The following is a 42770-nucleotide window of genomic DNA, read 5'->3' on the forward strand; positions in this document are numbered from 1 at the left end:
GGTGAAGCGGGTGATGTCGGCCTGGAAGGCCAGCTGCACGGTGCCCGTGGGACCGTGACGCTGCTTGCCGATGATGACCTCGGCCTTGCCGTGGACCTGATCCATTTCCGACTGCCACTTGAAGTATTCCTCGGTGCCGGGCTTCGGCTCCTTGTTCTTCAGATAGTACTCTTCGCGGTAAACGAACATCACCACGTCGGCGTCCTGCTCGATCGAGCCCGATTCACGAAGGTCGGCGAGCTGCGGCCTCTTGTCGTCGCGGGCTTCCACCTGACGGGAGAGCTGGGACAGGGCGATGAGCGGGACGGCGAGCTCCTTGGCGAGCGCCTTGAGCCCCGTCGTGATCTCGGTGAGCTCCTGCACGCGGTTCTCGCCCTTTTTGGCGGACCCGGACAGGAGCTGGAGGTAGTCGACGATCAGGATGTCGAGGCCGCGCTGACGCTTCAGGCGCCGGGCGCGGGCGGTGAGCTGCGCGATGGAGATGCCGCCGGTCTGGTCGATGTAGAACGGGATCGACTGCATCTCGCGGGCGGCTTCCGTGATCTTGTAGAAATCGTCCTCGCGCATGTCGCCGCGGCGGATCTTGTAGGACGGCACGCCCGACTGCTCGGCGATGATGCGGGTCGCCAGCTGCTCGGCGGACATTTCGAGGGAGAAGAAGCCCACGATGCCGCCGTTCACGGTCTTCAGATGGCCGTCCTGCTGCTTCTCCGCCCGGTATGCCTTGGCGATATTGAACGCGATGTTCGTCACGAGCGAGGTCTTGCCCATGGCCGGGCGCCCGGCCAGGATGATCAGGTCGGAGGGCTGAAGGCCACCGAGAGACTTGTCGAGGTCGATCAGGCCCGTGGAAACGCCGGAAAGCGCCCCTTCTCGTTTGTAGGCGGCCGCCGCCATGTCGATCGCTGAGGTCAGCGCGTCGGAGAAGCGCTGGAAGCCGCCGTCGGCGCGGCCCGTCTCGGCAATCGCGTAGAGGCGCCGCTCGGCCTCCTCGATCTGCTCGCGCGGCGAGTTCTCGACCGGCGCGTCGAACGCGTTGTTGACGATGTCCTCGCCGATATTGATGAGGTTGCGGCGGACCGCCAGGTCATAGATCGTGCGACCGTAATCCTCGGCGTTGATGACCGTGGTCGCCTCGGCGGCGAGACGGGCGAGGTACTGGGACACGGTGATCCCGCCGAGATCCTGGTCGCCCAGGAAGGTCTTCATGGTGATCGGCGTGGCGATCTTGCCGGCCTTGATCAGGCTCGTCGCCACCTCGTAGATGCGCCGGTGCAGGTCCTCGATGAAGTGGCCGGCCTCGAGGAAGTCGGAGACCCGGTAATAGGCGTCGTTGTTGACCAGAATCGCACCCAGCAGAGCCTGTTCGGCCTCGATGTTGCTGGGGGGCGTCCGAAACTGCGGCTCGGCGGTTTCGAGGCGGGCGATCAGGGCATTGGCGGTGGCCATCTGGCGCTCCGGAAACAAGAAAGGGTTAGAGTCTCTTAGACTGCAATTGGTGTCCTAAAGGTTGCCGGGCGGACACGAAGCCGGGACTCTCCCGATCTGTCCTCGCTGTCCTCGATTCTCACACCGTTCCTCTCTCTGCGGGCGTCGCAGCTTGACTCTCGCGGTAAGCCTCGAACCCAAAAGAAAAACGCTCCCCGTCGAATCGACGGAGAGCGCGATTTTAGAACAAATCAAGAACCTGAGCAATCGCTCCAGCTTGGATCTCCACACCTGCCGTCATGGCCGGGTTGGTCCCGGTGATCCCGATCGCTCGATGCGCCATGCGCCTCGGATCGGGATCACCGGCACAGGGCCGGCACTGGCGAGGGGGAGAAGCTTCCGGCAGTGTCTCGACCCCGCCGGAACCGACAGCGAACTCTCAGAGCTCCTCGTCGCCGCCGGCCTCGGCCAGAGCAGCGCCGACCTCGAGGCCGAGGTCGTCCAGGTTGGTCTCCTCGCGGGTCGTGACCTGCTCGCCGCGGGCCTGACGCTCGGCTTCCTCGGGGCTGCGGGCGACGTTGATCGTCACCTGAACCTCGACCTCCGGATGGAGGGAGACCGGCACGTTGTGCAGGCCGATGGTCTTGATCGGCTGGTTGAGGACGATCTGGTTGCGATCGACCGTGAAGCCGTTCTCGGTCATGATCTCGGCGAGGTCGCGGGTCGAGACCGAGCCGTAGAGCACGCCCGTCTCTCCGGACTGGCGCAGGATGATGAAGCTCTGGCCGTTCAGCTTCTCCCCGACGGTCTCGGCTTCCTTGCGGCGCTCGAGGTTACGGGCCTCGAGCTGGGCGCGCTGGGCCTCGAAGTGCTTCTTGTTGGAATCCGTGGCGCGCAGGGCCTTGCCGCGCGGCAGGAGGAAATTGCGTGCATAGCCGGAGCGGACCTTCACGGTCTCACCCATCTGACCGAGCTTTGCGACGCGCTCGAGAAGGATCACTTCCATGGTTGTCTCCTTTAGGTTCGTGATCAGGTGGAAAGGGTTGGCGGTTGGTTCGGACGCGAGCCGAAGCGGCGACGCAGCCCGAAGACGGTGTCGGCAATGCCGAACAGGGCGAGGGCGACCATCAGGATGCCCTGGGTGACGAAGATCAGCACGTAGAGAGCCGACAGGATGAAGGAACGGCCCGACTTGCCCCGCGTGCGGTCGTGGATCGCCGCGAGGCCCTGGAGGGCGAAGGCCATGAGGAACGCGCCCGAGAGGGCCATTCCCAGGGCGCCGATGAAGCCCTCGAAGCTGGCCACCACGAGGGAGCCGATCAGGATCAGCCCGGCTGAGCGCGGCATCACGAGTTCCGGGACCGACGGCCAGGGGCGCGGCAGACGCTTCGAGGCCTGCACGATCCGGGCGGCCGCCCAGAGGTAGAGCGCCAGCACGGTGGCGAAGCCCTGGGCCGACAGAAAGGGCGTCAGGCGGGCAAAGATGCCGACGAGTTCGTCGCGGGTCTCCGTGTCGAGCGCGCCGGGTCCCGAGGTGCTGAACTGCGAGTTCACGAAGGCCTCGGCCACAGCACGGGCGTTGTGGTCGAAGGCGCCGAAATCGCCCCCCGTCGAGATCACGCCCGCCGCCATGATGGTGAGCGCGGCCGTCGCGGCGATCCAGGCGAGAAGCCGGCCGACCGGATACCATTCCATGGTCCCGTCCGCTCCGGGACGCCCGAGAAGGGAAAGATAGGACAGCCACCAGGCGGGAAGGGCGGTGATGAGGGCGAAGCCCAATCCACTGAGCGGGGACAGGATCAGAGCAATCGCGAGGCCGCCCACGACGGCCGCGACGAGGCCGGACCGGTGGTCCCAGCCGAGCGACACGATCAGAACGGGGATGGGAGCCAGGAGATACAGCACGGCAGCCAGCGGCGTCGCCTTGACGACCACTGCGGTCAGAAGGGCCGATACGAGCCCCGCGCCTATGCCTGTCGCAACAAAATTCATCGTCTCGCTGTCCCGCTGCTCATGGCAGGGTTAGGGGTCTGGCCCCAACTGACCCGGCGGATTCGCACCGCTAGGCGATCTTGGATGAGGGGGGCGGGCCGCACGAGGCGGCCCGCCGAAGTCTTGCTTAGCGGATCACGTAGGGCAGGAGGCCCAGGAAGCGGGCGCGCTTGATCGCCTGGGCGAGCTCACGCTGCTTCTTGGCCGACACGGCCGTGATGCGGGACGGAACGATCTTGCCGCGCTCGGAGATGTAGCGGGACAGGAGCTTCGTGTCCTTGTAGTCGATCTTCGGCGCGTTCGGGCCCGAGAACGGGCAGGTCTTGCGACGGCGGAAGAAGGGACGACGGCCGCCGCCAGCGGCGCCACCGGTTGCACCAAATGCCATGACTTACGCCTCCTCGCCTTCGCTGCTGCCGCCTTCGAAGCCGCCGCCGTCGCGCTCACGGCGCTCGCGGTCCTTGCGCTCGTCGCGGTCGCGCTTCTGCATCATCACGGACGGCTCGGTCTCGAGCTCTTCCACCTTGATGGTCATGAAACGAAGGATGTCTTCGTTGATGCGCATCTGACGCTCCATCTCGGCCACGGCCGGAGCCGGAGCGTTGAGGTTGAACATCGTGAAATGCGCCTTGCGGTTCTTCTTGATGCGGTAGGCGAGGGACTTCACGCCCCACATCTCGGTCTTGTCGACGCTGCCGCCGTTCTGCTCGATGACGCCCTTGTACTGGTCGACCATTGCTTCGACCTGCTGCGGGGTGACATCCTGGCGAGCCATGAAGATATGCTCGTAGAGAGGCATAGTGGGCCTTTCTCAGGTTTGAGGTTCAAGCCTCGGCACTGTTTTCAAGAGTGTCTTGGCCGTTTCGCGCGTCCGATCGGCGCCAAGCCCTTCGAGCCTGCAAGGCCCGAGCGGTTGTCGAAGGCGGAGACACGGGACGACGGAGCCGAAACTCCTGCATGGCCAAGCCATACCGTCCGTTCAGCCCCCGGCCGGAGCGAACGCGAAGGGGCCGCTATAGTCGATTTGGACCAGGAAGGCAAGGGATGTCCGGCCACGGGCCGACAACGTCATCAGCCCTCGTGCCGGTGATCCCGGCAACCCCGAAACGCCGCGCTCTTTCGACCGGGATGGCCGGCACAGGGCCGGCCATGACAACGAGGGGGCCTTCCCAAGCCGCCGCTCGGACGATTTGCCGTTGATAGCGCATCCGCGGACCGATGGAACCCTGGTCAACGGATCCCCTTAGGCTAAAACACCCTTATGAAAGCTCCTCCTCTCCGCCTCGGCGTCAACATCGACCACGTCGCCACCGTCCGGAATGCCCGCGGCGGCCATCACCCGGATCCGGTCCGGGCCGCGCATCTCGCCGTCCTGGCCGGTGCGGACGGCATCACGGCCCATCTGCGCGAGGACCGGCGCCATATCCGCGACCAGGACATGGAACGGCTCAAGCGCCAGCTCTTCGTGCCGCTGAATTTCGAGATGGCCGCCACTTCGGAGATGGTCGCGATCGCGACCCGCATTCATCCCCACGCGGCCTGTCTCGTGCCGGAGAAGCGGGAGGAACGCACCACCGAAGGGGGCCTCGACATCATCGGCGCCCATACCCATCTGCGTCCGGTGATTCAGGAACTGAAAGCCGAGGGCATTCGGGTGTCCCTCTTCGTCGAGCCGGAGATCGCCGTCATGGATGCCGCCTGCGACCTGCAGGCGCCGGTGGTCGAACTCCATACGGGAACCTATTGCGAGGCCATCGCCGAAGGCGACCAGGCCCGGATCGCCCATGAGCTGGAGCGGCTGCAGCGCGCCGCCGAGCACGGCGCGAGGATCGGCCTCGAGATCCATGCCGGGCATGGCCTCGCCCTCGACTCGGTCCGCCCTGTCGCGGCGATTCCCCAGATCGTGGAGCTCAACATCGGCCATTCCCTCGTCGGTGAGGCCATCTTCGTCGGCCTCGACGAGGCGGTCAGGGCCATGCGGGTGGCGATGGACGAGGGCCGGGCACAGGTGCCGGCGTGATTCTCGGCATCGGGTCCGATCTGTGCGACATCCGGCGCATCGAGAAATCGCTCGAGCGCTTCGGCGAACGCTTCACTCATCGCATCTACACCGAGGGGGAGCGGGCGAGGAGCGACCGCCGGGCGGCCCGGGCGCCGTCCTATGCCCGCCGCTTCGCCGCCAAGGAGGCCTGCGCCAAGGCCCTGGGTACGGGCTTGAGCCACGGGGTCTTCTGGCGCGACATGGAGGTGGTCAACCTTCCCACCGGACGGCCCACCATGCGCCTGACGGGCGGCGCCCTGGAGCGTCTCGAGGCCATGACGCCGGCCGGCCACAGGGCGGTGGTGCACGTCTCCCTGACCGACGATCCGCCCATGGCGCAAGCGTTCGTGATCATCGAGGCGCTTCCGGCCTGAGCGGGCCGCGTTGCGGCAGGACGCCGCTTGGGTTAGAGCATGGCCGCCGCGGAACGGGCTCCGATCCGCGGCACCGACTGCAGTAAGGATTGATTCTTTCGAGAGTGGTTTGCCCCTGGGGCTGAGGTGCAAACCCCTCTCGACCTGCCACACGGACGAGGACGGCTCCGGCCGCCGGAGTCCAAGAGCATAGGTCGACAGACGTGAGCGAAAAAAGCAGCAAGTACGTGGGTAGCAGCGCGAAGAACGAAGAAGGCGGCATCTGGGAGACCATCAAGGTCATCGTCCAGGCCCTTCTGATCGCGGTCGTCGTGCGCACCGTGCTCTTCCAGCCCTTCAACATTCCGTCGGGATCCCTCATCCCGACCCTTCTCATCGGCGACTACCTGTTCGTCTCCAAGTATTCCTACGGGTACTCCAAACATTCGATCCCGTTCAGCCCGGGCCTCTTCTCCGGCCGCATCTTCGGGTCCGAGCCGAAGCGGGGCGAGATCGCCGTGTTCAAGCTGCCCAAGGACAACTCGACCGACTACATCAAGCGCGTGATCGGCCTGCCGGGGGACAAGATCCAGGTGATCGGCGGCGTGCTGCACATCAACGGCCAGCCGGTCCAGCGCGAGCGGGTGGAGGATTACAAGACCACCGACCTCTACGGCCGCACGATCTCGGTGCCGCAGTACCGGGAGACGCTGCCCGGCGGCGTCGCGCATTTCGTCATCGAGCGCGACGGCGACCGCGGCTACTGGGACAACACCAACGTCTACACGGTGCAGCCCGGCCATTTCTTCATGATGGGCGACAACCGGGACAACTCGACGGATTCCCGGGACGAGGCCAGCGTCGGGCAGGTGCCGTTCGAGAATCTGGTGGGCCGCGCGGAGATCATCTTCTTCTCGATCGACGAGAGCGCCTCCCTGTGGCGTCCGTGGGAATGGCCGCAGAAGATCCGCTGGAACCGTCTCTTCGAGCGGATCCGGTAAGCCGTGAAACGTCGCAAGCCGAACCTCGACGAGCTTCTGAAGAAGCTCGACTACCGCTTTGAAAAACCGGAGCTCCTCGACGAGGCGCTGACCCATGTCAGCGCCCCGCAGGCTGCGGGCCAGAGCTATCAGAGGCTGGAATTCCTCGGCGATCGCGTCCTCGGCCTCTCCATCGCCGAGCTGCTCTACAGGACCTTTCCCGGCGCCCCCGAGGGCGAACTCTCCCGGCGTCTGGCGGAGCTGGTGCGGCGCGAAAGCTGCGCCGAAGTGGCGATCGCCTGGGACGTGGGGCCTCATCTCAAGCTCGGCGCCGGCGAGGCGCATTCGGGCGAGCGGCGCAACCAGACGATCCTGGCGGACGTCTGCGAGGCGATCATCGGGGCGGTCTTCCTCGACGGCGGCTACGAGGCCGCCCGGAGCCTTGTGGAGCGCTCGTTCCAGACCCTGCTGGCGGCGCCCCGGCGCCCGCTTCGCGACCCGAAGAGTGCTCTGCAGGAATGGGCACAGGGCAGAGGCCTGCCACCGCCGACCTATACTATCGCCGAGCAGTCTGGCCCGGACCACGCGCCGAAGTTCCGCATCATGGTGACGGTGAAGGGAACCGAGGGCGAATTCGGCCAAGGCGCTTCGAAGCGCGTCGCGGAACAGGCGGCGGCGCGAAGCCTTCTCTTGAGAGAGGGCGTCTGGACGGAGGAAGAGCATGGAACAGCCTGAGCAAACCACCACGAAGGCCGGTTTCGTCGCTCTCATCGGGGCGCCCAACGCGGGCAAGTCGACCCTGCTGAACTCGCTCGTCGGGTCGAAGGTCTCCATCGTGTCGCGCAAGGTGCAGACGACCCGCGCCCTGGTGCGCGGCATCGCCATCGAGGGCGACGCGCAGATCGTGTTCGTGGACACGCCCGGCATCTTCAAGCCGAAGCGCCGCCTCGACCGCGCCATGGTCACGTCGGCCTGGGGCGGCGCGGGCGACGCGGACGTGATCGCCCTTCTGCTCGACGTGCGCAAAGGCATCGACGAGGAGGCCGAGGCCATCCTCGACAAGCTCCCTGAGCTGAAGCGCCCGAAGGTGCTGATCCTCAACAAGATCGACCTGATCGAACGCTCGAAGCTTCTCGAGCTCGCCTCCAGGCTGAACGAAAAGGTGCCCTTCGCTCATACCTTCATGATCTCGGCCCTGAAGGGTGACGGCATCCAGACCCTGAAACGGCAGCTCGCCGAGATGATGCCGGAGGGGCCCTGGCTCTATCCGGAAGACCAGATCTCCGATGCGCCGCTGCGGATGCTTGCCGCCGAGATCACCCGGGAGAAGATCTACGAGCGGCTTCACGAGGAACTGCCCTACCAGTCCACGGTCGAGACCGACCAGTGGCAAATGCGCCCCGACGGCTCGGTGCGCATCGAGCAGACCGTGTTCGTGGAGCGCGACAGCCAGCGCAAGATCGTGCTCGGCAAGGGCGGCCAGACCATCAAGGCCATCGGCCAGGCGGCCCGCAAGGAGATCGCCGAGATCGCCGAGAGCCCCGTACACCTCTTCATCTTCGTGAAGGTGCGCGAGAACTGGAGCGACGATCCCGAGCGCTACCGGGAGATGGGCCTGGAGTTCCCGCGGGGTTAAGCCTTGTAGGCCGTCCTCAGCCCGCCCCAGTGGCGTCCGAGGACGCGGATCGGGGCATCGACCTCCTGCATCATGACGATCTTGCCGCCGCCCATGTCGCGGGCATAGGCCTGCACGATGAAGGGCCGGGTGGACCGGGCCGCCGTGATGCCGGCCCGGTCGTCGAAGATGCGCCGGTTGCGGGCGTTGGCGGCGTTCCACACCGGGTCGGACGGACGTTGGGGCTGCGAATAGAGCCTGTTGTGGACCGGGATGTAGCCGTTGCGGTCGATGGCGAGGCAGAACGCCATCGCCGGGTCGGAGGCCAGAACCTTCTCCAGGATCGGCGGCAGGATCCGCTCGAAGACGGGAAGATACGCGGTGGCGTATTGGACCGGATCGGTGCCGGGAACCGGCCTGTACTGCGTGTCGAAGACCGCTTCCCGCGGCACCATGCCGTCCGATACGGCCCGCTCGATGACCGCCTCGACCTGGCGGGCGGTGTCCTGCGCCAGCAGGATGCGCGGCGCATAGGCCGCTTCCACCTGGGCGATGAAGCCGTCGATGCGGGCGCGGGTCTCGTCATCGCATCGCTCGAACGCACCATGGATGCCCATGGTGCTCGTCGCCACGACGCGCAATCCGGCTTGGCCGATCTGCGCGACCTCGATTGCGCCGATCTCGCCGGGTTCGACGCGCAGGTCGCCGGTTGCGGCCAGCAGGACGCCGCCCTGGCTGATGTCGATCAGACGCGTCGAGGCGCTGCGTGTGCCGATCCGCAGGGTCGCCGGGCGGTCGACGGGCAGGCGGTCCGAACGCCGCCGGTCGCCGAGCTCGCTCTGGCGCATCACCGTGACGAAGCGCTGCCCCAAGGCCTTCGCCAGCCCGTCGGCGGTCTTCGTCGCCCGGTCGGCCTGGTGGGCCCTGCGGCCGGCCTCGAGGGAGATGCCGTCCACGTCCCCCGCGCACGCGCTGACCTTGCCGACACTGGAGGACGTCAGGCCCGCCAGGCGGGATGCTTCACCGATGGCCGCATTCTGCTCGCCGACCGCATGGCGGACCGTCTCGAAGACCGGGCCGACCCCCTGGATCACCTCCACCACCTCGGCGACCGCGCCGGTCGAGGCCTGCGCCGTCTCGCGCAGGTGGTCGATCCGCCGGCGGATGTCGTCGGCCGCGCGTGCCGTCTGGGTGGAAAGGGCCTTCACCTCGGACGCCACGACGGCAAATCCCTTGCCGGCCTCGCCCGCGCGCGCCGCCTCGATGGTGGCGTTCAGCGCCAGCAGGTTGGTCTGCCGGGCCACCGTCGAGATGGTGTCGACGATCCCGACGATCTCCGCGGTGGCGGCGGAGAGCTGCGTGATGAGGTCGCTCGCCTTGCGGGCCGCCTCGACGGCGTTGTCGATCCGCTGGCTGGCATGATCCATCGCGCGGCCGATTTCGGCCGACGTGACGGCGAGCTCTTCCGTCGAGGACGCTAGCGAGAGGGTCTCTTCGGAGGCGGTCCGGCCCGACGCGGCGAGCTCTCCGGCATGGGTCCGGATGGCCGCGAGGTCCTTCTCGACCGCCGCGACGTCCGCGGCCGCGACCGCGATGGCCTGCGTGACGCCGTCGATCGCTTTCAGGACGTCGGATTCCAGCGAATCCAGAATGTCCGGGTCGAGACGGTTCTCGCGCACGGCTGCCGCCGCATGTCCTTCCGGGATCATCGGAACGACGTTGTCCGAAGAATCCGTGTGTGAAGCGCGCCGCAATAGACCCAACATCGCTGCCCCCATGCCTTATGTTCTTGACCAAACGTCACGCTAAAAGGTTAAAGAAGGCAGAATACTTGAGGGATCTTCTCCTAAGGTCTTAGACGACCAGTATTGCGTTCGCCGCTTTACGATCGACCTGTGCGGAAAGGGATAAATTCTGGCATTCCGCAAGACGTCCCACAATCCTTTGAAACATGTTAGTTTTCATGGATTTCGCACATCGTCTCAACGCAACCAGATCAGCCGTAAGGCTTTATCCTCAAAGGATAGTAGGAAGGCGCGTTGCATCCGGTGAAACCTTCCAGAAGTAGCCCACCAGTGTCGACGTCGACGTTCCGGGGAGGCCATGAGCAGCTCTTCCGATCAGACGGCGCAAAGACGTCTCGCTGCTGTCCTCGCCGCGGATGTGGTGGGCTATTCAGATCTCATGTCCAGAGACGAGGAGGGTACGCTGGCCCGACTGCGGGACCTGCGGCGCCAGGTGATCGAGCCGCAGATCCGGTCGCATCGGGGCCGCCTGGTGAAAACGATCGGGGACGGGTTCCTGTGCGAGTTCTCGAGCCCCATCGAGGCGGTCCGCTGTGCCGTCGACCTCCAGGAGGCGGTTGCCCAGGCGTCCGACGGGGAGCGCGCCAAGCCGCTTCAGCTGCGGATCGGGATCAACCTCGGCGACATCATCATCGAGGATGACGGCGACATCTTCGGCGATGGTGTCAATGTCGCGTCGCGGCTGCAGAAGATGGCTCTGCCGGGTGGGATCTGCCTCTCCGGCAAGGTCCATGAGGAGGTGAGGGACCGGCTCCCGTACCAGTTCGAGGATCACGGCGAGCATCGCTTCAAGAACATCGGACGGCTCATCCGGGTCTATTGCCTCCTGGCGGGACTGGATCCCTCCGTGACGTCGCGCGAGGCGCGCTCCACGGCCGCGTCGCTGGACAGGCCCTCCATCGCGGTTCTGCCGTTCATCAACCTCAGCAAGGACCCGGAGCAGGAATACTTCGCGGACGGCATCGTCGAGGACATCATCGCGGCCCTGTCGCGGTTCAGGTCCTTTTTCGTGGTCGCCCGCAACTCCACCTTCGCGTACAAGGGCCGGAACGTGAGCGTCCAGCAGATCGGGCGCGACCTCGGGGTGCGCTACGTGCTCGAGGGCAGCGTCAGGCGCTCCGGTGACAAGATCCGGATCACCGCCCAGCTGGTCGATTCCGTCAGCGGCATGCATCTCTGGGCGGAGCACTACGACGGGGTGATGGCCGACGTGTTCGACCTTCAGGACCAGATCACGACGAGCGTCGTCGGATCCATCCAGCCCTCCATCCGGGCGGCCGAGATCGAGCGCGCGCGGCGCAAGCGTCCCGAGAGCCTCGACGCCTACGACCTCGTCATGCGCGCCCTGCCTTATGTCTGGGCCCTGGAATTCGACGCCAACAAGGAGGCGACGCGGCTCATCGACAAGGCCCTTCTCCTCGACCCGGGCTATCCGCTCGCCCTGTCGCTGGCCGCATGGTGCCGGGGGCAGCGGATCGTCTACAACTGGTCGAAGAACGTGCCGGAGGATAAGCGCGAGACCCTGCGTCAGGCGCAGGCCGCGGCGGCGATCGCCCACGACGACCCGTTCATCCTGACGGTGCTCGGCGCCGCCCTGACGATCACCCGGGAGTACCAGCGCGCCGAATCGCTTCTGGAGCGGGCCCTCGCGCTCGACCCGAACTCGGCCTGGGCCTGGAACCGCAGCGGATGGCTCCACAACTACCGGCACGATCCGGAGGTCGGGATCCAGCATTTCGAGCACTCGCTGCGTCTCAGTCCGTTCGATCCCATGGCGTTCAACTGCGACATGGGGATCGGCTGCGCCCATTTCATCGCGAAGCGATACGATCTTGCCGCGCAATGGCAGGAAAAGGGGTGGCGGACAAAGCCCAGCGCCACCTGGGTCCACCGGACCCTCGCGCCCGCCTATGCTCTGGCGGGCGATCTCGACAAGGCCCGGGAGAGTGTCGGCGAACTCCTGAAGCACTATCCCGGGATCACGATCTCGCAGATCATCGAGGCCATGGCGTTCAGCCAGGAAACCATGGGCCGCTTCGCGGAAGGGCTGCGCCTAGCCGGTCTGCCGGAATGACGATCCCAAAATGAAACCGGGAGGATCGTGTCCTCCCGGTTCGGTCTCTTACTGCTGGTTCTGGCCCTGAAGCAGCGGGGTGATCCGGCGCATGGCCACGCGGCGGTTCTGCCGCTCGGCCCCTTGCGTATCCACCTTCAGGTATTGCTCGCCATAGCCTTGCGTCGTCAGGTTCTCGGCAGGGATCTGGAAGCGTTCGGTGAGAATGGTCGCAACCGTCTCCGCCCGCCGATCGGAGAGGGTGAGATTGTCCTCGTCCGCGCCGACGGCATCGGTATGGCCTTCGATCAGGAAGATCTCGTTGGGATTTCGCGACAGGGCGGAGCGGATCGCCTGGGCGATGCCCGTGAGCGCGCCCGCCTGGTCTCCCGCCAGCTCCCAGGAGCCGAACTCGAATGTGACCGTATCCACGTCGACCCGGCGCATGCGCTCGCGCAGCGGTTGGCTGCGGCGAACCTCGTCGAGGGTATAGGATCGCTCGATCCGCTCGACGGGCGGTGCGGTGAAGGCTTCGACGAGGTCGTCCTGGGACGCATCCTCGACGTCCACGATGTACTGCTCGCGCGGGATGCGGACGACCGGCGGCGGCAGCCGCACGACCTCCTCCTCGACATACCCGTAGCCGGGGCGCCGCTGGATGCCGCTGCGACGGTTCTCGATGAGGACGGTCTCGCGGCCGGCCGGCTCGCGCCGCGCGCGGCGGATGAGATTCCCGTCCGCGTCCCGAACGGTGACGATCTCGGAGCCGTCGGGACGGCGCACGATGGTCACCTCTTCGTCCGCGCCGCGCCGTTCGGTGCGGATGTCGGCATCCCGGTAAGTCCGGCGGAAACGTTCGGTCTCATCGTTGCGGATGATGACCTGGTTGCCCTCGCGGATGATCGTGCGGTTGCCCGGCTCCTGGATGATGACGCGATCGCCTTCCCGCCGCTCGCGGCGCTGGCTGCGCAGATCCTCGATGCGGACGCGCGACGGGTCGAGCGGCTCGGCGCGGCCGGGAGCCGCCTGCTGGGGCCCGAAGCGGCCGGGCACCTGCTGGGCCGCCGGAGGAGTGCCGGGAATCGGCGGTTGAGCGCGTGTTGCCGGTGCGGGAGCCGCCGGGGCGGGAGCCGCCGGGGCGGGGGCTGCCTGAGCAGGGGCTGCAGGAGCCGGGGCAGGCGGCGCGGCGGGTGCGGCGGTCGGCGCCGGCGGAGCCGCGGGAGGCGCCTCGGGGGCGCCGGGCTGCGCCTGTCCGGGACGCTGACCGCGTGGACGCTCGGCATTGTCCGGGCTGCCGGGGCGCCCGGGCCGGTCGCGCTCGGCCGGACGGGCTGCATCCGGAGCCGGACGCTGCTGGGCCGGCGCCGGGGGAGCTGTCTGCTGGGCGGCCGGAGGTGCGGCCGCGGGAGGCGCCGGTGGTGTCGCCGGCTGAGCGGCCGGCGCAGGCGGAGTTGGACGGGTCTGGCCGGCGGGAGCCTGCGGCCGCGGACGCTCCGCCGGCGGCTGCTCGCGCTCCTGCGCGGCGGGACGTTGGGGACGTGCCGGGGCCTCGGCCGGCGCCTGTCGCCGCTCTGCGGGAGCCTCATCCGAAGGAGGCCGCTGGGCCGGTCGGGCCGGCGCGGCGTCCGGCGCTGCCCGCTCGGCGGGCGGGCCCGGCTCGCGGCGGGGACGCTGCGCACCCGGGCCCTCGTCGGATCCAGGGCCGCCCGGGCCCGGCTCGCGGCCCGGACGCGGGCCCCGTTCTTCGGAAGCACCGGAGCCGCCCTGATCCTGTCCGCCCTGGCGGCGCTCCTGGCCGGGGCGCTGGCCGCGCTCGCCGTCGGGTCCCTGCCGCCGCGGCCGGGCGCCAGGCGGAAGCTCCTCGTCGGCCGATGGGCCGGCCTGTGCCAGGACGAGAGGCGTCGCGGGTGCGGGCTGGAGCGCCGACACGTGGGCCGGGAGCAGCATCAAGGGCAGGGCGGTACTCGCAAGAAACAGACGGGAGAGCTTCATGATCCTCAATTCACCGTTGGGCGCAGTTAAGTCATCGACAATGACAGGGTGCCGGGTTGGTTCCGAAAAAAGCGGGATTCCGCTTGTGAAACAGAATTTTAGAAGTTCGCCTATAGGGTTGAAGACCATGGATGAATGCCGTCTGAATGCCTACATCAGGAGGACGGAGTCCGGCCGAACGGACCCTTTCCTCCGTCATGGCCGGGCTTGTCCCGGCCATCCTGATCGGGTGAGGCAGGGGACTGGCCGGCTTCCTGGAAAGACACGCGACGAAGGCAGCCGAACCGGTGCAATGGACTGACGAAGGCGTCGTTCTCGGCGTCCGCAAACATGGGGAGACGAGCGTCATCCTGGAGCTGATGACGCGTGAGCACGGCCGGCATCTCGGCCTCGTGCACGGCGGCCGCTCGAAGAGCCTTCAGGCCGTCCTCCAGCCGGGAAACACCGTGCAGGCGACTTGGCGGGCCAGGCTCGACGAGCATCTCGGGACCTATCAGGTCGAGGGCATCAACCTGCGGGCCGCGCGCCTCATGGGATCATCCATGGCCCTCTACGGCCTCGCCACCCTGGCGCATCTCCTGCGCTACTTCCCGGAGCGGGACCCGCATTTCGCCCTTTTCGAGACCCTGACCGTGCTGGTGGATCACCTGGATGATCCCGATCTCGCGCCGGCGCTCTTCGTGAGATTCGAGCTCGCCATGCTGACCGAGCTCGGCTTCGGGCTCGACCTCACGTCCTGCGCGGCCACCGGTTCCGAGCGGAACCTCACCTACGTGTCGCCCCGGAGCGGGCGGGCGGTCTCGGCGGCGGCCGGGGAGCCGTACAAGGACCGGCTGCTCAAGCTGCCGGGCTTCCTGATCGGCCAGTCCCGGTCCAACCGTCCCGGCGAGGAGGAGATCCGGGCCGGATTTGCCCTGACGGATTTCTTCCTGCATCAGAACGTGTTCGACCCGCAGGGGCAGCGGGCTCCGGACGAGAGGGCGCGTTTCGTCGCACTGGCCACGGCTGGGGACGAATGAGGTTTGTTTCTGTTATGTTCCCTTTTCAGATGATAAGAAGCGATTCGCAATTGAGGATTTCGAGGAATGGGTAAGCCGGTCAATCCACCGTCCGGGGGCGAGATCGAGAACATCAATCTCAAGGACGCCCTTGAGGAGCGCTATCTCGCCTATGCGCTCTCCACGATCATGCACCGGGCGCTGCCGGACGCGCGCGACGGGCTGAAGCCGGTTCACCGGCGCATCCTGCACGCCATGCGGCTCCTGCGCCTCGACCCGAAATCGGCGCCGAAGAAATGCGCCCGCATCGTCGGCGACGTGATGGGTCAGTTCCACCCGCACGGCGACCAGTCGATCTACGACGCCCTGGTGCGCATGGCGCAGGATTTCGCCCAGCGCTACCCGCTGGCGGACGGGCAGGGCAATTTCGGCAACATCGACGGCGATAACGCGGCGGCCATGCGGTACACCGAGGCGCGCATGACCGAGGTCGCGCGCCTTCTGCTGGAGGGCATCGACGAGAACGCGGTCGACTTCCGCGAGACCTACGACCAGACCAACGAGGAGCCGGTGGTGCTCCCGGCGGCGTTCCCGAACCTGCTCGCCAACGGCTCGCAGGGCATCGCGGTCGGAATGGCGACGTCGATCCCACCGCACAATGCGGCCGAGCTCTGCGACGCGGCCCTCCATCTCATCGCCAAGCCGACCGCGACCTCCGAGCAGCTGATGCAGTTCGTGCCAGGGCCGGACCTGCCGACCGGCGGCATCATCGTCGACACGCCGACCGCCATGGCCGAGACCTACCGGACCGGCCGCGGCTCGTTCCGCGTGCGCGCCCGCTGGGCCAAGGAGGACCTCGGCCGCGGCAACTGGCAGATCGTCGTCACCGAGATCCCGTATTCGGTGCCGAAGTCGCGCCTGATCGAGAAGATCGCCGAGCTCTTGCAGGAGAAGAAGCTGCCGCTCCTGGCCGACGTGCGCGACGAATCCGCCGAGGACATCCGCGTGGTGCTGGAGCCCCGGGCGAAAACCGTCGATCCGATCATCCTGATGGAGTCGCTCTTCAAGCTCACCGAGCTCGAGAGCCGCATCCCGATGAACGTGAACGTGCTCGCCGGCGGCAAGGTGCCGAAGGTGCTCAGCCTCGCCGAATGCCTGCGCGAATGGCTCGACCATCGCCGCGAGGTGCTGATCCGCCGCTCGGGCTTCCGCCTGGCGGCCATCGACCGCCGGTTGGAAATCCTGGGCGGCCTGCTCATCGTCTATCTCGACCTCGACCGGGTGATCAAGATCATCCGCGAGGAGGACGAGCCCAAGGTCGAGTTGATGCGCGTCTTCCAGCTCACCGAGGTCCAGGCCAACGCCATCCTCGACACGCGCCTGCGCAGCTTGCGCAAGCTCGAGGAGATGGAGCTCAAGCGCGAGCAGAAGAACCTGCAGGACGAGAAGGCCAAGATCGAGGAGCTTCTCGGCTCCGAGAAGGTGCAGTGGAAGACGATCTCGGCCGAGATCAAGGAAGTCCGCAAGACCTTCGGGCCGGACACGGCTCTGGGCCGCCGCCGCACCTCCTTCGCCGAGGCGCCCGACACCTCCGACATCGACTTCGCCGAGGCGATGATCGAGCGCGAGCCGATCACCGTGATCGTGTCCCAGAAGGGCTGGATCCGCGCCATGAAGGGCCACCAGGCCGATCTCTCGGGCGTTCAGTTCAAGGGCGACGACGCGCTGAAAGTGGCGTTCTTCGCCGAGACCACGTCGAAGATCGTCGTGGTGGCGGATAACGGGCGCTTCTTCACCCTCGAGGCGTCCAAGCTCCCGGGCGGGCGCGGCTTCGGCGATCCGATCCGCCTCATGGTCGACCTGGAGGAGGGCGCCGACTTCATCGCGGCCTTCCCGTACCGGGCCGGCGGCAAGCTGCTCGTGGCGGCGACCGACGGGCGCGGCTTCGTGGTGCCCACCGACGAGATCACGGCGAACACCCGCAAGGGCAAGCAGATCCTCAACCTCGACGCGCCGGCCAAAATGGTCGTGTGCACGGAGGCCGAGGGCGATCACGTGGCGATCATCGGCGAGAACCGCAAGCTCCTGGTCTTCCCGGCGAAGCAGGTGCCCGAGATGACCCGCGGCAAGGGCGTGCGCCTCCAGCGCTACAAGGACGGCGGCGTCTCCGACGCCAAGGTCTTCAAGCTGAAGGAAGGCCTGACCTGGAAGGACACGGCCGGCCGCACCTGGACGGTCGCCAAGGAGGACCTGCGCGACTGGATGGGCGACCGCACCGAGGCCGGCCGTCTGCCGCCCAAGGGCTTCCCGAAGTCGAACCGGTTCGGGGAATAGGCGGCAATCCGTTTCGACGTCATGGCCGGGCCCCTCCCGGCTATCTCGATCCGGACGACGCGTCGCCTCGGAAGATCGGGATCACCGGCACAGGGCCGGTGATGACGTGGAGGGTATGATCCTCGTCGACCCTGACCTGTCAGGACGAGGCCGGTGATCACATGCCGGAGCCCTCGAGGCCGCCTTCGGTCCCGCCCGTGGTTTCGGTCGGGTTGTCCATGTCCGGCGGGACTGGACCGCGCTCGCCGGCGCCGCGTTCGAGCCGGGCGGCGATCTCGGCCACATGGCGGCCCTGAAAGCGGGCACCGCCGAGCTCGTTTTCGCTCGGCTGGCGCGAGCCGTCCCCGCCCGCGAGGGTGGTCGCCCCGTAGGGCGTGCCGCCCGTGACCTCGTCCATCTTGGTCTGGCCCGGATAGGAATAGGGCAGGCCGACGATGACCATGCCGTGATGCAGGAGCGTGGTGTGGAACGACGTGATCGTCGTCTCCTGCCCGCCGTGCTGCGTGGCCGTCGAGGCGAAAACGCTGCCGACCTTGCCGACCAGCGCGCCCTTCACCCACAGGCCGCCGGTCTGGTCGAGGAAATTGCGCATCTGGGCGGCCATATTGCCGTAGCGGGTCGGCGTGCCGAAGATGATGGCGTCGTAGTCGCCGAGCTCGTTCGGGCTGGCGACCGGCGCCTCCTGGTCGATCTTCATGCCCGACTTGCGGGCGATCTCCTCCGGCACCAGCTCGGGCACGCGCTTGACCGTCACCTCGGCGCCCGCGACCGAGCGGGCACCCTCCGCGACGGCCCGGGCCATTGTCTCGATATGGCCGTAGGAGGAGTAGTAGAGGACCAGGATCTTGGCCATGGCGCACCTTCCGTTTCGTAAGGATTATGCAACGAACAAGGCGCGGGAGGGGTTGTTCCGGATTTATCCGCCGCCCCTCCGTCCGGAGGGCTCGCGCGGCCGGATATGCCTTTAAGGAAGGATGCCGCTCTGCGGTGCGATGTCGGCTCACGCGCGTCCCCGGGGCGCGATGGCCAAACGCCTTTCCGGAAGGAGGTTCCATGATCGTTCGATTGCTCGTGATGGCCGGCCTTGCGGGCGCCTCCCTGGCGGCCGGCACTTCGGCGATGGCTCAGTCCATGCCCCTCGGTCCGATGATGAACGCTGCCGGCCGCGCCCAGCAGGCGGGCACCCCGGCCTCGAGCCCCGAACCCGGCCGGGTCATCGGCAGCGGGCCCGGACAAGGTCGTGCCCTGCCGTCCCGCCCGGCTTCCTCGCGGCCCTTCAGCGACAAGCCGGCGCGGCGGAAGCACCCCGTCAACATATCCCGCGACAACGGCTGACGATCAGACGGGAAAGCCGCTGCCGCGCGGCGACCGCCTGCCGAACCACCGACAGGCTGGTCGCAGGTGTCAACCGACCCGCACCCAGCCGTGCGCCATGAGCCGCTCCTGCGGCTTGAAGCGGGCCTTGTAGCCCATCTTCTTCGAGCCCTCGACCCAGTAGCCGAGATAGAGATAGGGCAGGCCCATCGCCTTCGCGCGGCGGATGTGGTCGAGGATCATGAAGGTGCCGAGGCTGCGGTCCTGCATCTCCGGGTCGTAGAACGAGTAGACCATGGAGAGGCCGTCGCTCATCTCGTCGGTGAGGCTCACCGCGATGAGGTCGCCCGCGCCGCGCCCCGTGAGGGCGCTGTCGATCCCCCGCCGGCGGTATTCGATCACCTTCGTGTCCACGTGGCTGTCCTCGACCATCATGGAATAATCGAGCACCGTCATGTCGGCCATGCCGCCGTCGGAGTGGCGCGTGTCCACGTAGCGGCGGAAGAGCGAATACTGCTCCGAGGACGGACGGTTGGGCAGGGGCTGGCCGATCAGATCGGCATTGTCCTTGAGGACGCGCCGCAGGTTCCCGGAGGGCTCGAAATCGTCGACCACCACGCGCACCGACACGCAGGCCCGGCACGCGTCGCAGGCGGGCCGGTAGGCGATCGTCTGGGATCGCCGGAAGCCGCCTTGAGTGAGAATCTCATTCAGCTCCCGGCCGCGTCGTCCCACGATGTGCGTGAAGACCTTGCGCTCCTCCTTGCCCGGCAGGTAGGGGCATGCGGACGGGGAGGTGAGATAGAATTGCGGTGCGTCGCGGGGCTGGCTCGTCAATCGGGAAAGCCTTGTGGAGAAACCTTGAGCGCTTCATCAACGCCCAAGGATAACATTGGTGTCCGGGCCGTCCAGGAAAAGAGGGCGAATGTCACAGGCGTTTGATGTCGCGCGGCTCCTGCGCGCTTCATGTTTCCCTTCGATGTCATCACCGGCCTTGTGCCGGTGATCCCGATCATGTCGGGCGCCGTACCCCGGACGATCGGGATGGCCGGGACGGGCCCGGCCATGACGTGGCAGGTTCGATGCGCTTCCGTCCCTGTCTTAAGCCCGCACCACCATCATGCCCGTGAGCAGGTCGCGGATGAAGCGGCGGTCGTCGCGCACGAAGCCGACGAGCACGTCGCAGGCCCAGAGCAGGAAGGTCGAGACCGCCACGTAGAAGAACAGCGCGTGCACGGCGGCGGCGAGCGGCGAGGCGCCCCGGCCGGTGCGCGGGTCGATCACGCGAAGCCCCATGTACCGCATGCCGACCGTCGCCTGCGAGGAGCCCCCGATGGTGACCGCGTTGTACACGATGAAGATCAGCGCCGTGAGCGGCAGGGCGAAGAACAGCCCCCAGCCGAGGCCGAGCGTGATGATCCCGAGGAAGAAGATCCCGATGGAGATCAGCACGACCCAGAGGGCGATGACGACGAGGTCGATCAGGTAGGCCCAGAAGCGCCGGGAGATCACGCCTTCCGTCAGACGGGTGTCGAGCTCGTAGGACGGATAGTTCAGCGTCGGCGGGTAAGGTCGGTTGACCATCGTTCTCTCCTCAGAAGGCGGCCTCGGGCAGGCTGCGGGACTCGATCCGCTGCGGGGCGAGTCCCTCCGCCGCCAGCGCCTCGAACACCTCCAATGTATGTTGTCTGTCCCGGGTTTCGATAGTGATGTCGATGGAAACGCCCTTGGCCGGCACGTCCAGGAACAGGCGGCCGTGCGAAACCTCCAGGATGTTGGCCCCGAGGCTCCCCAGAAGGCTCGCCACGCGGCCGAGCAGTCCCGGCCTGTCGTTCGACGTGATGCGGAACGACGTGATGCGGTCGTCCCGCTCCAGTTCGCGCACCATCACGGAGGCGAGGATCCGCGCGTCGATGTTGCCGCCGCAGAGCACGAGGCCGACCCGCTTGCCCTTGAACCGCTCGGGCTGCGCCATCATGGCGGCGAGGCCCGCCGCGCCCGCACCCTCGGCCATCGTCCGCTGGAGGGTCGCATAGGCGTTGACGGCGCGCTCGATCAGCGGCTCCTCGACCGGGATGATGGTGGACACCAGATCGCGCACGATGGGCAGGGGGAGCTGGCCCACGGTCTTGACCGCGATGCCTTCGGCCAGCGTGGCGCCCCCGATGGGGCGGTGCTCGCCGAGGATCGCATTGCGGAAGGACGGGTAGAGGGCCGCCTCCACGCCGACGATCTCGATGTCGGGCCGGAGCGCCTTCGCGGCCACCGCAATTCCCGAGATCAGCCCGCCGCCCCCGATGGGGACCACGATCTGGTCGAGATCGGGCGCGTCGGCGAGCATCTCGAGCGCGATGGTGCCCTGGCCGGCCATGACCTTGGGATCGTCGTAGGGATGCACGAAGACGAGGCCCTCCTGGTCGGCGATCTCGCGGGCGCGGGCGGCGGATTCATAGAGCGTCTCGCCCTCCAGGATGACCCGCGCCCCGTAGGAGCGGGTGTTCTCGGCCTTCACCAGGGGCGTGCCCTCCGGCATCACGATGGTGGCCGGGATGCCGAGGCGGCGCGCGTGATAGGCGACCGCCTGGGCGTGGTTGCCGGCCGACATGGCGATGACGCCGCGGCGGCGCTCGTCCGGATCGAGGCTCTCGAGCTTGGTGGCGGCGCCGCGCTCCTTGAAGGAGCCGGTGGGCTGCATGTTCTCGTGCTTCACGCAAACGGTCGCGCCGGTGAGCTGCGACAGGCGCGGGGCGGGCACCAGGGGCGTGCGCAGGACTTGGCCCCGGATCGTCTCCGCCGCGCGCTCCACGTCCTCGATGGTGATGGCGTACTCGGCCACGTTGTCCTCCGAAAATCTCATTATACGCCCTTAGACGGGCCTTGGTGTCGGATCCCTGAATCCCAGCAGGCCACCGGGCCGAAAGACCAGGAACACGACCAGGGCCACGTAGAGGGCCATGTCGCGCGCCTCGATGGGGAGATACGCCGACCAGAGGGTCTCGAACAAGCCCACGGCGAATCCGCCGAGCATCGCACCGGGGATCGACCCGATGCCGCCGATGATCGCCGCGATCAGGGCCTTGAGGCCGTACTGGAAGCCGCCGGCGAAGCCCAGGCCGCCGTATTGCGCGACGATCAGCATGCCGGACAGGCCCGCCATGGCGCCGGCGAGCGCCAGCGTCTGGACGAGAAGCCGTGGGCCATCGACGCCCATGAGCGCCGCCGCCTTGGGGTCGTCCGCATAGGCCCGCCAGGACCGGCCGAACCGCGTCGCCTGCACGAGCCAGAGGAGGGCGAGAGCCGCCACGAGGCCGATTCCGGCCGTGATCACGGTAATCGGCGTCAGGCTGACGATGAACTCGCCCGCACGCACGAGGGGCCAGGCCTGGGACCAGATCGGCGGCAGCCAGACCGTCACCGGGCTCTGCACGAGGCGCAGGTATTCCATCAGGAAGAGCGAAAATCCGACCGTGGCGATCAGGCTCGGCTGCGGGCTGGCACTGACGACGCGTCCGATGGTGAAGTAGCCCCCGACCGCGCTGTGGATGGCGCCCGCGAAGAGAGCGGCGGCGAGCCCCGCTGCGAGGCCGAGCACCGGGGAGCTGGCGCCGAAGCCGAGCACCACCGAGGCGCCCGCGATGGTCGCGGCCGAACCGACCGCCGCCAGCTCGCCGAAGGCCAGGTTGATCCGCCCGCTCAGCCCGAACACCAGGGCGAAGGCCACCGACAGCAGGGCGTAGATGGCCGTTCGCGGCAGGCTCACCAGGATCTGCTGCAGCCAATAGGCGGCACCCTCGGGGATCTCGATCACGTTGGCGCCGAGCGGGCTGCCCGGATCGCCGGCCGAGCCCTCCGGGGTGTCGAGATAATAGCGCTTGAGCAGGTAGAGGCTGGCGCCGGACAAGGGGCCTTCCTCGGTGGCGAGGCCCTCCAGCTCCGCCTTCTTGGCCGACAGCCCTTCGGCCACGAACTGGCAGATCGCGAAGCGCTGGAGAATCGGCCGGTCGGGAAACTGCGCCATATACTCGACCCGCAGGCTCCGCGGAGCGAGCCCCGCCTGGATCCGCTCGACGGTGATCGCCGCGCCGGGATTGAGCGCCGGCAGGACCGAGCGGCAGACCCGCGCCTGCTCGGCGTCGGTGGAGATTCCGCAGGCAGAGAGAAGGCAGAGGCCGAGCAGGAGGGAGGCGAGGAGGGCCAGATTCAGGAAGGGTGTGAAGAGCGGGAGGATCCTGCGGCTCTCATCCGGAACGTGCTCCCGGCAGTCGTGTTCTCCCGTCATGGCCGGGCTTGTCCCGGCCATCCCGATTGTTTGAAACCCTGCGCTCTTCGCATCGAGATCACCGGCACAAGGCCGGTGATGACATGGCAGGGATCGTTGCCGGACCTCATCGTTCGCGCTCACGTCCTGAGCCAGTCTCTGAGACGCCTTGAGCCCGACACGGAACGACCCCCGGATGTGACGGGCGATCAGCCCTGGTTCTTCAGCTTTTCCGCGACCCTCGGGGCGAAATAGGTCAGGATGCCATCCGCGCCGGCACGCTTGAAGGCCAGGAGGCTTTCCATCATCGCCCGTTCTCCGTCGATCCAGCCGTTCCCGGCCGCGGCCTGGATCATGGCATACTCGCCGGAGACCTGGTAGGCGAAGGTCGGAACGGCGAAATTGTCCTTCACCCGGCGCACGATGTCGAGATAGGGCATGCCGGGCTTCACCATGATCATGTCGGCCCCCTCCTCGAGATCCAGCGCCACCTCGCGCAGGGCCTCGTCGGAATTGGCCGGGTCCATCTGGTAGGTGCGCTTGTCGCCGACGAGGCACGCGGTGGTGCCGATGGCGTCCCGGAACGGGCCGTAGAAGGCGGACGCGTATTTCGCCGCATAGGCCATGATCTGCACGTCCTGGAACCCGGCCTGATCGAGACCCTCGCGGATAGCCGCGACGCGGCCGTCCATCATGTCCGACGGGGCGATGACGTCGGCCCCGGCCTCCGCCTGGAGCACCGCCTGGCGGACCAGAAGGGCCACGGTCTCGTCGTTGAGGATGCGATCGCCGTCCATCACGCCGTCATGGCCGTGGCTGGTATAGGGATCGAGCGCCACGTCGCAGATGATGCCGATGGCGGGCACCGCCTTCTTGATCTCGCGCACCGCGCGGCAGACCAGGTTGCGGCCGTTGAGGGATTCGGACCCGGTCGGATCGCGCAGCGCCGGATCCGTGTAGGGAAACAGCGCGATGGCCGGGATGTTGAGGGCGGCGGCCCGCTCGGCTTCGCGCACGGCCTCCGCGATGGTGAGGCGTTCCACGCCCGGCATGGACGTGACGGGCGTGCGGCCGCTCGCGCCCTCGACCACGAAGATCGGCCAGATCAGGTCGTTGACCGTCAGCACGTTCTCCTGCACCAGCCGCCGCGACCACTCGGCCTTGCGGTTGCGTCGCAGGCGGTGGGACAGGTTCAGGGAAGAAGAAGGCGCTTCGTCCGCGGAACGGCGGGGGAACGGAGACAGTTTCGACATCGTCCTCATCCAGCACCGGCTTCGATGCGCCGGCCGATGGCGAGAGGGTTAGCACATTTAAATCGCTCTAAAAAAGGGTTCGAGGTCGCATATCCGGCCGATCCAGGGGAAATCGGCCTCAACCCAGCCATGCATTGGCGGCTGCGCGGGTTTGTCACCGCCACTTTGTAGGCTCCCACCGTCATGGCCGGGCTTGTCCCGGCCATCCCGATCGGAAGAGCGTTGAGCTTCAAGGTATCGGGATCACCGGCACAAGGCCGGTGATGACGTGGCAGAAGCGATCCGTCATGCTGATGCTCGGACCGCGAAGGGCACCGTGTCCATTGACGTCCGGCGCGTGCCTTGTTTTAAGCCGCCACCAACCGAAGGAGTGTTCCATGGACGAGAGCGTCGACGTGCTCTGCGAGCGGCAGGGCGAGGCGGGCCTCATCACGCTCAACCGTCCGAAGGCGCTCAACGCCCTGACGCTCGGCATGGTGCGCGAGATGCGCCGGGCGTTCGATTCCTGGGCGCAGGACCCGGCGGTGACGCGGGTGATCGTCCAGGGGGCGGGCGACAAGGCCTTCTGCGCCGGGGGCGACATCCGGCAGCTCACCGAGGACCTCAAGGCCGGCCGGCGCGAGGACGCGCTCGCCTTCTGGCGCGAGGAGTACCAGCTCAACATCGTCATCAAGCGCTACCCGAAGCCCTACCTGTCCCTTATCGACGGGATCTGCATGGGCGGCGGCGTCGGCGTGTCCCTGCACGGCACCCACCGGGTGGCGGGCGACCGCTACCTCTTCGCCATGCCGGAGGTCGGGATCGGGTTCTTCCCCGACGTGGGCGCCACCTACGCGCTGCCGCGCCTGCCGGGCCGGACCGGCATGTATCTCGCCCTCACGGGCGATCGCGTGAAGCGGGAGGACGCCGTGATGCTGGGCCTGGCCACCCATGCGGTGCCGAGCGGCAACATTCCGGGCCTGCGCGACGCGCTGATCGCGGGCGACCGCGTCGAGGCGGCCCTGTCGCAGGTCGCGACCGATCCCGGCCCGGCGCCCCTGGAGGGCGAGCGGGAGACCATCGATACCTGCTTCTCGGGCGGCAGCGTGGCCGAGATCCTGGCCCGCCTGGATCGGGCGGCCGAGAGCGGCTCGGCGTTTGCGGCCAAAGCCGCGTCCGGCATGCGGGCGAAGTCGCCCACGAGCCTGAACCTGGCCTTCGAGCAGGTGCGCCGGGGCGCCGCGATGGATTTCGAGGAGGCCATGCGGACCGAGTTCCGAATCGTCTCGCGCATCGGCGACGGCCACGACTTCTTCGAAGGCGTGCGGGCGGTCCTGATCGACAAGGACAACCGGCCCGGCTGGCAGCCCGCCGCTCTCGACCAGGTGGACGGGGCCGTGATCGAGCAACACTTCGCCAGCCTGGGCGACCGGGACCTGGAGGTCGCCTGATGCCCCGCACCGGAACCCAGCCGCCGTCGACCCCGGCCACCCGGGAGTACCTGTCCGACCGGATCGAGGAGCGGCCGGTCGCCAGCTCCATCATGCGCTGGGGCTTCGTGCTGACCTGGTTCATGCGGGTCCTGGCGATCCTGTGGATCATGAAGGGCCTGAGCGCCTGGGCGGTGATCCTCGGCATCTGGACCCCGGTCGGGCAGTTCGAGGCCCGGTCGACCGGCTACCAGGCCACCATGATCTACTTCGCGCTGATCGATCTCGTGGCGGCGGTGGGCCTGTGGATGGCCAGCACCTGGGGCGGCATCATGTGGCTCCTCGCCGTGATGAGCCACCTGATTCTCGCCGCCTTCTTCCCGGGGATCGTCTCGGGCGGGGTCGTCACCGTGGCGTTCTTCCTGACCCTGATGGCGGTCTATCTTGCGGTCTCGTGGCTCGCCGCGCGGGAAAACCACTGACCGGGCGGTCCGGCCAAGCTCCTCACGCAGAAGTGTATCCCCAAGAGCACAGTTCAAAGTTACATGTGGCCGGAAGGCGGTTGCGGAGCGCCAGGAACCGGGAGCGGGTCGGTTTGCCATAAAACGGCCCCGATGTTCCTCGTTTTCGATACCGTTCTTTAATCCTATCCCGGCACTTATCGCTGGGAAGGGGGCTGTCGCGGGCATTCGCCTGCCGCTCCCGCCGTCGGAAACATCTAACCGGGAAGAGCCTGCGCTCATGTTCTCTCGCCGTACCCTCCTGACCGGATCGCTCGCCCTGATCTTCACGCCGGCTACCGGGGCCCTGGCCCAGCAATTCGCCCAGAGCCAGGCCGAGTGGTCGCAGAACTACGAGGCCGTGTCGCGCACCCGCGTGCAGCGCACCTCGACCCCCATGCTGTCCGCCGACGCGCTCGCCGCCACCGAGCAGATGATCGAGTACTACCGCAACATCGCGGCCCGCGGCGGCTGGCAGCCCGTCCAGGGCGTCCAGGGCCTGCGCGTCGGCTCGAAGAGCCCGGCCGTGGTGGCCCTGCGCCAGCGCCTCATCATCACCGGCGACCTCGACCAGGCGGCTGGCGAATCGCCGATCTTCGACTCTTACGTGGAGTCCGCCGTGCGCCGCTTCCAGGCCCGCCATGGCATCAGCTCCACGGGTACCATCACGGCCCCGACGGTCGCCGCCATGAACGTGCCGGCCGACGTCCGCATCCGTCAGCTCGAGATCAACGTGGCCCGCCTGCGCACCCTCGTGGGCTCCGGGCTTCCCAACCGCTATGCGGTGGCCAACATCCCGGCCGCCCTGGTGGAGACCGTGGAGGGCGGCGTCGTCCACACCCGCCACGCCGCCGGCGTCGGCAAGATCGACCGCCAGTCGCCGCTCCTCAACTCCAAGGTGGTCGAGGTCAACTTCAACCCGTTCTGGACGGCCCCCGCCTCGGTGGTGAAGAAGGACCTCATCCCCAAGATGCAGAAGGAGCCGAACTACCTGGCCGAGAACCGGATCCGCATCTTCAATTCGGCCGGCCAGGAGGTCCAGTCCAGCCAGATCAACTGGTTCTCGGACGAGGCGACCCGCTACCGCTTCCGCCAGGATCCGGGCGGCGACCTGAACTCCATGGGGTTCGTGCGCATCAACATCCCGAACCAGCACGGCGTTTACATGCACGACACGCCGTCCAAGGGCATCTTCGGCGACGATTTCCGCTTCGTGTCCTCGGGCTGCATCCGCATCCAGAACGTGCGCGACTACATCGAGTGGCTCCTGAAGGACACCCCCGGCTGGAGCCGCGAGCAGATCGATGCCACCTTCAAGTCCGGAGAGCGCATCGACGCACGCCTGGCGCAGCCGGTGCCGATCCACTGGATCTACATGACCGCCTGGGCGACCCCGGACGGCCTCGTCCAGTTCCGCGACGACATCTACAACAAGGACGGCCTCGGCAACGCGATCCCGGTCGCAAGCCGCACCCCGACCGAGCCGGACCAGGAGATGTTCCTGCAGAACTGAGGGCTGGGCGGACCACAGCCCCGGCACAGCGTCATGACGACCTCATCGCCGGCCTTCGGGCCGGCGGTTTCGTTTGTGGGGTCGCTTCGGTCCGGCAACGTTCGCACAGACCCCGACGCCCGCTACGTCATCACCGGGCTTGTCCCGGTGATCTCGATTGTTTGGAATGCCACGCCTTTCCGATCGGGATGGCCGGCCCAGAGCCGGCCATGACGGGGTAGGGCGGTGCGAACCAGGCGCTGCCTCTCCGAAGCGCCGCGCTTCGCCCGCCCGAGATGCCCGGCGCCCCGTTGCATGCTCGGCGCCGGACGGGCATGTCTCCCGTGCGGGTTGGCGCGGTCAAGGCAGCCATGGTAAAGGCCTGGGCCATAGCGGATCGAGCGGCCCGTTCCAGCCGGGCCCCCAGGAAGACGAGGTGACCCATGAGCGCGAGTGAAGCGGCACGCAGCCATCTGTCCAACAGCTTTTTCTCGGCGAGCCTCGCTGACAGCGATCCCGAGATCGCCCGCGCCATCGGGCTCGAGCTCGGCCGCCAGCGGGACGAGATCGAGCTGATCGCCTCCGAGAACATCGTGTCCCGGGCCGTCCTGGAGGCTCAAGGATCCGTCATGACCAACAAGTACGCGGAAGGCTATCCGGGCCGCCGCTACTATGGCGGCTGCCAGTTCGTCGACATGGCCGAGGAACTCGCCATCGAGCGCGCCAAGCGCCTGTTCGAGTGCCGCTTCGCCAACGTGCAGGCCAATTCCGGCTCCCAGGCCAACCAGGCCGTGTTCATGGCTCTGATGAAGCCCGGCGACACCTTCATGGGCCTCGACCTCGCCTGCGGCGGCCACCTGACCCACGGCTCGCCCGTGAACATGTCGGGCAAGTGGTTCAACGTGGTGAGCTACAAGGTGCGCGAGAGCGACCAGATCATCGACATGGACGAGGTCGCCGAGCTCGCACGGACCCACAAGCCGAAGGTGATCGTGGCCGGCGGCTCTGCCTATTCCCGGTTCTGGGACTTCGCCCGCTTCCGGGAGATCGCCGACGAGGTCGGGGCCTTCTTCATGGTCGACATCGCGCATTTCGCCGGCCTCGTGGCGGGCGGCGCGCATCCGTCGCCGTTCCCCCACGCCCACGTGGTCACCACCACGACCCACAAGACCCTGCGCGGCCCGCGCGGCGGCATGATCCTGACCAACGACGAGGACATCGCCAAGAAGGTCAATTCGGCGATCTTCCCCGGTCTCCAGGGCGGCCCGCTCATGCACGTGATCGCGGCGAAAGCCGTGGCGTTCGGCGAGGCCCTGCGGCCCGAGTTCAAGCTCTATGCCCGCTCCGTGGTCGACAACGCCAAGGTGCTGGCCGACACGATGCTCGCGGGCGGCTACGCCATCGTGGCGGGCGGCACGGACAACCACCTGATGCTGGTCGACCTGCGCCCCAAGACGCTCACGGGCAAGGCGGCCGAAGCGGCGCTCGGCCGCGCCCACATCACCTGCAACAAGAACGGCGTGCCCTTCGACCCCGAGAAGCCGATGGTCACCTCGGGCATCCGCCTGGGAACGCCGGCCGCCACTTCGCGCGGCTTCGGCGTGGCCGAGTTCAGGAAGGTGGGCGAGCTGATCGTCGAGACCCTGGACGGCCTCGCCGCCCATGGGGACGAGGCCAACGCGGCGGTCGAGGAATCGGTCAAGCACCGCGTCCACGAGCTGACCCGCCGGTTCCCGATCTACGCGTGATCGGGCCATCGGAGCGTGGCCGGACGTTTCCCTTCCACGGCGTCACCGGGCTTGTTCCGGTGATGCCGATGCGAAGAGCGCTGCGCTTCACCATATCGGGATGGCCGGGACCGGCCCGGCCATGACGAAGTGGATCGTCCAGAAAATCCCTGGCTTCGAATATCGGATAGAAGGCTGATGCGCTGCCCCTATTGCGGGAGCCTGGACACCCAGGTGAAGGATTCCCGCCCCACGGACGATTCCTCGTCCATCCGCCGTCGCCGCATCTGCCCGGATTGCGGCGGCCGCTTCACGACCTTCGAGCGCGTGCAGCTGCGCGAGCTGACGGTGCTGAAGCGCTCAGGGAGGCGGGTGCCGTTCGACCGGGACAAGCTCCAGCAATCCGTCGAGGTGGCGCTGCGCAAGCGGCCCGTCGATCCGGAGCGGGTCGAACGGATGATCAACGGCATCGTGCGCCAGCTCGAGAGCATGAGCGACGGCGAGGTGCCGAGCGAGACCGTGGGCGAGCTCGTCATGGAGGGCCTGAAGGGCCTCGACGACGTGGCCTATGTGCGCTTCGCCTCCGTGTACAAGAATTTTCGCGAGGCCAAGGATTTCGAGGAGATCCTCGGCAAGCTGGCGGAAGGCGAGGACGACCTGCCGCCTCCGCCCAAGAAGAAGCGTGCGCCGAGCGAGCCATGACCCCCGCCGGGGCCGAGCGGCCGTCCCCTGACAGGATTCTGCGCGACGAGCACTTCATGCGCCTGGCGATCGCCCTGGGCGGGCGCCACCTCGGGCTGACCTGGCCGAACCCGTCGGTGGGCGCCGTGCTGGTCGACGAGAGCGGCGATTCTCCCATGATCCTGGCTCAGGGCGTCACCCAGGCCGGCGGCCGGCCCCATGCGGAGCGCATCGCCCTCGAAGCGGCCGGCGAGCGGGCCCGCGGCGCCACCCTCTACGTGACCCTGGAGCCCTGCGCGGCCCGCAGCAGCCACAGCCACGGCCCCTCCTGCAGCGACCTCATCGTGGCGGCGGGGATCGGCCGGCTGGTGGTGAGCGTGCCGGATCCGAGCCCCTTCGCGGCCGGGCAGGGTCCGGAGCGCTTCGGCCGCGCCGGGATTCCTCTGTCGATCGGCTGTCTCGCGCCCGAGGGCGCGCGGCTCCATGGCGGGCACATCACCCGCGTGACCAGGGGCCGCCCGGCCGTCACGGTGAAGCTCGCCCGCAGCACCGAGGGCTTTGCCGGCGCGCGCCGCGGCCCACGGCTGATGCTCACCGGCGAGGCGGCCAACGGCCGGGTGCACCTGATGCGCGCTCACGCGGACGCCATCATGGTCGGGGTCGGGACTGTTCTGGCCGACGATCCGCTGCTGAATGTGCGCCTGCCGGGCTTGGAGGGCCGCTCGCCGGTGCGAATCGTGGTCGATTCCCGCCTGCGCACGCCGCCGACCGCCCGCGTCGTGGCCGGCGCCGGGATGATTCCGACCTGGATCGTCACCACCGTCGACGCGCCGGTGGAGCCGGAGCGGGCGCTGGCAGCGCGCGGCGTCGAGATCCTGCGCGTCTCGTCCGACGCGAACGGCCGCGTCCACCTGCCCGAGGCCCTGCAGCTCCTCGGCACGCGGGGCCTGACGGGCGTGTTCTGCGAGGGCGGACCGGACCTGGCGGATGCGCTGGCCAGGTCCGACCTCGTCGACGAGCTGGTCCTGATCACCGGCCGCTCGGCACGGGGGCAGGGCGACGTGCCGGCCCTCGGCCCGGCCCTTCAGGACCAGATGGATTTCTTGAACCCCTGGGCCGAGGAGCAGATCGGCCCCGACCTTTTCATGTTCTGGGAGAGACCCTGATGTTCACGGGTATCGTCACCGATGTCGGTGAGATCGCAACCGCCGAGGGATCCCAAGGAACCCTGAAGCGCCTGCGGATCCATGCGTCCTACGACCCCGCCACGATCGCGCTCGGCGCTTCGATCGCGTGCGGCGGGCCGTGCCTGACCGTCGTGGCTTTCGGCCCGCGGGAGGGCGGCTGCTGGTTCGACGTGGATGCCGCGGCCGAAACCCTGGAGCGCACCACCGTGGGGGCCTGGGAAGCCGGCACCCGGGTCAACCTGGAGCGTTCCCTGAAGATCGGCGACGAGCTCGGCGGCCATATCGTGACCGGGCACGTGGACGGCATCGCCACCATCGTGGCCAAGGAGGCGATCACCGCCGGCGACGACCCGTGGGGTCCGACGGCGCGCTTCACCATCAAGGCGCCCCATGGGCTCGCCCCGTTCATCGCCGAGAAGGGCTCCGTCTGCCTCGACGGCACGTCGCTCACCGTGAACTCCGTCAGCGACGACCTGTTCTCCGTGTTGATCATTCCGCACACGCTGGCGGTCACCACCTGGGGCGACCGGCAGGTCGGCGACAGGCTCAACCTCGAGGTCGATCTCATGGCCCGCTACGCGGCCCGGCTTGCGGATGCGCGCCGGGCGGAGTAGGGACGTTCAACGTTTCCCTCTTGAGTGAAGGGCGCCGGGCGCCATCGCTTCCCACGTCATGGCCGGGCTTGTCCCGGCCATCCCGATCGTGTGGAGCGCGACGCCGTTCTTCATCGGGATCACCGGCACAAGGCCGGTGATGACGAGACGGTCCAATTTCCAGCCCTCCTCAGGCTGTTCACGAAAGATCTTTGCAGAGTCCGCCATGGTCGCGCCATCCGACAAGCCCAAAAGCCCCCGTCCGCCGGTTCCCGGCGCCCGCATCCTGGTCGTGGAGGCCCGCTTCTACGACGACATCGCCGACGAGCTCCTGCGGGGCGCGAAGGGCGCCGTCGAGGCCGCGCAGGCCAGTATGGACGTGCTGACTCTTGACGGCGCCCTTGAGATCCCGGCCACCATCGCGATCGCCCTCGACGCCGCCGAGAGGGCCGGCCGGCCCTACGACGCCGTCGTGGCGCTGGGCTGCGTGATCCGCGGCGAGACGGGTCATTACGACATCGTGGCGGGCGAGAGCGCCCGCGCCCTGATGGATCTCTCCGTCGAGCGCCGCATTCCCCTGGCCAACGGCATCCTGACGGTCGAGAATGATCAGCAGGCCTGGACCCGGGCGAGCGTGAATGAATTGAATAAGGGCGGTGGAGCGGTGGACGCGGCTCTGGCCGTCCTGCGCATCAAGAAGACATTGGAGGCCTGATCATGACGAAGCCAGCAGAGCGCTCGGCCGCTCGCCTCGCTGCCGTCCAGGCTCTCTATCAGATGGACGTGTCGGGCAAGACCGTGCTGGACGCGCTTGCCGAGTTCGAAACCTTCTGGATCGGCCGCGAGGTCGAGGGCATCGAATTCCAGCCCTCCGACAACACGTTCTTCCGTGACATCCTCTCGGGCGTGGTCAAGAACCAGCGCGAGATCGACGTGAAGATCGACAACGCGCTTGCGACCGACTGGCCCTTGAAGCGGGTCGAGGCGGTGCTGCGCGCCATCCTGCGCGCCGGCGGCTACGAGCTGATGTTCCGCAAGGACGTCCCGGCCCGCGTGGTCATCACCGAATACGTGGACGTGACCCACGGCTTCTACGGCGAGGACGAGCCGGGCCTCGTGAACGCCGTGCTCGACAAGGTCGCCCGCGACGTCCGTCCGGGCGAGCTCGAGAAGAAGGCGGCCGGGCAGGGCAAGCGCTAGCACGATGCGGGCGAGGGCAGCTGCGTGATGGGTTCGAACGGCCGCCCCTCGGAAGACAGCCTGATCGCCCGCTTCTTCGCCCCCATGGCCGGCGAGGGCGGCCTTGGTCTCACGGACGACGCCGCTCGCCTGACGCCCCGGCCTGGCCACGATCTCGTCCTCACGGTCGATGCGCTCGTGGAGCGCGTGCATTTCCTGCCCGAAGACGCGCCGGGCTCCATCGCCCGCAAGGCGCTCGGCGTCAACGTGTCGGATCTCGCCGCCAAGGGGGCCGATCCCGCCGGGTTCCTGCTGAGTCTCGCTCTCCCCGGCGACTGGACCGAGAGCTGGCTCGCCGCCTTCGCGGCCGGCCTCGCGGAGGCGTCCCGCGACTTCGGCTGTCCGCTCCTCGGCGGCGACACGGTCAAGACCAGGGGGCCGCTGACCCTGTCGGTCACGGCCGTCGGGCAGGTTCCGTCCGGTCGCATGGTGCTGCGCACGACGGCCAGAGCCGGCGACCTGGTCTGCGTCACCGGCACCATCGGCGATGCGGCGCTCGGCCTGAAGCTCCGGGCCGACCCGGCCTGGGCCGCAGCGCTGACGCCGGACGAGAGAGCCCATCTGGCCGACCGCTATCTCCACCCCCAGCCCCGCCATGCCCTGGCGACAGCCCTCCGCGATCATGCCGGCGCCGCCATGGACGTGTCCGACGGCCTTGCGGGCGATCTCGCCAAGATGATGCAGGCGAGCGGCGTCAGCGCCCTGGTCGACCTGGACCGGGTGCCGCTCTCGCCGGCGGCCGCGAAGGCCGTCGAGACATTACCCGATCTGCTGGACCTCGCCGTGACGGGCGGGGACGACTACGAGATTCTCTGCACCGTCCCGGAAAAGAATCTCGACACTCTCCGGAAAGAGGCCGATAGGGTCGGCCTGTCCCTGTCCGTCATCGGCCGAGTCGTCTCCGGACATGATCGGCCGGTCTTTCGGATGAACGGTCTCGAAAGACGCTACGATGTCGGCTCCTACCAGCATTTCTGATACTTCCTTCCAGACATCATCCAGCGATGCCGTCGCGAAACACAACGCGGTGGTTCTGGCCGTCGCAATGGCGCTTGGTGGCTCGAGTCCGGCCATCGTCGTGTCCCTTGGCGGACTGGTCGGTCAGTCGCTTGCATGGAACAGGGATCTGGCCACGCTCCCCGTGAGCCTTCTCAATCTCGGCCTGGCCCTGGGCACCATTCCGGCCGCCATGCTGATGCGAAAGGCAGGACGGCGCATCGGATACATCGTCGGGGCGGGCACCGGGGTGGCCGGCGGCTGCCTGGCGGCCTTCGGCATCGCCTCGTTCAGCTTCGTCCTGTTCTGCCTCGGGACCCTGATCATCGGCAGCTACGGCTCCTTCAACCAGAGCTACCGCTTCGCCGCGACGGATGCAGCCACGGAGAGATTCAAGCCGAAAGCTATCTCCTGGGTCATGACGGGCGGCCTCGCGGCCGGGGTGATCGGCCCACAGACGGTGATCTGGACCCGGGACGCCGTCCAGGCCGCTCCGTTCGCGGGAGCCTTTCTGGCGCAGGCAACCCTCGCCCTGTTGTCGATGGTCGTGGTCTCGTTCCTGCGACCGGCGCCGGTCGGCGTGACGTCCACGAAGGCTGCCGGCCGGCCCCTGATCGAGATCGTGCGGCAGCCCCGGTTCATCGTGGCGGCGGTGACGGGGCTCGTCTCCTATAGCCTCATGACCTTCGTCATGACGGCCGCCCCCCTGGCGATGATCGGTTGCGGACATTCCGTTGGGGTCGCTGCACTCGGCATCCAGTGGCATATCCTGGCCATGTTCGGGCCGAGCTTCTTCACGGGCCGCCTGATCGCCCGGTTCGGGAAGCGGCCGGTGACGGCCGTGGGTCTGGTGCTCATCGCTCTCTCGGCCCTCATCGGCTTGTCCGGGATCGGGGTTCCACATTTCTGGACGGCGCTCATCCTCCTCGGACTTGGATGGAATTTCGGCTTCATCGGCGCGACCGCCATGGTGACGGATTGCTACCGGGCGGAGGAGCGCGCCAAGGTCCAGGCCGCCAACGACTTCCTCATCTTCGGATCTGTGGCCGCCGCATCCTTCTCGTCGGGTAAGCTTTTGAGCGCCGGTGGCTGGGAGAGCGTCAACTGGCTGGTCTTCCCACCGGTCGCCGTCGCACTACTTCTGCTAGCTTGGCAGCAGAAGACGAAGGCCATCGCACCCGCTTAAAGTATAAAGGCCTTCCTGTGAGTTGCGCCCGCAGGATCGTTGCGGACTGCCTGGTTTTTTGCCACCAAATATAACGTTCGCTGGGGGTAGGGGCCGGTCAAGGCCAGGAAACGGGCCTTGAGGAGCGGCTTTCTGCTTTCCCATAACAAGGATGGCATGATGGCACTCACCCTAATTATCTTGGGCGGCCTTCTTTCGATTGCCTATGGCTTCTGGGCCATTAGCGATGTGATGAAGCGGGACGCCGGTTCTCAGCGCATGCAGGAAATCGCCGGGGCGATTGCCGAGGGCGCGAAAGCCTATCTCCGCAGGCAGTATTTCACGATTGCGATCGTCGGCGTCGTCCTGTTCGTCATCATCGCCTATCTTCTGGGTATTCGCGTTGCCATCGGGTTCGCCATCGGGGCCATCTTGTCCGGGGCCGCAGGCTTCATCGGCATGAACGTGTCGGTGCGGTCCAACGTCCGCACGGCTCAGGCTGCCACACAGTCCCTTGGCGGCGGCCTCGACGTCGCCTTCAAGGCCGGCGCCGTCACCGGCATGCTGGTGGCCGGCCTCGCGCTCCTGGGCGTGGCGCTGTACTACGGCTATCTCACCCGGGTCGCGGGCCTGAATCCCTCCGACCGCGTGGTCATCGACAGCCTCGTGGCGCTCGGCTTCGGCGCCTCCCTGATCTCGATCTTCGCCCGTCTTGGGGGCGGTATCTTCACCAAGGGTGCCGACGTGGGCGGCGATCTCGTGGGCAAGGTCGAGGCCGGCATTCCGGAGGATGATCCGCGCAATCCGGCGACCATCGCCGACAACGTCGGCGACAACGTCGGCGACTGCGCCGGCATGGCGGCCGACCTGTTCGAGACCTATGCGGTCACCGTGGTTGCCACCATGGTTCTGGCGGCGATCTTCTTCGCCGGCCAGCCGGCTCTCGACACCATGCTGTTGTATCCGATGGCCATCGGGGCGGCCTGCATCGTCACCTCGATCATCGGCACCTTCTTCGTGAAGCTCGGCCAGAACGAGTCGATCATGGGGGCCCTCTACAAGGGGCTCATCGCGACCGGCATCCTGTCGGCCGCGGCGATCGCCGCCGTGACCTGGCAGATGATCGGTTTCGGTCCGATTGCCGGGGCCAACTTCACCGGCCAGGCCCTGTTCTGGTGTGCGATCGTCGGTCTGGCCGTGACGGCGCTCATCGTGGTGATCACCGAGTACTACACAGGTGTCGGCTTCCGTCCCGTGAGGTCCATCGCCCAGTCGTCGGTGACTGGGCACGGGACGAACGTGATCCAAGGCCTTGCCGTGTCCCTCGAGTCCACGGCGCTTCCGACTATCGCGATCATTGCCGGCATCATCGTGGCCTTCAAGCTCGCGGGTCTCTTCGGCATCGCTATCGCGGTCACGGCCATGCTGGCCCTCGCCGGAATGATCGTCGCCCTCGATGCCTTCGGCCCGGTGACGGACAATGCCGGCGGCATCGCCGAAATGGCAGGCCTGCCGAAGGAGGTCCGCAAGTCCACGGACGCTCTCGATGCGGTCGGCAACACCACGAAGGCCGTGACGAAGGGTTATGCCATCGGATCTGCCGGTCTTGGCGCCCTGGTGCTGTTCGCCGCCTATACCTCGGACCTGAACTACTTCACGCAGAACGCGGCACAGTACCCCTATTTTCAGGGCGTCGCGCCAAACTTTTCCCTGACGAACCCTTACGTGGTGGTAGGTCTCCTGTTCGGCGGCCTCATCCCGTTCCTGTTCGGCGGCATTGCCATGACGGCAGTCGGCCGGGCAGCAGGGGCGGTGGTGGAGGAAGTGCGCCGCCAGTTCCGGGAGCGGCCAGGGATCATGGCCGGGACCGACCGCCCCGATTACGGCCGCGCCGTCGACATGCTGACCCGCGCCGCCATCAAGGAGATGATCGTTCCGTCGCTCCTGCCGGTGCTGGCGCCGATCGTGACATACTTCGTGGTCTACTGGGTCGCCGGCAAGTCCGAGGCCTTCTCGGCCGTGGGCGCCATGCTCCTCGGCGTCATCGTAACGGGCCTGTTCGTCGCCATCTCGATGACGTCGGGTGGCGGCGCCTGGGATAATGCCAAGAAGTCGTTCGAGGACGGCTTCACGGATGCCTCGGGCACGACCCATCACAAGGGATCGGATGCTCACAAGGCTTCCGTCACGGGTGACACCGTCGGCGACCCCTACAAGGACACGGCGGGGCCCGCCGTGAACCCGGCGATCAAGATCACCAACATCATCGCCCTGCTGCTCCTCGCGATCCTCGCGCACTCTTGAGGACGGCAAGGCGGGACCTTGGAAAGCCGCGGCCTGCGCCGCGGCTTTTCTCTTAGCGCGCCCTCAAAGAAAATGGCCGGGGCAAAGCCCGGCCATCTTGAATTCGCTTGCAGCCGTGCGATCAGCTGAATGGGTTGAAGTTGCCCACGCCCTTGAAGATCTGGCCGAGGAAGTTGGATTCTTCGCCGCCGGCCGGGGTGGTGCGGCTGATGAAGTCGAAGACCCTGCCGTCCTGAAGGCCGTAAAGGGCGACACGCTCGACCCGCAGGCCCTGATCGAAATAGACGGCGGTGACCTGCTGATCGACCACCTGCTCGCCCATGAACTGCAGGGTACGGCGCGATTTCTGGCTGATATAATACCAGTTGCGATTGCCCACCGTGGACACCGTCGACGGCGATCCGAGGGTCTGAAGGACCTGATCGGCGCTCATTCCCTTCTTCACCGACGCGATGGCACGTTCATCCACGACATAGCCGCGCTGGAATTCTTCGCCCACCGTGCAGGCGGCCAGGGACGAGGCGAGTACGGTGGCAGTAGCCAAGCGTACCAAAAGAGTATGATATCGACGCATCGTACGGTTCTTCCAGGAATGCGGCGCGGATGAGCTTGCGCCTACGGATCGTGATGGCGTAACCCGAGGTTACGATTTTGACAAGCTTGGAAGGGCAAAGCCGTGATCGTCAGTCTCTTCGGCAAAGATCCCCGGCGAACCATGATCGCGACCCTCTACAAGAGAATCGCGACGGGATCGCGCAGCCAGGGGCTTTATGCGGCACTTGGCGTCCCGGATACCCTCGAAGGGCGGTTCGAAGCCCTGTCGCTGCATATGGTGATGATCCTGCGCGCCCTTCGCGCACTCCCGTCCCCGGCCGACGAGGTCGCCAAGGACCTGACGGACGCCTTCTTCCGCGACATGGACGCGTCCCTGCGGGAAATGGGCGTCGGCGACACGGTCGTGCCGAAGCGGATGAAGAAGGTCGCGGAGTCCTTCTACGGCCGCGCCCATGCCTATGACGCGCCACTGAATGTGTCCGACGAGGCCGGTCTGGCCGTTGCCCTCGGGCGCAACGTATACGGCAGCGAGGCACCGGCCACCCCCCTGGCGCGTTATGCCCTTGCAGCCGACCAGGGGCTGAGGGCACTGGACCTGGACACGCTCCTCAAGACGGGTCCCGTCTTCCCGGAGCCCGAGACCTTTGCTTAAGGAGGCAACCTGATGACACCCGACACCGTGGGGCCTTTGTCGCGGCTCATCGACGTCATGAAGATCCCGCCCCGAGGGCAGGACGTGCAGGTGGAGGCGACCGCCGAGGAATGCGCCGCGCTGGCCCGGGATTTCGGCTTACCCGGAATCCAGGCTCTCTCGGGGGACTACCAGCTCCAGGCGTCGGCCAAGGGGATCCATGTGACGGGCCTGGTCCGGGCTGCGATCACGCAGATCTGCGTGATGACCCTCGACCCCTTCGATTCGACCATTGAGGAGGAGGTCGAAGTGGACTTCGCCGAATCTTCGGGGATGCCGGCTGAGCCCCCGACCGATATCAACGAATATGAGCCGCCGGACGAGATCGTGAACGGCCAGATCGACCTTGGCGCGCTGACCGCAGAGTTCCTGGCCCTCGGGCTGGATCCCTATCCTCGCAAGCCCGGCGTTGACTTCAGCTATCGGGATCCTGCGGACGAGAAGGATTCCCCGTTCGCCGCCTTGAACAAGCTGAAGGGACCGGAGTAGGGACTGGCGGCCGTGGCGGTCAGGGCATCGATCGGGTTGACGTCGCCAATCCAGAATTCAGTTGCGATGAGGCTGCAAACCGCTATTTTCCGCCCCCTGTTGAATGACTTATAAAGAAAGAACAATCGTTCATGCCGAAGCCGGTGCGTATTTCGCTTGACGCGATGGGGGGCGATCACGGGCCCCCGGTCGTGATCCCAGGCGCAGCCTTGGCCTTGGAGCGCCATCCCGATCTTCGCTTCCTGATGTTCGGAAATGAGACAGTTGTTGCGCCTCTCCTGAAGGCTCATCCCAAGCTGAAGGACGCCACCGAGCTTCGCCATACGGAGATCGCGATCGCGATGGACGAGAAGCCCAGCCAGGCGATCCGGATGGGACGAGGAAAGTCGTCCATGTGGCGCGCCGTCCAGGCCGTCCGGGACGGAGAGGCGGATGCGGCCGTCTCGGCCGGCAATACCGGGGCGCTGATGGCGACCGCCAAGGTATGCCTCAAGACCATGGCGCATATCGAACGCCCGGCAATTGCATGCATGTGGCCGACAATGCGGGGCGAGAGCATCGTGCTCGACGTCGGCGCGACCATCGGGGCGGATGCCGGGCATCTTGTCGACATGGCAATCATGGGGGCCGCCATGGCGCGCATCGTCTTCGACCTCGATCGCCCGTCTGTTGGGCTCCTCAATGTGGGCACGGAAGAGATCAAGGGGATCGAGGCTGTGAAGGAAGCCAGCCGGATCTTGAAGGAATCGAACCCTCCGCACCTCGACTACCGGGGCTTCGTCGAAGGCGACGATCTCGGCAAGGGGACGGTCGACGTGGTCGTGACCGAGGGGTTCACGGGCAACATTGCCTTGAAAACGGCCGAGGGAACGGCCAAGCAGATCGCCCAGTACCTGCGCTCGGCCATGAGCCGGACCCTGATGGCGAAGATCGGCTATCTGTTTGCGAAACAAGCCTTCAACGCTCTTCGGGACAAGATGGACCCGCGCAAGGTCAATGGCGGCGTCTTCCTCGGTCTGGAGGGGGTCGTCGTCAAGAGCCATGGCGGGACGGACGATCTCGGCTTCGCCAGCGCCATCGACGTGGCCTACGACATGGCGCATTTTGAACTGATGAACACAATCCGGAGCATGTTGGATCATGATCCGGTCGGCCAACCGGCCTGAGGAAGGCGCATCTTGAAACGCACCCGTTCCGTCGTACGCGGCATCGGCTCCTATCTGCCGAGGCGCAAGCTGACAAACCAGGATCTCGAGAAGCTGGTCGAAACCTCGCACGAGTGGATCGTGCAGAGGACTGGCATTGAGGAGCGCCACATCGCCGAAGATGACGAGACCACATCCGTTCTGGGGATCAAAGCCGCCGAAGCGGCCCTGGCCGATGCGGGGCTCACCGCCAACGATATCGATCTCGTCATCTGTGCCACCTCGACGCCGGACTATACCTTCCCGTCGACCGCCACGATGATCCAGACCGGAATCGGCATGACACACGGAGCGGCCTTTGACCTCCAGGCCGTTTGCACAGGGTTCGTCTATGCCGTCGCAACAGCGGACAAGTTCCTTCAGTCCGGCTCGCACAGGCGTGCGCTCGTGATCGGCGCCGAGACTTTCTCCCGCATCCTCGACTGGAACGACCGCACGACCTGCGTGCTGTTCGGCGACGGGGCGGGGGCGATCGTCCTCGAGGCCCAGGAGGGGGAGGGCACGTCAGCCGATCGCGGCGTGCTGACGTCCCATCTCCGTTCCGACGGCCGCTACCGGGACAAGCTCTACGTCGACGGTGGACCGGGCTCGACGAAGACCACTGGCGTGCTGAAGATGGAGGGCCGAGAGGTCTTCAAGTTCGCAGTCGGGATGGTGGCGGATGTGGTGCAGGATGCCTTCAAGGCGACGGGGACGAGCGCCGAGGAGCTCAAGTGGTTCGTTCCCCACCAGGCCAACAAGCGCATCATCACGGCCAGTGCAGACAAGCTCGGAATCGCTCCCGAGAAGGTTGTCATTACCGTGGACCGGCACGGCAATACGTCGGCGGCTTCAATTCCCTTGGCCCTGGATGCCGCAAGAAGAGACGGGCGCATCCAGGATGGGGATCTCGTGATGATCGAAGCGATCGGTGGCGGGTTTACCTGGGGAAGCGCTTTGATCCGCTGGTAGCGCGGACGGGCACCCACTCCGGTGGTATCCGGTATTTTGGACCTTGGCGGTTGACCGTAGGGAGCCATCTGCATAGCGTCGTCCGGGACGACAAGACCAACGAACTCATTCGCGCTGGGGAGCTCAATGGCTGGCAAGACGATAACGAGAGCGGATCTGAGCGAGGCCGTCTATCAGAAGGTTGGACTCTCGCGGACCGAATCGGCTGAACTGGTGGAGCGGGTGCTGGCTGAAATCTGCGACAGCCTGGCCGCCGGCGAGACGGTGAAGCTCTCCTCGTTCGGCTCGTTCATCGTGCGCAGCAAAGGCGAGCGCGTCGGCCGCAATCCCAAGACCGGTGTCGAGGTCCCGATCGATCCCCGTCGCGTGATGGTGTTCAAGCCCTCGAACGTCTTGAAGGCTCATATCAACGGTGAGACCTTCGAAGGCGAGGATTGATCCGATTATGACGAGCGGCGTCATGGACAAGAGCCCCGACGCATTCCGCACGATTAGCGAGGTTGCCGAGGACCTCGACGTCCCTCAGCATGTGCTGCGCTTTTGGGAAACCCGATTCAATCATATCAAGCCTCTCAAGCGCGGCGGCGGGCGTCGCTATTATCGTCCGGACGATGTCGATCTGCTCAAAGGTATTCGGCAGCTCCTCTATGGAGAGGGCTACACGATCAAGGGTGTTCAGCGGATCCTGAAGGAAGAAGGGGTTCGCTTCGTCCAGGGTGTCGGCCGGGGGGAACAGAGCGTTCCGGCCCTCCAGACGGAACCGGCACAAGACGCCGAGGCGGGTGAGGTCGCAGACGGCGGCCAATCTTACGAGGAAGAGGGGGCCTTGATGCCTCCCCAGCACGGGCTCTCTTCCGAGGCTCTCCGCGGATTGCGGGCAGCCCTCGACGATCTCTATGAATGTGACCGCGTGCTCGCATCTCTGAAAACGTCAGGTGAAGCGCCAGCTGGAGAATAACCCGGTCTTGGCCATTCTCCCGCCCTTTGGAGCCGCGGCACCCAAAGGGAATCGGTTTCGGGCAGGCATGCCGAAATGAGTGCATTGAACCCTTGACAGGGGTCGGGGGCACCCTTAAACCGCACCCACACCGCTTCGGCGGTCCATTGCGCGGGCGTAGCTCAGTCGGTTAGAGTGCCGGCCTGTCACGCCGGAGGTCGCGGGTTCGAGCC

42 protein-coding genes (1 of these 42 cut by a window edge) are annotated in these 42770 nt (G+C 66.9%); 27 read left to right on the plus strand and 15 right to left on the minus strand.

Features of this window, described 5'->3' with window-relative positions:
• The 5 genes from KBI52_RS29975 to rpsF all read right to left on the minus strand — a co-directional run.
• Nucleotides 1-1449, minus strand: partial view of a replicative DNA helicase gene (locus KBI52_RS29975; protein ID WP_210812620.1) — the 5' portion only. 45 nt of this gene lie to the left of the window's left edge; the window shows 1449 of its 1494 coding nt (coding positions 1-1449); it begins with the start codon at nucleotides 1447-1449; its stop codon lies off the left edge, out of view.
• A gap of 418 nt (nucleotides 1450-1867) precedes the next feature.
• Nucleotides 1868-2434, minus strand: coding sequence for a 50S ribosomal protein L9 (gene rplI / locus KBI52_RS29980; RefSeq protein ID WP_173950440.1), 567 nt, complete (start codon nucleotides 2432-2434; stop codon nucleotides 1868-1870).
• A 23-nt stretch (nucleotides 2435-2457) separates the two neighbouring features.
• Complete coding sequence (locus KBI52_RS29985; protein ID WP_173950441.1) at nucleotides 2458-3420, minus strand: DUF2232 domain-containing protein; 963 nt, start codon at nucleotides 3418-3420, stop codon at nucleotides 2458-2460.
• A gap of 127 nt (nucleotides 3421-3547) precedes the next feature.
• Nucleotides 3548-3808, minus strand: a complete 261-nt coding sequence (rpsR, locus tag KBI52_RS29990) for a 30S ribosomal protein S18 (RefSeq protein WP_036353512.1) — start codon at nucleotides 3806-3808, stop codon at nucleotides 3548-3550.
• 3 nt (nucleotides 3809-3811) lie between these two features.
• Entirely contained in the window at nucleotides 3812-4219 is a 408-nt protein-coding gene (gene rpsF / locus KBI52_RS29995; protein WP_173950442.1) for a 30S ribosomal protein S6, read from the minus strand.
• A 462-nt stretch (nucleotides 4220-4681) separates the two neighbouring features.
• On the opposite strand from rpsF, the gene KBI52_RS30000 reads away from it, so the two are divergent.
• From KBI52_RS30000 to era, 5 genes are all read left to right on the plus strand, one after another.
• Nucleotides 4682-5440, plus strand: a complete 759-nt coding sequence (locus KBI52_RS30000) for a pyridoxine 5'-phosphate synthase (protein ID WP_210812621.1) — start codon at nucleotides 4682-4684, stop codon at nucleotides 5438-5440.
• Entirely contained in the window at nucleotides 5437-5835 is a 399-nt protein-coding gene (acpS, locus tag KBI52_RS30005) for a holo-ACP synthase (protein WP_210812622.1), read from the plus strand. The genes KBI52_RS30000 and acpS overlap by 4 nt, the downstream gene beginning before the upstream one ends.
• Nucleotides 5836-6038: 203 nt before the next feature.
• Nucleotides 6039-6815: a signal peptidase I gene (gene lepB, locus KBI52_RS30010; protein ID WP_173950445.1), complete on the plus strand. Its 777-nt coding sequence runs from the start codon at nucleotides 6039-6041 to the stop codon at nucleotides 6813-6815.
• A 3-nt stretch (nucleotides 6816-6818) separates the two neighbouring features.
• Entirely contained in the window at nucleotides 6819-7529 is a 711-nt protein-coding gene (gene rnc, locus KBI52_RS30015) for a ribonuclease III (protein WP_210812623.1), read from the plus strand.
• Complete coding sequence (gene era, locus KBI52_RS30020) at nucleotides 7516-8430, plus strand: GTPase Era (RefSeq protein ID WP_173950447.1); 915 nt, start codon at nucleotides 7516-7518, stop codon at nucleotides 8428-8430. Before rnc ends, era begins: the two co-directional genes overlap by 14 nt.
• Here era and KBI52_RS30025 read toward each other — a convergent pair.
• The gene (locus tag KBI52_RS30025; protein WP_210812624.1) at nucleotides 8427-10118 is read right to left on the minus strand and encodes a methyl-accepting chemotaxis protein; all 1692 of its coding nucleotides are present in this window, start codon (nucleotides 10116-10118) and stop codon (nucleotides 8427-8429) included. The genes era and KBI52_RS30025 overlap by 4 nt on opposite strands.
• Nucleotides 10119-10512: 394 nt before the next feature.
• On the opposite strand from KBI52_RS30025, the gene KBI52_RS30030 reads away from it, so the two are divergent.
• Nucleotides 10513-12288, plus strand: coding sequence for an adenylate/guanylate cyclase domain-containing protein (locus KBI52_RS30030; protein ID WP_210812625.1), 1776 nt, complete (start codon nucleotides 10513-10515; stop codon nucleotides 12286-12288).
• A gap of 48 nt (nucleotides 12289-12336) precedes the next feature.
• Here the strand turns inward: KBI52_RS30030 and KBI52_RS33710 are convergent, their stop codons facing one another.
• Complete coding sequence (locus KBI52_RS33710) at nucleotides 12337-14259, minus strand: OmpA family protein (protein WP_262265564.1); 1923 nt, start codon at nucleotides 14257-14259, stop codon at nucleotides 12337-12339.
• A 287-nt stretch (nucleotides 14260-14546) separates the two neighbouring features.
• Between KBI52_RS33710 and recO the strand changes: the two genes are divergently transcribed.
• Both recO and parC read left to right on the plus strand, forming a co-directional pair.
• Nucleotides 14547-15278, plus strand: coding sequence for a DNA repair protein RecO (gene recO / locus KBI52_RS30040; RefSeq protein WP_173950450.1), 732 nt, complete (start codon nucleotides 14547-14549; stop codon nucleotides 15276-15278).
• Between the two features lie 66 nt (nucleotides 15279-15344).
• Entirely contained in the window at nucleotides 15345-17591 is a 2247-nt protein-coding gene (gene parC / locus KBI52_RS30045) for a DNA topoisomerase IV subunit A (RefSeq protein ID WP_173950451.1), read from the plus strand.
• A gap of 157 nt (nucleotides 17592-17748) precedes the next feature.
• On the opposite strand, the gene wrbA is transcribed toward parC, so the two are convergent.
• Nucleotides 17749-18444, minus strand: a complete 696-nt coding sequence (gene wrbA, locus KBI52_RS30050) for an NAD(P)H:quinone oxidoreductase (protein ID WP_210812626.1) — start codon at nucleotides 18442-18444, stop codon at nucleotides 17749-17751.
• Nucleotides 18445-18644: 200 nt separating this feature from the next.
• Between wrbA and KBI52_RS30055 the strand changes: the two genes are divergently transcribed.
• The gene (locus tag KBI52_RS30055) at nucleotides 18645-18926 is read left to right on the plus strand and encodes a hypothetical protein (protein WP_173950453.1); all 282 of its coding nucleotides are present in this window, start codon (nucleotides 18645-18647) and stop codon (nucleotides 18924-18926) included.
• A 69-nt stretch (nucleotides 18927-18995) separates the two neighbouring features.
• Here KBI52_RS30055 and KBI52_RS30060 read toward each other — a convergent pair whose 3' ends face one another.
• The 5 genes from KBI52_RS30060 to hemB form a co-directional block, all read right to left on the minus strand.
• Entirely contained in the window at nucleotides 18996-19742 is a 747-nt protein-coding gene (locus tag KBI52_RS30060) for an arginyltransferase (RefSeq protein WP_210812627.1), read from the minus strand.
• Nucleotides 19743-20006: 264 nt separating this feature from the next.
• Entirely contained in the window at nucleotides 20007-20489 is a 483-nt protein-coding gene (locus tag KBI52_RS30065) for an RDD family protein (protein WP_173950456.1), read from the minus strand.
• A 10-nt stretch (nucleotides 20490-20499) separates the two neighbouring features.
• Complete coding sequence (locus KBI52_RS30070) at nucleotides 20500-21762, minus strand: threonine ammonia-lyase (RefSeq protein ID WP_210812628.1); 1263 nt, start codon at nucleotides 21760-21762, stop codon at nucleotides 20500-20502.
• A 9-nt stretch (nucleotides 21763-21771) separates the two neighbouring features.
• On the minus strand, nucleotides 21772-23184 hold the full coding sequence (locus KBI52_RS30075) for a branched-chain amino acid ABC transporter permease (RefSeq protein WP_210812629.1): 1413 nt from the start codon (nucleotides 23182-23184) through the stop codon (nucleotides 21772-21774).
• Between the two features lie 188 nt (nucleotides 23185-23372).
• Complete coding sequence (hemB, locus tag KBI52_RS30080; RefSeq protein WP_210812630.1) at nucleotides 23373-24416, minus strand: porphobilinogen synthase; 1044 nt, start codon at nucleotides 24414-24416, stop codon at nucleotides 23373-23375.
• A 377-nt stretch (nucleotides 24417-24793) separates the two neighbouring features.
• Between hemB and KBI52_RS30085 the strand changes: the two genes are divergently transcribed.
• From KBI52_RS30085 to KBI52_RS30115, 7 genes are all read left to right on the plus strand, one after another.
• Nucleotides 24794-25846: an enoyl-CoA hydratase/isomerase family protein gene (locus KBI52_RS30085; protein ID WP_210812631.1), complete on the plus strand. Its 1053-nt coding sequence runs from the start codon at nucleotides 24794-24796 to the stop codon at nucleotides 25844-25846.
• A complete protein-coding gene (locus KBI52_RS30090) occupies nucleotides 25846-26307 on the plus strand; it encodes a DUF6163 family protein (protein WP_173950461.1) in 462 nt (153 codons plus the stop codon). The genes KBI52_RS30085 and KBI52_RS30090 overlap by 1 nt, the downstream gene beginning before the upstream one ends.
• A 259-nt stretch (nucleotides 26308-26566) precedes the next feature.
• Nucleotides 26567-27838 (plus strand): murein L,D-transpeptidase, encoded by a 1272-nt coding sequence (locus KBI52_RS30095; RefSeq protein WP_173950462.1) that lies wholly within the window; start codon nucleotides 26567-26569, stop codon nucleotides 27836-27838.
• A 422-nt stretch (nucleotides 27839-28260) separates the two neighbouring features.
• Entirely contained in the window at nucleotides 28261-29565 is a 1305-nt protein-coding gene (glyA, locus tag KBI52_RS30100; RefSeq protein ID WP_210812632.1) for a serine hydroxymethyltransferase, read from the plus strand.
• Nucleotides 29566-29742: 177 nt separating this feature from the next.
• Nucleotides 29743-30246, plus strand: coding sequence for a transcriptional regulator NrdR (gene nrdR / locus KBI52_RS30105; RefSeq protein WP_173950464.1), 504 nt, complete (start codon nucleotides 29743-29745; stop codon nucleotides 30244-30246).
• The gene (ribD, locus tag KBI52_RS30110) at nucleotides 30243-31391 is read left to right on the plus strand and encodes a bifunctional diaminohydroxyphosphoribosylaminopyrimidine deaminase/5-amino-6-(5-phosphoribosylamino)uracil reductase RibD (protein WP_210812633.1); all 1149 of its coding nucleotides are present in this window, start codon (nucleotides 30243-30245) and stop codon (nucleotides 31389-31391) included. The genes nrdR and ribD overlap by 4 nt, the downstream gene beginning before the upstream one ends.
• Entirely contained in the window at nucleotides 31391-32026 is a 636-nt protein-coding gene (locus tag KBI52_RS30115) for a riboflavin synthase (protein ID WP_173950466.1), read from the plus strand. The genes ribD and KBI52_RS30115 overlap by 1 nt, the downstream gene beginning before the upstream one ends.
• Nucleotides 32027-32032: 6 nt before the next feature.
• Here KBI52_RS30115 and KBI52_RS30120 read toward each other — a convergent pair whose 3' ends face one another.
• Nucleotides 32033-32182, minus strand: coding sequence for a hypothetical protein (locus KBI52_RS30120; RefSeq protein ID WP_210812634.1), 150 nt, complete (start codon nucleotides 32180-32182; stop codon nucleotides 32033-32035).
• A gap of 49 nt (nucleotides 32183-32231) precedes the next feature.
• On the opposite strand from KBI52_RS30120, the gene ribH reads away from it, so the two are divergent.
• From ribH to KBI52_RS30145, 5 genes are all read left to right on the plus strand, one after another.
• The gene (gene ribH, locus KBI52_RS30125; protein ID WP_210812635.1) at nucleotides 32232-32720 is read left to right on the plus strand and encodes a 6,7-dimethyl-8-ribityllumazine synthase; all 489 of its coding nucleotides are present in this window, start codon (nucleotides 32232-32234) and stop codon (nucleotides 32718-32720) included.
• A 2-nt stretch (nucleotides 32721-32722) separates the two neighbouring features.
• Nucleotides 32723-33205, plus strand: coding sequence for a transcription antitermination factor NusB (nusB, locus tag KBI52_RS30130; protein WP_173950469.1), 483 nt, complete (start codon nucleotides 32723-32725; stop codon nucleotides 33203-33205).
• Nucleotides 33206-33232: 27 nt separating this feature from the next.
• Nucleotides 33233-34222: a thiamine-phosphate kinase gene (thiL, locus tag KBI52_RS30135; protein WP_210812641.1), complete on the plus strand. Its 990-nt coding sequence runs from the start codon at nucleotides 33233-33235 to the stop codon at nucleotides 34220-34222.
• Nucleotides 34197-35426 carry an MFS transporter gene (locus KBI52_RS30140; protein ID WP_210812636.1) on the plus strand — a complete coding sequence of 410 codons (1230 nt, stop codon included), beginning with the start codon at nucleotides 34197-34199 and terminating at the stop codon, nucleotides 35424-35426. The genes thiL and KBI52_RS30140 overlap by 26 nt, the downstream gene beginning before the upstream one ends.
• Nucleotides 35427-35582: 156 nt before the next feature.
• Nucleotides 35583-37709 carry a sodium-translocating pyrophosphatase gene (locus tag KBI52_RS30145; protein ID WP_173950472.1) on the plus strand — a complete coding sequence of 709 codons (2127 nt, stop codon included), beginning with the start codon at nucleotides 35583-35585 and terminating at the stop codon, nucleotides 37707-37709.
• Nucleotides 37710-37830: 121 nt separating this feature from the next.
• Here KBI52_RS30145 and KBI52_RS30150 read toward each other — a convergent pair whose 3' ends face one another.
• A complete protein-coding gene (locus KBI52_RS30150; RefSeq protein ID WP_173950473.1) occupies nucleotides 37831-38283 on the minus strand; it encodes an outer membrane protein assembly factor BamE in 453 nt (150 codons plus the stop codon).
• Nucleotides 38284-38385: 102 nt separating this feature from the next.
• Between KBI52_RS30150 and KBI52_RS30155 the strand changes: the two genes are divergently transcribed.
• The 6 genes from KBI52_RS30155 (at nucleotide 38386) to KBI52_RS30180 (ending at nucleotide 42558) form a co-directional block, all read left to right on the plus strand.
• Nucleotides 38386-38916 (plus strand): ubiquinol-cytochrome C chaperone family protein, encoded by a 531-nt coding sequence (locus KBI52_RS30155; RefSeq protein ID WP_210812637.1) that lies wholly within the window; start codon nucleotides 38386-38388, stop codon nucleotides 38914-38916.
• A 12-nt stretch (nucleotides 38917-38928) separates the two neighbouring features.
• A complete protein-coding gene (locus KBI52_RS30160; protein ID WP_173950475.1) occupies nucleotides 38929-39444 on the plus strand; it encodes a DUF177 domain-containing protein in 516 nt (171 codons plus the stop codon).
• A 131-nt stretch (nucleotides 39445-39575) separates the two neighbouring features.
• Nucleotides 39576-40610: a phosphate acyltransferase PlsX gene (plsX, locus tag KBI52_RS30165; RefSeq protein WP_173950476.1), complete on the plus strand. Its 1035-nt coding sequence runs from the start codon at nucleotides 39576-39578 to the stop codon at nucleotides 40608-40610.
• Nucleotides 40611-40622: 12 nt separating this feature from the next.
• Nucleotides 40623-41600 carry a beta-ketoacyl-ACP synthase III gene (locus KBI52_RS30170; RefSeq protein ID WP_173950477.1) on the plus strand — a complete coding sequence of 326 codons (978 nt, stop codon included), beginning with the start codon at nucleotides 40623-40625 and terminating at the stop codon, nucleotides 41598-41600.
• Between the two features lie 126 nt (nucleotides 41601-41726).
• Nucleotides 41727-42038: an integration host factor subunit alpha gene (locus tag KBI52_RS30175; protein ID WP_009491113.1), complete on the plus strand. Its 312-nt coding sequence runs from the start codon at nucleotides 41727-41729 to the stop codon at nucleotides 42036-42038.
• Nucleotides 42039-42060: 22 nt separating this feature from the next.
• The gene (locus KBI52_RS30180; protein ID WP_173950478.1) at nucleotides 42061-42558 is read left to right on the plus strand and encodes a MerR family transcriptional regulator; all 498 of its coding nucleotides are present in this window, start codon (nucleotides 42061-42063) and stop codon (nucleotides 42556-42558) included.
• Nucleotides 42559-42770: the final 212 nt, after the last annotated feature.

It is taken from the genome of Microvirga sp. HBU67558 (assembly GCF_018069605.1).
In the GTDB taxonomy this organism is placed as follows: Bacteria; Pseudomonadota; Alphaproteobacteria; order Rhizobiales; family Beijerinckiaceae; genus Microvirga; species Microvirga terrae.

Excerpts from the sequence above, each read along its gene's own strand:
- rplI (WP_173950440.1), bottom strand. The coding sequence starts at position 2,434 with ATGGAAGTGATCCTTCTCGAGCGCGTCGCAAAGCTCGGTCAGATGGGT.
- KBI52_RS29985 (WP_173950441.1), bottom strand. The coding sequence starts at position 3,420 with ATGAATTTTGTTGCGACAGGCATAGGCGCGGGGCTCGTATCGGCCCTT.
- rpsR (WP_036353512.1), bottom strand. The coding sequence starts at position 3,808 with ATGGCATTTGGTGCAACCGGTGGCGCCGCTGGCGGCGGCCGTCGTCCC.
- rpsF (WP_173950442.1), bottom strand. The coding sequence starts at position 4,219 with ATGCCTCTCTACGAGCATATCTTCATGGCTCGCCAGGATGTCACCCCG.
- KBI52_RS30000 (WP_210812621.1), top strand. The coding sequence starts at position 4,682 with ATGAAAGCTCCTCCTCTCCGCCTCGGCGTCAACATCGACCACGTCGCC.
- era (WP_173950447.1), top strand. The coding sequence starts at position 7,516 with ATGGAACAGCCTGAGCAAACCACCACGAAGGCCGGTTTCGTCGCTCTC.
- KBI52_RS30025 (WP_210812624.1), bottom strand. The coding sequence starts at position 10,118 with ATGATCCCGGAAGGACATGCGGCGGCAGCCGTGCGCGAGAACCGTCTC.
- KBI52_RS30030 (WP_210812625.1), top strand. The coding sequence starts at position 10,513 with ATGAGCAGCTCTTCCGATCAGACGGCGCAAAGACGTCTCGCTGCTGTC.
- KBI52_RS33710 (WP_262265564.1), bottom strand. The coding sequence starts at position 14,259 with ATGAAGCTCTCCCGTCTGTTTCTTGCGAGTACCGCCCTGCCCTTGATG.
- parC (WP_173950451.1), top strand. The coding sequence starts at position 15,345 with ATGGGTAAGCCGGTCAATCCACCGTCCGGGGGCGAGATCGAGAACATC.
- wrbA (WP_210812626.1), bottom strand. The coding sequence starts at position 18,444 with ATGGCCAAGATCCTGGTCCTCTACTACTCCTCCTACGGCCATATCGAG.
- KBI52_RS30055 (WP_173950453.1), top strand. The coding sequence starts at position 18,645 with ATGATCGTTCGATTGCTCGTGATGGCCGGCCTTGCGGGCGCCTCCCTG.
- KBI52_RS30065 (WP_173950456.1), bottom strand. The coding sequence starts at position 20,489 with ATGGTCAACCGACCTTACCCGCCGACGCTGAACTATCCGTCCTACGAG.
- KBI52_RS30070 (WP_210812628.1), bottom strand. The coding sequence starts at position 21,762 with ATGAGATTTTCGGAGGACAACGTGGCCGAGTACGCCATCACCATCGAG.
- KBI52_RS30075 (WP_210812629.1), bottom strand. The coding sequence starts at position 23,184 with ATGACGGGAGAACACGACTGCCGGGAGCACGTTCCGGATGAGAGCCGC.
- hemB (WP_210812630.1), bottom strand. The coding sequence starts at position 24,416 with ATGTCGAAACTGTCTCCGTTCCCCCGCCGTTCCGCGGACGAAGCGCCT.
- KBI52_RS30085 (WP_210812631.1), top strand. The coding sequence starts at position 24,794 with ATGGACGAGAGCGTCGACGTGCTCTGCGAGCGGCAGGGCGAGGCGGGC.
- KBI52_RS30090 (WP_173950461.1), top strand. The coding sequence starts at position 25,846 with ATGCCCCGCACCGGAACCCAGCCGCCGTCGACCCCGGCCACCCGGGAG.
- KBI52_RS30095 (WP_173950462.1), top strand. The coding sequence starts at position 26,567 with ATGTTCTCTCGCCGTACCCTCCTGACCGGATCGCTCGCCCTGATCTTC.
- glyA (WP_210812632.1), top strand. The coding sequence starts at position 28,261 with ATGAGCGCGAGTGAAGCGGCACGCAGCCATCTGTCCAACAGCTTTTTC.
- nrdR (WP_173950464.1), top strand. The coding sequence starts at position 29,743 with ATGCGCTGCCCCTATTGCGGGAGCCTGGACACCCAGGTGAAGGATTCC.
- ribD (WP_210812633.1), top strand. The coding sequence starts at position 30,243 with ATGACCCCCGCCGGGGCCGAGCGGCCGTCCCCTGACAGGATTCTGCGC.
- KBI52_RS30115 (WP_173950466.1), top strand. The coding sequence starts at position 31,391 with ATGTTCACGGGTATCGTCACCGATGTCGGTGAGATCGCAACCGCCGAG.
- ribH (WP_210812635.1), top strand. The coding sequence starts at position 32,232 with ATGGTCGCGCCATCCGACAAGCCCAAAAGCCCCCGTCCGCCGGTTCCC.
- nusB (WP_173950469.1), top strand. The coding sequence starts at position 32,723 with ATGACGAAGCCAGCAGAGCGCTCGGCCGCTCGCCTCGCTGCCGTCCAG.
- thiL (WP_210812641.1), top strand. The coding sequence starts at position 33,233 with ATGGGTTCGAACGGCCGCCCCTCGGAAGACAGCCTGATCGCCCGCTTC.
- KBI52_RS30140 (WP_210812636.1), top strand. The coding sequence starts at position 34,197 with ATGTCGGCTCCTACCAGCATTTCTGATACTTCCTTCCAGACATCATCC.
- KBI52_RS30145 (WP_173950472.1), top strand. The coding sequence starts at position 35,583 with ATGATGGCACTCACCCTAATTATCTTGGGCGGCCTTCTTTCGATTGCC.
- KBI52_RS30150 (WP_173950473.1), bottom strand. The coding sequence starts at position 38,283 with ATGCGTCGATATCATACTCTTTTGGTACGCTTGGCTACTGCCACCGTA.
- KBI52_RS30160 (WP_173950475.1), top strand. The coding sequence starts at position 38,929 with ATGACACCCGACACCGTGGGGCCTTTGTCGCGGCTCATCGACGTCATG.
- plsX (WP_173950476.1), top strand. The coding sequence starts at position 39,576 with ATGCCGAAGCCGGTGCGTATTTCGCTTGACGCGATGGGGGGCGATCAC.
- KBI52_RS30175 (WP_009491113.1), top strand. The coding sequence starts at position 41,727 with ATGGCTGGCAAGACGATAACGAGAGCGGATCTGAGCGAGGCCGTCTAT.
- KBI52_RS30180 (WP_173950478.1), top strand. The coding sequence starts at position 42,061 with ATGGACAAGAGCCCCGACGCATTCCGCACGATTAGCGAGGTTGCCGAG.